Below are 46,316 nucleotides of genomic sequence, written 5' to 3' on the forward strand. Positions count from 1 at the left end.
TCTTGTTCTTGATCATCAACATCAAAAGATCGCAGCCTTCGGCAGCTCCTACAGGGCTTTACGCGAGCAACTCCTGAATCTTTTCCTGCAACACATCCAGATCGAACGGTTTCTCCAGAATCGGCGCCTTGCGCGTAATCGGGCTGCCGGTCTCGCGGATTTCCTGCGGGTAACCGCTGATGAAAATCACCTTCAGATCAGGACGCAGCTTTACCGCAGGTTCAGCAATCTGCACGCCGGAAATACCGCCAGGCAGGCGAAAGTCGGTGATCAACATGTCCAGATGTGGCTTGCTCGCGAGAATTTCGAAGGCCTGCTCGCCGTTTTCGGCCTGCAGCACGCGATAGCCCTGGCCCGACAGGTAATCTGTCAGAACCATCAAGATAACCGGTTCGTCCTCGACGACGAGTACTACATCTTGCGCATCTACACTCATGGGAAGCCTTTGTTCGGTCAATAGCTGCTGATACGACCGTGTGGTCACTCAGAGGTTGCGTCGGATGTGCCGTTTTCCTCGACCGGCAGACAAACGCGAAACAGGGCGCCCTCGTTGATTTGACTCTCGACGACGATGGAACCGCCATGGGCGGTGACGATCTGCTCGGAAATGAACAGACCCAGTCCGAGGCCGGCCACTACCGTCTTGGCGGAGACCCGTTCGAACTGTTGGAAAATGCGCTTCTGGTTCTCTTCGCTGATGCCGATTCCGTGGTCCTGAACCTCGACCCGTGCCTGGTTGCCCTGACGGTAAACGCGCACCTGAATCGGGCTTCTGCCACCGTAACGCAAGGCATTGGTCAACAGATTGGAAATGACCTGCTCGATGCGGAACTCATCCCAGCAACCCTCCACCGGATGCTCCGCTTCGAAGGAAACGGTGGTTTCCGCTGCCTCAATCTGCTGCGCGAAGTTCTGCAGCAGATTGCTGACCAACTGCACCAGATCAAAACGACTTGGACGGATCGACAGCTTGCCGGTGCGGATCCGCGACACGTCGAGCATGTCCTCTATCAGCCGGATCAGGCTTTTGATCTGTCGCTCATCGCGATCGACCATGGCGTGCATCTTGTCGAGGGTAAACGCTGCGGCGTTGTCCCGCGCCAGGTGCATCTTGCGCAATTGGGTTTCAAGTATCAGGCCGTTGAGCGGCGTGCGCACTTCGTGAGCGACGATTGACATGAAGTCATCGCGCATCCGCACCGCTTGCTCAAGTTCAAGCTGGGTGCTCTGCAACCGTTGCAGCAGTGCCTCCTGCTCGCGCCGGGCCTGCTCCAGGGCTTCGACCTGTTGCTTCATGGCTTTGCTCTGGCGGTACAGGTCGACAAACACATTGACCTTGCTCTTTACCGCGTGGATATCCAGCGGCTTGTGCAGGAAGTCCACCGCGCCGCTTTCGTAACCTTTGAACGCGTAGTTCAGTTCACGGCCGGCGGCGCTGACGAAAATGATCGGGATGTTCTTGGTTTTCTCGGTACCGCGCATCAACTCCGCCAGTTCGAAGCCGTTCATGCCGGGCATCTGCACGTCGAGAATGGCCATGGCGAACTCGTGTTGCAGCAGCAGCGACAGTGCTTCGTCCGCCGACAGCGCTTTGTAAACAGTGCGGTCTTCGCGTTTGATCAGGGCTTCGAGAGCCAGCAGGTTCTCGGGCAGATCGTCGACGATCAGCAGTTTTGCCTGGATATTACTCAGCATGCGATTCGTTCCAGCTCGACTAGCAGACGGCCGATGCCGTGAATGGGTAAGACATGATCCGGCGGCTGAATTTTCAGCGCGGCCAGAGGCATGGTGGCGACCTGAGCGTCTTCGGGGTCTTGCACGATGGTCAGCCCGCCGTGGCGTTTGACCTGGGCCAGCCCGCGCGCGCCATCGTGATTGGCGCCCGTCAGCAACACAGCCGCCAGCCTGGTTCCGTAGACATCGGCGGCGGATTCGAAGAGGTAATCGATCGATGGCCGGGAATGATGAACGCGGTCCTCAAGGCTCAAGGACAGACTGCGATCCTGTTCCACGGACAAGTGATAACCGGGGGTGGCGAAATACACCGTACCGGCCTCGATGTCCTGTTTGTCCGTCGCCTCTTGCACCGGCAGCAGCAGGCGCCGGGCAAACACCTCGGCCAATTGGCTGCGGCGCTCTTCAGGCAAGTGCAGCACGATGATGATCGGCAACACAAACCCCTTGCGCAAAGGGCCAAGCAGATTCATCAATGCTTCGACACCACCGGCCGAAGCACCGACCACAATAGCCTCGATTCGAGGCAGATCCGTGGTGTCGTTCATGATTTGCGGTAGATCCGTTCTTGTTTCACCAAGGGTTCGAACTGGTTGGCGTAGCTGGAAAAATCCAGCGTCTCTTTGCTGCCGAGCACCAGAAAACCGCGATGGCAAAGCGATTCATGGAACAGCCCGAACGCTCGATCCTGAAGTTTCTTGTTGAAGTAGATCAACACGTTGCGGCAAGAAATCAATTGGGTTTCCGAGAACACACTGTCGGTGGCCAGGCTGTGATCAGCGAACGTCACGTTTTCGCACAGGCTCTTGTCGAAAATCGCGTAACCATAGGCGGCGGTGTAGTAGTCGGCAAATGAACACTGCCCCCCGGCCTGCTGGTAGTTGGCGGTATAGGCACGGACGTTCTCCATCGAGAAAATCCCTTGCTTGGCCTTGTCCAGCGAGCGCGGATTGATGTCCGTAGCGTAAATGATCGTGCGATCAAGCAGGCCTTCTTCGCGCAGCAGAATCGCCATCGAATAGACCTCCTCGCCGGTGCTGCATCCGGCGATCCAGATTTTGATCGACGGATAGGTCCTGAGCAGCGGCACCACTTCCTTGCGAATCGCCAGAAAGTGCGACGGGTCGCGAAACATCTCGCTGACGGGAATCGTCAACAACTGCAGCAATTGCATGAACGCGGTCGGGTCGTGCAGGACTTTTTCCTGCAACGCCGAAATGGTCGCGCACTCGAACTGGCTCAACGCGTGTTGCACCCGGCGCTTGATCGAAGCGCCTGAGTAATCGCGAAAATCGTAGCTGTACTTGAGGTAGATTGCCTCGATCAACAGCCGCAATTCAATTTCACTGTTTCGTTCCACGGAGTGACTACGTTCCACTAAATGCGTTCCATCTTCGGTAACCACACGCGAATCAGCGAGAACAGGCGATCCAGGTCGATGGGCTTGGCCAGGTAATCATTGGCGCCCGCCTGCAGGCAGCGCTCCTGATCGTCCTTCATGGCCTTGGCCGTCACCGCGATGATCGGCAGTTTGCGCCAGCGCGGATCCTTGCGGATTTCAATGGTGGCTTCGAAACCGTCCATTTCCGGCATCATCACGTCCATCAACACCAGATCGATGTCCTCGACTTCGTTCAACTTCTCAATCGCCTCACGGCCGTTACGGCCGATCACCACGACCGCACCTTTGGTTTCAAGGGCACTGGTCAAAGCGAAAATGTTGCGCACATCGTCATCGACCAGCAGCACTTTGCGACCCTCGAAGACCTTGTCGCGGCTGCGCGCGGTCTTGAGCATCTTCTGCCGTTCATGGGACAACTGCGATTCGACTTTGTGCAAAAAGAGTGTGACCTCATCGAGCAGACGCTCCGGCGACCGTGCGCCCTTGATGATGATCGAACGCGAGTATTTGCGCAGGTCTGCCTCTTCATCGCGCGTCAGGTTACGACCGGTATAGACGATGACTGGCGGGAACGAGCAGATGTCTTCGGTCGACATGCGCTTGAGCAGTTCATTGCCAAGCATGTCCGGCAGCTTCAGGTCGATGACCATGCAGTCGAAAATCGTCGTGCGCAGCAAATTCAGGGCGTCTTGCGCCAGGCCCACGGCGGTGATCTCGATGTCTTCGTCACCGATCAGCCGGGCGATGCTCTCGCGCTGCAGATCGTCGTCCTCGACCAACAACACTCGCTTGACCTTCTGGGTCAGTTTGGCTTCCAGACGGGCAAACACATCCTTGAGCTCTTCGCGGGTAGTCGGTTTGACCGCGTAGCCAATGGCCCCCATGTGCATCGCCGCTTCGACGCGGTCCTCAACCGAAATCACATGCACAGGGATGTGGCGGGTTTCGGCGTGTTCCTTCAAGCGTTGCAACACGGTCAGACCGGAGTGATCCGGCAGGCGCATGTCGAGCAGGATCGCGTCCGGCACGTACTCGCGAGCCAGGTCGTAACCTTCATCGGCACCATGGGCAACCAGACACTGATAACCGAGTTCATGCGCCAGATCGTAGAGGATGTGCGCAAAGTTAGGCTCATCCTCCACCACCAGGATGCAGCGAGTGGCGAAGGGAGCCTTGTCACGGTCATCGGCGAAACGCGGAATGTGCACCGGCGCCAGCGGCGAGACCGAAACAGCAGGTGCAACGGGCGCGGTCACCGCTGGTGCTGGCGGGGTGAAGGTCAACGGTGCGCTCGATACATCGCTGAGCTCGTTGTACTGCTGCGGCAACACCAGCGTGAACACACTGCCCTGCCCCGGCACACTGCTGACACTGATGGAGCCGCCCAGCAGGGTCGCCAGATCCCTGGAGATCGACAGGCCGAGCCCGGTGCCGCCGTACTTGCGGTTGGTGGTGCCGTCAGCCTGGCGGAACGCTTCGAAGATGCTTTCCTGTTGATCGGCGGCAATGCCAATACCCGAATCGCGCACGATGAACGCGATGCGATCGTTGGGCTGACCGCTGATCGTCAGGCTGACCGCGCCTTGTTCGGTGAACTTGAGGGCGTTGGACAGCAAGTTCTTGATCACCTGTTCCAGGCGCTGGCGGTCGGTGAACAGCGTAGTCGGCGCGTCCGATTGCAAGGCGACGGTGAATGTCAGGCGTTTGTCCGCCGCCAGCGGTTCGAACACGCTGCGCAGGCCATCGGCCAGACGCGCGACGCTGGTGGTTTCCGGAATCACTTCAAGCTTGCCGGCCTCGACCTTGGAGATATCGAGGATGTCGTTGATCAAGTTGAGCAGATCGTTGCCGGCGGAGTAGATCGACTCGGCGAACTTGACCTGTTCGGCGCTGAGATTGTCCTGCGGGTTTTCCGCCAGCAACTTGGCCAGAATCAACGAACTGTTCAGCGGCGTGCGCAGTTCGTGGGACATGTTGGCGAGAAATTCGGACTTGTACTTGCTTGAGCGCTGCAGCTCTTCGGCGCGCTCTTCGAGCTGCACCTGAGCCTGATTCAGTTCGGTGTTTTTCAGGTCCATGGCGTCGCGCTGCTCGGCCAGGGTCTGCGCCTGCTCGGCAAGCTGCTCGTTGGTCTGTTCCAGTTCGACTTGCTGGGTCTCCAGATGCGCCTGGGACTCCTTGAGAATCCGCGATTGTTCTTCCAGCTCTTCGTTGGCGGTTTTCAGCTCTTCCTGCTGCACCTGCAACTCTTCGTTGAGCTGCTGGGTTTCGGCCAACACTTCCTGCAAGCGCTGACGATAGCGCGCAGCTTCAATGGAGGTACCGATGTTGCCGGCAATCAACTCCAGCAGTTCGATATCGCGGTCATTGAGCGGCCGCAGGAAACCCAATTCGATCACGCCGTTGACCCGATCATCATCGCTGGTCGGCACCACCAGAACACTGTGCGGCAAGCCTTCACCCAGCCCGGAGCTGACTTTGAAGTAGTCGGACGGCACCGAATCGAGACGAATCAGCCGCGCCTGCTGCGCCACTTGGCCGACGATGCCCTCGCCGCTGTAGATCGACTGTTCCTGCTCTTCCTGCTCACGGGAGAAGCCATAAGTCGCCACACGTTTGAGGCCGCCGTGCTCTTCACGCACATACAGCGCGGCTACGGCGGTGCCGAGGTATTGCGCACAGAATTGCAGAATATTGCGCCCCAACAGATTCAGCGTCAGTTGTCCCAGCACCTGTTCGGCCAGTTCGGTCTGACCATTGCGCAACCACGCCTGCTGTTCCAGACGCACGGCACTGGCTTGCTGTGCGGCCAGATTGGCGCCGTAGTTGGTCGACAGATTGACCAGATCACGTCGGCCAATATAAGCCAGCAAACCACTGATACCGGCGATGAACACGAGGTAAAGGCTGATGCTCCAGATCGTGGTGCGGCGCACCTCTTCATTGCGCGTCGTGCGCAAGACCTGTTCGGTCTCGATAACGTCTTCGAATTGCTTGCGGATTTCGTCCGTCAGGCGCTTGCCACGCCCGGCCTTGACCGCGCCGCGGTAATCGCCGCTGGATCGCTGCAGATCGATCATCGATTGCGCGTAATTGGCCCACTCGGTCTGCAACGCCTGCAGGCGGCGCAGACGATCGGTTTGCACCGGATTGTCGGCGGTCAGTTCGAGCAAGGTATTGAGCGCCACGGTGATACGCGGCTTGGCCGTCTCGTAAGGGTCGAGGAAGTGCTCGTCGCCGCTGAGCAGAAAACCACGCATGCCGGTTTCCAGGTCCACAGTGAGCTTCACCGCTTCATTGGCGTTATTGATCACTCGGTCGGTGTGCTCCACCCACTGGATAACCGACAGCAGATAAGTGATCAGCGACACGAAGAACACGGCACTGAGTACACCGACGCCCAAGGGCAGACTGATGTTGCGACTCAGGAGTTTGCGAAACCGTTGCTCATCAACCGTAGACGGAGAGGACATGGGGCAGCCTTGTCGAACTGTTGAAAACCCGAGAGTTTGCCCCAAAACGGTGGTATGGATCCATTTTTCTCACAGCTTTGGCAGCAAATTCCTACATTTGCTCGCGTCTAGAGCCACGCCAACAGTTATCCTTGCCTGGCCATTTGCAGTGAATGTTTTTTGTATCAAACCGGGAACTTATGGCCATGCGCCACTTACTCATGCATGAGCCCGGCAGATTCGACCGGCCGATACCCCTGAATTTCTATCTTTGAGAGCCTCTATTATGTCCACCCCACCGTCCATCATCCTTGTAGTAGAAGACGATGCCATTGTGCGCATGTTGATCGTCGATGTGCTGGAGGAGTTGGAGTACAAGGTGCTGGAGGCTGACGGCAGCGAACAGGCGCTGGAGTTTCTCAATGACAAGAACCAGAACATTGATTTGATGATGACCGATGTAGGTTTGCCGGGTATGGATGGTCGTGAGTTGGCGACTGAGGCACGCCTCGTGCGCCCCGCCCTGCCAATCCTGTTTGCCAGTGGTTACGCTGAAAGTATCGAAGTGCCCGAAGGCATGCAGGTCATCGGCAAACCCTTTTCGATCGATCAATTGCGCGACAAAGTAAAAAGCATCACTCAATAAACAACTCAACGGACCGCCCCTTTCAAACAACTTCAAGGGGCAGTCCGGTCTCATATTTTCGCGAATAAAATACAAGCTGGCGAGCTGTTGAAAAACACACTCACATAATGCTTCTTGATAAGCGCAGCCCAACAAAAGAGGATCACTCAAACATACAAACCAAAATAAACGAATTTATTATGACGCTAAAACATTCAAACTCCCTGAATCAACGTTACTTATCCCGCCCTACCCCTTCTTCTAACCTCCACCGTGAATACGTTGCAAGCGATAACCGCGAACGAGAGGAAGTGATATATAAACTCAAGCAGCGCTCAGCACATCTTGCTCCTGCGCAAAGAATTTCACTGGAAGGCGCAAAACTTTCTGTGGAGTCGGGATCGTCACTTGAAGACGCCCTGCTTCCCGGCAGGCAGCTATTGCAACGGATGTCCGAACAAGATTCCTTCAAACGACTGCTGGGCAAGCTGAGACTTTCCGAGCACTCAGACTTTGAAGTGACCGCTGAAGGCGAAATAAATGCAAAACACTCCGGTGCTATCGTGAGTTTTGCAGACACCTTCAAACTTTCCCCCGATCTGAAAGACGATCTGCAGACACTGGTTGAAATGGCCCATTTGACCGGTGGCAAAATTTCCACCACAGACGAAGTTGATTTAGCACAATGGCTGGCTTTCCACGGTTACTTGACCCCTCGCCATGCCGCCGACGTTTACCGGCTACTGGCATTCATGCAAGCCGCCCCTCCTGCAAGCCCAGAGTTGAGTAACTATTGGGAAATGATAAAGACTGGAGAAAGCAACTCGGCGACGCTTTCTGCAACTGAGCGCAGTGTGTTCCGCAAACTCATCACCAGTTACATCAAGGATCAATCGTTACTGGAGCATTTGTCGGAGAGCATTTTTGGCGGACGAACTGCGCCCTTCACACGTGCCGAGGCTGAGGACATTATCAAGGCACTTGTTTCCAGCCCCATCGCTGCTGACTGGGCCGACGCTTACGTACGGGATCTTGACTGGTACGGCGCGCGCGACAACCAACCGCAATCGGAAACGTCGCGCAAGCAGGTTGTCCTGACTTCGCTGCTGCTCAATCTTCATCCTCAAGTCGGCGAAGATGTACCGCGAAATCATGTTGCCGGTTTCGATTTGTATGCTGCCAAGCATATGGAAAAATCCTTCGCCGAGATTCAAACCGATTTCGAGAATCACCTGATCGAGCACCACAGGGTGAGTAAAAAGAATGCAGCATTGGCCGCTCACTTGCTGCTGGCGGAGCCTGCGCCGGAATTCCTGGTCAAAGGTCTACCTGCCACCCTGCTAGTGGGAACGCCGCAATGCGTGGAATTTTGCCGAATCGTGGCGGTGCAAGAAATCATAGCGCCAGGCTCGACTCGATCCATGACTTACGCGCAATTGCAGCAACTTTCGACACTGGAACCAGTGACCGAATCACGCAAGATGCTCGACGCTTTGGCCGCCGTGGATCCTGTGATTGATTGGGCAGTGCTCAACAAAATCGTCACGCCTGATGACGTCGAAAAATCAGTCACTGACTCACTGAAAGTCGCCACGGACGCCTACGCCCGACATGCGAGGACGCTTGCCGAAAACGCTGAAACACTGACGCGTCAACTGCCAACCCGCAAAAGCGTCGCACTGGATATCCTCAAGCAGGTCGCCAAGGGTTGCACTTATCTTGAAAGCGACGTCCTTCAGCAAACGCGCAATCGACCGCTGGAAGACGCTTACATTTCGCTAAAAATGTCACCTGTCGAGTTGCATATGTCCAACGATCTGGCGACCGGCAATTGGGATTTGAAAAAAGGGGAAAGCATCTACACAGCGTTCCCCAACATGCGCGGTAATCTGGTTTCTCCCGACGATGAGTTCTACCGTCAGTTCAATCGGGCCTATCTGGCGTATGCGCAAGCGATGAATACGCATTTGAAGCAAGCATTTACTTCAATGCCATTGCTCGACCGGATTCGATTGCTCAAGGGCAAGGTGACGATGTTCACCGTCAGACCCTCGGTCGCCAGACTCCAATCGATTACCGGTATCTCGGCCAATCCTATCGCGACGACCCTTGACGCCATTCTGAAAACGACTGAGCGCAAACCGACGGAAAGTCATAAAGAAATAGATGAAGCAAAGGGTCGCTACGGCGTAGTGGTCTGCAGCGAGTTCGAAGACCGGGTGACCTGTTACGAATTATTCACGCTGCACGGCGTCTGTCGCGAAAACACCGAGTTGGCCAAGCTTGTGCAAAGGGAAAACCTGTTGAGCGCTCCCGCTCGCAGCAATGAGACGAATTACTCTGCGCCTGCGAAAATTCATCAACTGCCGATGAACATCGAGTGTTATACCCATGGTGTAACGCCCGGTCTCGTGGACGTCAGTTCGGGGGTGATCGACAAAGTTGCCGAGTTGTCAGCCGTCGCGCCGCTGTCGCCAATAAATGGGTACTACCAGAGCTTCTACTCGACAGAGTTCGACCGTCTGGTGAACTTCGTACTCAAGCACAGACCCGTCGCGACTTACGATGAGTTGGTTAAAGAGTGCTGGGGCCAGACCCGGCTTGAAGCATTGCGTGCAAAACGGGACAAGGACCTGGACACGTTTCTCAACTTTGTCGTGCCCTTCAAGTCATGCATCGAAGATCTCGGTTCAGACGACATCGAGCGACAATTGGACGGAGCCAAGGCGTGCACCCTGGAAGCCGCGATGACCGTTCTGTTAGTGGTCGGAGCCATCGCAAAGATTGCCAGCCTGGCCGCCACGAGCATGAGTATCGCCACCAAGGCCAGCAAGATAGCTTCGACAGGCGTTGGCCTCGTCAACAACTTGATCAATCCGCTGGATGGAGCAGCCGATTTGCTTGTGAAGGGGGCCAAATTATTGCGTAAAGGCTGGCACAGCAGTGTGGCTGCCCTCGAAAGCGCCATTTACGATGCGCGCAAATGGTCGGGAAAGACGCCCTATCACGCACTTTCGAAGGCTGTCGATCCAGACACTATCCGCCTGGGCATCCGACAAACTGCGCAAGAATCCGCAGACGTGTTCCAGGTTTGGGGCATACGCCACAGTGATGAATGGTACGCGTTGAACCGTTTGGGCGAACCATGGGGCCCCGAGTTAAGAAACCTCAAACTGGTCAACAAATTCAACGTTCCAAACCCTTTCAAGCGAGCAAAACCGTTCAGCTACACCCGTGGATTTTTGAAAAAAGCCATTCCCCACGCCAAGAGTAAAATCGACAACACGATCCAGTTACTCTTGGATGGTCAGAACGATGATCTCAGATCCGTCATCAAGCATGTCTTCGGCATTGATTCGAGTGAGGCCATTGAACAAATAAACAGGAACTTGCGCGCCATGCGCAAGGATCTTGATTCGGTAGGTTTGCATAACATGGTCTTTCGGCCACCTGGTTCCGACGCAATCGCTGCGTTACATCCTCAAGCCTATAAACGTTGGCAAGCGGCCGTACGCTCAGGCGAGAAGCTGGACATCAACACAAGAACATTCCTGTCCATTTATCCTGACAACATGGATGAATATTACACGGTGGCGAAATTCGATGACGCCAGGGTCGGCGATATCCTCGTGCATGAGATGTCTCATGGTGCGCCGGACACGCTTGATTTGTACTACGGTGAAATAATACAAGGTGCCATCCCGGCAGAATACAACGCGGTCGGGTTACTGGAATTTGCCAGAGACGCGCACAAGGCCCATCCTCAAAATCTCAGTAACCCCCATTACCGCTTAGGTGTTTTAAAGGGTTACGAGGAGTTTAAAGCGACGATTTCGAGCCGACCAAAAATCGTACAAGAGTACCCTGCGTTGTTAAACGCCGAATCTTATTCATTGGCGGTTTCGTTGATCGACCAACATACAACCAACCATGCAACATTTATGTTCAACCTATCCACCATCACCAACTCGATCAATAACACAGCTCCCGGCGAATTTCTTTCCGGGCCGATCCTGCTCAATCTGGCCAAACCAAACTTTTAAACCCCGCAGATTTTCCGGGCCGCAGCACTGACAGAGGGCGCAGGCAACCACCACTGTGGTTTAATTGCGCCCTTTTTTCGCCCACGCTTTGCTGCATAGGATCACCGCTAATGACTCAGCCCGTTACCAAAGTCCTGGTCATCGGATATGTCTGGCCCGAACCGCGCTCGTCCGCCGCCAGTGGCCACGTCATGCAGATCCTCGAAACGTTTTTGCAACAGGGTTGGGACATCACCTTCAGCAGTCCCGCCGGCCCCGGCGAACATAAGGCAGACCTCTCTGCGCTGGGTATTCGCGAAGTATCCATTGAACTCAACAACAGCAGTTTCGACGTATTCATCAGTGAACTGGCGCCGGATATTGTGCTGTTCGACCAGTTCATGATGGAGGAGCAGTTCGGCTGGCGGGTTGAAAAGCACTGCCCCGAGGCCCTGCGTGTGCTGGAAACCTCCGACCTGCAGAGCCTGCGACATGCCCGCCATCAGCGGCTCAAGGACCGCCTGAAAGCCAACAGCGATCAGGACGACTTCAGCGATCTGTTTGCGCCGGCATTGCGCGAAGAGTTTGAGTTGATGGCCGATACTGATCTGGCCAAACGGGAAATCGCGGCGTTGTACCGCTGCGATCTGAACCTGATGATCTCCGAAGTTGAAATCGAGTTGCTGGTCGAGCAATTCGGCTTGCCGCGTCAGTTGTTGCATTGGTGCCCACTGATGATTGACCTGCCAAATGCCCCCCCTGCGGCCTTCACCGATCGAGCGCACTTTGTAAGCATCGGCAACTTCCGGCACGCGCCCAACTGGGATGCGGTGCTCTGGATGAAATCCATCGTCTGGCCACTTATACGTCAGCAATTGCCGCAAGCGCAGTTGCACATCTATGGCGCGTACACACCGCCCAAGGCCACGGCGTTGCATAACGCTGCGCAGGGTTTTCACGTGATGAACTGGGCCGAAGACGCGTTGCAGGTCATGTCCGCCGCCCGGGTTTGCCTGGCCCCGCTGCGCTTCGGCGCCGGTATAAAGGGCAAACTGGTTGACGCCATGCTGTGCGGCACACCGAGTATCACCACCCCCATTGGAGCGGAGGGCATGCATGCCGGCCAGCCGTGGCCCGGTGCCGTCGCGCTTTCGGCGACCGAGTTGGCCAACCAGGCCGTTCGCCTCTATCAGGATGAAACGCAGTGGCAGGCGAGCCAATTGGCGGCAAACACCTTGCTCGGCGAGCGCTACCAACGGGCAGTGCATGGTCAGGCGCTGATCGAAAAGCTGCGTGATTGCCAACTGAACTTGCCGACACTCAGAGCCAATAACTTTATCGGCAGCATGTTGCGGCATCATGCGCACAAAAGTACTCAATATATGGCGCAATGGATTGAAGCAAAAAACCGCAATACGTCGCCAACGTGACGACCAGTAACCGGTCGTGACGACACACTCTGCATGACTACCGATATTGGCCAAACAAATATCAAGCGCTATAACCATCCGCTCTCGCTTCAATAATGACTTTCATTACTCACTTGTGCCGGATGGATAACATGACGCAACTCAACAGACAAGTACTGCCTCTTTACGAGTGGATGAATGCAGCCCCGGAAATCGACACACTTTCACTCAATGAGCTGACATTGCCAGGCACCCATAACGCCGGTTGCGACCTGGAAGCCGACTATTCCAATGTATTCACGCGTAACTGGTTCGCCTGCCAGGACGTATCCTTTTACAGTCAGCTCAACCGCGGCGCCCGAGCGCTTGATGTGCGCCTGGTTTACAACCCCCATGCGAACGGGCTTGAAAAGTTCCGGTTTGTACACGACAAGACCTGGTCTTCGCGCACGCTGGCCGACCTTGTTCGCGACATCAAAGCGTTTCTCGAGAGAAGTTTTAATGAGTTCATCATTTTGGACTTTCACAAAATCGAACACGGCGCTGAACCCTTCGATTTCAAATACTTCAATGAGGTAATGAAGGCGCAACTGGGTGAGCACATCATCCCTACTGCCAACAGACACCTGACACTTGGCCAATTAAAGGACGTCAGCCGACTTCAGCGAGTGCTGGTCACCGCACCTGCCAACCGGCACCTGGACCGAACCGTCTTCGGCGCGCAAATAACCCATCAATGGGCTGGCAGTGACTTTCTGAAAGTTGTCGGAGATACCCTGGAGCAGATAGCTCAACCCCAACACACGCGCCTGCAGGCGTTCATTGCCAGAGTGTTGGCTGAGCCTCGCGAAAAGTCGGCACCCTGGTCGCTGTCGGCCGCCATCTATGACGCTGGCGGGCCTGTCAGAATGCTTGATCAGCTCGACACGTGGTTCGATCCAGACAACAGTGACTGGGCAGAAAAATGCAGCATTATCAACTTCGATTTCATAAAAAACTCAAAGCTCGTTTATTTCTGCTATCTGGCGAATATCAAGAAGGCCGCTGAAAAATCCCGAGGGCATTCTTCCTATATCCTCCGCAATTCAAACAGCTGATAAACAGTAAACCAAGCGAATCATGTTCGCCAAGTAACAAAGAAAAGTCACTTGGCGACATTACATAGCGCACGCTCGCATCAACCGATACACGAATTGCATTAAACAAAGTATTGGCCAAACAAGCCCCAGACACTATAAACATCCTGCGCGCACAACTTCTATAACTTTACGCAGGACAATGAAATGCTTAACACCAAACTCGAAAACATTCCACTTAATCAATGGATGTCCGCCATCCCGCAACTTGATAACTTGTCCCTTTTTGAACTGACACTGCCTGGAACGCATAATGCGGGCTGTGACTGGAAAGCCTCGTACGCATTGCTTCCAGGCAAAAACCTCATCGCCTGCCAGGATGATTCTTTCTACGCGCAACTCAACCTCGGCGCCCGAGCACTGGATGTTCGCCTGGAGTATCACGACAAAGCCAAAGGTTTCAGTCAGTTCCGTTTTCAGCACAACGGGTATCTTGCTTCGCGAACCCTTGAAGATCTTGTTCGCGATGTCAACAGATTCCTCTCGGAAAGGCCGGATGAATTCATCATCCTCGACTTTCATGAACTGAAAAAAGGTGACAGTGAGTTCAACTTCATCAAGTTCAGGGATTTGATGCTGCAACATCTTGGCGAACGGATGATTCCCAGCCATAACGTGTACCGCTCACTTGGCCAACTCAAACAATCAAGCACTCTGCAAAGAGTCCTGGTTACAGCGTCGATGCCGTGGAACGCAAACGACAATCGGTTTTACTCACCAATCAACCACAAATGGATCGGCCAAAGCCTTGTCAGCACCACTGACCTGCACCAATTCATTACAAAGGTAATGGCCGAGCCCAGGAGCAGGAAAAACCTCTGGTCGCTCTCTGCTACGTGTTTTACGTTTCCCGGCGGGCCAAAGCGAATTCTTGATGATCTGGACACCTGGTTCTCCCCGGACAGGACAGGCTGGGCGAAGCTGTGCAACATCATCAATTTCGATTTTATTAAAGACTCGAAAATTGTGTTTTATTGCTGTCTGGCCAATCTTGAGAAAGCTAACGAGAAGGCGCAGTAACGCTGCGCGTGCAGTCTGATTGAGTCAGCTCCATGGAATGCCCTCGCAACGAACTGGCGCACGCCACGGCAAACGAGGCATGATCGGCGGGCGATAATAAAAAAAGCTGCCCGCCATGACCCGAACCGCCCGCGTGACCGACCCTTCATACGAGTTGATGGATGACCATAACGGGTTGTCCATCATCTACCGCCAGCACGGCTTCCCCTGCCCGCTGGTACGTTGGCATTTCCACAAGGAATACGAACTGCATCTGATCGTCGCCAGCGCCGGAAAGGTGTTCATCGGCGACTACATCGGCAACTTCTATCCCGAAACCCTGTTTCTCACCGGGCCCAATCTGCCGCACAACTGGATCAGCCAGGTAGCTGAAGACGAAGTAGTTGAAAAGCGCGACATGCTGGTCAACTTCACCGATGAATTGTTCGAAGACGGCCATCAGGTTTTCGCCGAACTCAAATCCCTTGCACCGCTGCTGGAGCGTGCGCAGTACGGTATCGAATTCCGCTGCAAGCACACGATTCGCCAGGCCATGACGCTGATGCAGCGCATTGCCGATTCCAGAGGCATTACCCGCCTCGGCCACTTCTTTATCCTGATGGAATTGCTCGCTGCGAGTGACGACTATCAATTACTCTCGGGCGCCACTAACACGCAACTGGCCGATGAACACAACATCGACCGCACCAACCGCGCCGTGGACTACATCTTTGCGCACTACGCCCGGGATATTTCACTGGAGGAAGTCGCGGAACACCTGGGTATGACACCCACTTACTTCAGCCGAGTGTTCAAACAGGCCACCGGGCGCAACTTCATCGAGTTCGTCAATCGCCTGCGCATCAGCAAATCCTGTGAACTGCTGGCTGACGGCGACAAACCGGTGACCGACGTGTGTTTCGAATCCGGCTTCAACAACATTTCCAATTTCAATCGGCGTTTTCAGCAGCTCAAGGGCATGACGCCGTCGCATTATCGACGGCTCGCGGTGCAGCGCCTGACCGAACAGAACCGCCTCTGACAACGCAATTTTCCATGTTGGAGCGAGCCTGCTCGCGAAGGCGCAGGATCCGTTGGCAAATCTGGCGCTGACACACCGTTTTCGCGAGCAGGCTCGCTCCCACAAAGCACGTCGCAATGCTCTGAAACCAATACGTATCCGATAGCCGTACACGGCTGGAAAGCCCTACCCTGTGTTGCCCCCACAAAAGCTCAGTGCAAAAAAGTATCGATAAAAGTGCTAGGGATGATTTGTCAGCCCTGCGATTGAAGGCTGTAATCAGTGCACATTCTTCCTGTCGTCGGAAGACACAAAAACAATAACTGTCCTTCTGCCTCCCACCGGACGCAGAAAAGGAGTGCACGATGCAACCCACTGCAAAAGCTCTGCTTGCCCTCACCTGCATGACCCTCAGCAGCGTCAGCCTTGGCGCCCAGACCCTGACCATCGCCACCGTCAACAACAGCGACATGATCCGCATGCAAAAACTCTCGAAAACCTTCGAGACCGAGCATCCGGACATCAAGCTCAATTGGGTGGTGCTCGAGGAAAACGTCCTGCGCCAACGCCTGACCACCGACATCGCCACTCAGGGCGGTCAGTTCGACGTGTTGACCATCGGCATGTACGAAGCGGCACTGTGGGGTGCCAAAGGCTGGCTGGAACCGATGAAGGATCTGCCGGCCAGTTACGCCCTCGACGACGTGTTCCCGTCGGTGCGTGAAGGCCTGTCGGTCAAGGGTTCGCTGTACGCCCTGCCGTTCTACGCGGAAAGCTCGATCACCTATTACCGCACCGACCTGTTCAAGGATGCCGGCCTGACCATGCCCGAGCGTCCGACCTGGGAACAGATCGCCGGTTTCGCCGAAAAACTCACCCACAAAGACAAAGAGCAATACGGCATCTGCCTGCGCGGCAAGGCGGGCTGGGGCGAGAACATGGCGCTGATCACCACGGTTGCCAACGCCTACGGCGCGCGCTGGTTCGATGAACAGTGGAAGCCGGAATTCAGCGGGCCGGAATGGAAAAACGCGCTGAACTTCTACGTCGACACCATGAAGAAATCCGGTCCTCCGGGCGCCTCCAGCAACGGCTTCAACGAAAACCTCGCGTTGTTCAACAGCGGCAAATGCGCAATGTGGGTCGATGCCAGCGTCGCCGGCTCGTTCGTGACTGACAAGACCCAGAGCAAGGTTGCCGATCACGTCGGCTTCACCTTCGCCCCGCATCAGATCACCGACAAGGGTTCGGCCTGGTTGTATTCATGGGCGCTGGCGATCCCGACCAGCTCCAAAGCCAAAGACGCGGCGAAAGAGTTCAGCGCCTGGGCTACTTCCAAAGAGTACGGTGCGCTGGTGGCCAAGACCGACGGCATCGCCAACGTTCCGCCGGGCACTCGCGCCTCGACCTACAGCGATGCCTACATGAGCGCCGCGCCGTTCGCCAAGGTCACGCTGGAATCGCTGAAAGCAGCTGACCCGAGCAAACCGACGCTGAAACCGGTGCCGTACATCGGCATTCAACTGGTGACCATTCCCGAATTCCAGGCCGTGGGTACGCAGGTGGGCAAGCTGTTCTCGGCGGCGCTGATCGGCCAGACCACGGTGGATCAAGCCCTGGCTGCGGCGCAGCAAACCACTGAACGCGAGATGAAGCGCGCCGGTTATCCCAAGTAACCCGCAAAGCTCACTCCTACATTAGATCTCCATAGGTCTGTATGACTCGGTTGTGATCACCATGAATACTTCTACTGCCAAAGCCCACCTCGACCTGTCGCAGCCTGCGCGCAAGGTCCGCGTACGCAATCCCGGCTGGTTTCTGGTCAGCCCTTCGGTGGCCCTGTTGCTGCTGTGGATGATCGTGCCGCTGGGCATGACCATTTACTTCTCGATGATCCGCTACAACCTGCTCTACCCCGGTGAAAACGAATTCGTCGGGCTTGAGAACTTCAGCTATTTCCTGACCGACTCGGGCTTCATGCCCGGCGCCACCAACACGCTGTTGCTGGTCGGTAGCGTGCTGTTGATCAGTGTGGTGTTGGGCGTGTTGATCAGCGCATTGCTGGAGGCCCGTGAATTCCTCGGTCGCGGCATCGTCCGGGTCATGCTGATTTCGCCGTTCTTCATCATGCCCACGGTCGGTGCGTTGATCTGGAAGAACCTGATCTTCCATCCGGTCTCGGGGATCCTCGCCTACATCTGGAAGTTGTTCGGCGCGCAACCAGTGGACTGGCTCGCGCACTACCCGCTGCTGTCGATCATCATCATTGTCTCGTGGCAGTGGCTGCCCTTCGCCATCCTGATTCTGATGACCGCGATGCAGTCCCTCGACCAGGAACAGAAAGAGGCTGCACGCCTCGACGGCGCCGGGCCGATCGCGATCTTCTGGCACCTGACCCTGCCGCATCTGGCGCGGCCGATTGCGGTGGTGGTGATGATTGAAACGATCTTTCTGCTGTCGGTGTTCGCCGAGATTTTCACCACCACCAACGGCGGCCCCGGCTACGCCTCGACCAACCTCGCCTACCTGATCTACAACCAGGCGCTGGTGCAGTTCGACGTCGGCATGGCCTCGGCGGGCGGCCTGATTGCCGTGGTCATCGCCAACATCGCCGCGATCATTCTGGTGCGGATGATCGGCAAAAACCTGACTGACAAAGCCTGAGGCCTGCCATGACTCTTCAACAATCCCGCCGGCTGCAAAGCCTGCTGCTCGGCACCCTGGCCTGGGCCATCGCGATCGTGATTTTCTTCCCGATCTTCTGGATGCTGATGACCAGTTTCAAGACCGAGATCGACGCGTTCGCCACGCCGCCGCAGTTCATCTTCACGCCGACACTGGAGAACTACCTGCACATCAACGAGCGCAGCGATTACTTCAGTTTCGCCTGGAACTCGGTGGTGATCTCCTTCAGCGCCACCGCTCTGTGCCTGTTGATCGCGGTGCCGGCAGCGTACTCGATGGCGTTCTACGAAACCCAACGCACCAAAGGCACGCTGCTGTGGATGCTCTCGACCAAGATGCTGCCGCCGGTGGGCGTGCTGATGCCGATCTACCTGCTGGCGAAAAGCTTCGGCCTGCTCGACACGCGCATCGCGCTGATCGTGATCTACACGCTGATCAACCTGCCGATCGTGGTCTGGATGGTTTACACCTACTTCAAGGACATCCCCAAAGACATCCTCGAAGCCGCCCGCCTCGACGGCGCCACGCTGTGGCAGGAAATGGTCCGCGTGCTGCTGCCGATCGCCAAGGGCGGCCTTGCCTCGACCGTGCTGCTGTCGCTGATCCTGTGCTGGAACGAGGCGTTCTGGTCGCTGAACCTGACCTCGTCGAAAGCCGCACCACTGACCGCGTTGATCGCCTCGTATTCAAGCCCTGAAGGGTTGTTCTGGGCCAAGTTGTCGGCGGTGTCGACGCTGGCCTGTGCGCCGATTCTGATCTTCGGCTGGATCAGCCAGAAACAACTGGTGCGCGGCCTCTCGTTCGGCGCCGTGAAATGAAGATTGAAAAGCAAAAGATCGCAGCCTTCGGCAGCTCCTACATAAAGCATGCCGTCCCCCTGTAGGAGCTGCCGCAGGCTGCGATCTTTTGATCTTAAAAAAACAACAATGCGGAGGCCCATCCTCATGGCCAACCTGAAAATCAAGAATCTGCAAAAAGGCTTCGAAGGCTTCTCCATCATCAAGGGCATCGACCTGGAAGTGAATGACAAGGAATTCGTGGTCTTCGTCGGTCCCTCGGGCTGCGGCAAATCCACCCTGTTGCGCCTGATCGCGGGTCTGGAAGAAGTCAGCGACGGCACCATCGAACTCGATGGCCGCGACATCACCGAAGTCAGCCCGGCCAAGCGCGATCTGGCGATGGTGTTTCAGACCTACGCGCTGTACCCGCACATGACCGTGAAAAAGAACATGTCGTTCGCCCTCGATCTGGCCGGCGTACCGAAAGCCGAAGTCGAGAAGAAAGTCGGCGAAGCGGCGCGCATTCTCGAGCTCGGGCCGATGCTTGAGCGCAAGCCGAAACAGCTCTCCGGTGGCCAGCGCCAGCGCGTGGCGATCGGTCGCGCCATCGTGCGCAATCCGAAAATCTTCCTGTTCGACGAACCGCTGTCCAACCTCGACGCCGCACTGCGCGTGCAGATGCGTCTGGAGCTGCTGCGCCTGCACAAAGACCTGCAAGCGACGATGATCTACGTCACCCACGATCAGGTCGAAGCGATGACCATGGCCGACAAAGTCGTGGTGCTCAATGGCGGCAAGATCGAGCAGGTCGGCTCGCCGCTGGATCTGTATCACAACCCGGCGAACCTCTTCGTCGCGGGGTTCCTCGGCACGCCGAAAATGGGCTTTCTCAAAGGCAAGATTGCCCGCGTCGATGGCCAGAGCTGCGAAGTCTTGCTGGACGCCGGTACGCGCATCACCCTGCCGTTCAACGCCGGCAATCTGAGTGTCGGCAGCGCCGTGACGTTGGGCATTCGCCCGGAACATCTGGAGCTGGCGCAAGCGGGCGACTGCACGCTGCAAGTCACCGCCGACGTCAGCGAACGCCTGGGCAGCGACACTTTCTGCCACGTCACCACCAATGCCGGCGAAGCCCTGACCATGCGCGTGCGCGGTGATCTGGCCAGCCGTTACGGCGAACAACTGAGCCTGCACCTCGACCCGGCGCACTGCCATTTATTCGATGCCGAAGGTTTGGCATTGACCCGTCCGCTGCGCGCTGCGGCCTGACTTCGAGAATTCCCGATGAAACTCAACCAACAGAATCTCCATCGTCTAGCAAGCGAAGTACAACTGCCGGCCTATAGCCTCAGCGACACCCGCCAAGGCATCGCCCACATCGGCGTCGGCGGCTTTCACCGCGCGCATCAGGCGTATTACACCGATGCCTTGATGAACACCGGCGAAGCCCTCGACTGGGCGATTTGCGGCGTCGGCCTGCGCGCCGAAGACCGCCGTGCTCGCGACGACCTCAAGGAGCAGGATTACCTGTTCACCCTGTTCGAACTCGGCGACAGCGACGACACTGAAGTCCGCGTGATCGGTGCGATTCGCGACATGCTGCTGGCCGAGGACGGCGCTCAGGCGTTGATCGAAAAACTCGCCGACCCACAGATTCGCATCGTCTCGCTGACCATCACCGAGGGCGGTTACTGCATCGACGACAGCAACGGCGAATTCATGGCGCACTTGCCGCAGATTCAACACGATCTGGCCCATCCCGAGGCGCCGAAAACCGTGTTCGGCTTCTTGTGTGCCGCCCTGGAAAAACGCCGGGCGGCGGGCGTCCCGGCGTTTACCGTGATGTCATGCGATAACCTGCCGCACAACGGCGCAGTGACCCGCAAGGCGCTGCTGGCATTTGCCACTCTGCGTAACAGCAATCTGTGCAGCTGGATCGACGCCAACGTCAGTTTTCCCAACGCCATGGTCGATCGCATCACGCCGATGACCAGCACCGCGCATCGCCTGCAACTGGCCGACAAACACGGCGTCGACGATGCCTGGCCGGTGGTCTGCGAGCCGTTCGTGCAGTGGGTGCTGGAAGACAAATTCGTCAACGGTCGCCCTGCTTGGGAGAAGGTTGGCGTGCAGTTCACCGACGATGTTTCGCCCTATGAAGAAATGAAGATCAAACTGCTCAACGGCAGCCACCTGGCGCTGACCTATCTGGGGTTTTTGAAGGGCTATCGGTTTGTACACGAAACCATGAACGACCCGCTGTTCGTGCGTTATATGCGCGCCTATATGGATCTCGACGTGACGCCGCAACTGGCGCCGGTGCCGGGCATTGACCTGACGGACTATAAGAACACGCTGGTGGCGCGCTTCTCCAATCAGGCGATTGCCGATCAACTGGAGCGGGTGTGTTCGGACGGCTCGTCGAAGTTTCCCAAGTTCACCATTCCGACGATCAACCGGTTGATTGCTGATGGGCAGGAGACCAAGCGCGCGGCGTTGGTGGTGGCGGCTTGGGCGTTGTATTTGAAGGGTGTGGATGAGAATGGTGATACCTATTCGATCCCGGATCCGCGCGCGGCGTTTTGTCAGGCGTTGGTGGCGGACGATGCTTTAATGACGCAGCGGTTGTTGGCGGTTGAGGAGGTTTTCGGCACGGCGATTCCGCGTTCGGCGGAGTTTGTCGCGGCGTTTGAGTGGTGCTGCAATAGCTTGCGTGAAGAGGGTGTGACGCGGACTCTGGAACGGATACTCGCCTGAAAAGCCCCTCACCCTAACCCTCTCCCAAAGGGAGAGGGGACTGACCGAGTGGTTTGTGCACCTTACATCGACCTGAAAGTCCGGAGTGGAACTCAGGTTTTGAACAGCTCCGGTTTGAGAGAACCGCAGTCGAACTCAGCTTTTGCACAGCCCCGGTTTGAGAGAACCGGGGTCGAACTCAGGTTTTGAACAGCTCCTGATTGAGATATCCGGAGTCGAACTCTGGTTTTGAACAGCCCCCGATCGGCTCCCTTCCCCCTCGCCCCCTTGGGGGAGAGGGCTGGGGTGAGGGGGTAAGCTCTTGATCTTCACCACACCCGAGTGGTTCACACATGACAACACAACAACTGTTCCTAGGCATCGACTGCGGCACCCAAGGCACCAAAGCCATCATCCTCGACGCCATCAGCGGTCAAGTCCTCGGCCAAGGCGCCGCCGCGCACACAATGATCAGCGGCGCCAACGGCCGCCGCGAACAAGACACCCAACAGTGGCTGGAAGCCTTTACCCTCGCCACCCGCCACGCATTACTGGCGGCAAATGTCGACGGCCAGTCGATCCTCGGCATCGGCGTCTCCGGCCAGCAACACGGTCTGGTCCTGCTCGATGATCAAGGCGAAGTGCTGCGCCCGGCCAAGCTCTGGTGCGACACCGAAACCAGCGCCGAAAATGACCGTCTGCTGGTGCATCTGGGCGGTGAAAAAGGTTCGCTGGAACGCCTCGGCGTGGTCATCGCGCCGGGCTACACCGTATCGAAACTGCTCTGGACCAAAGAACAACATCCCGTGGTGTTCTCACGCATCGCGCGCATTCTGCTGCCCCACGACTACCTGAACTTCTGGCTCACCGGCCGCGCCTGCAGCGAATACGGCGACGCCTCCGGCACCGGCTATTTCAACGTGCGCAGCCGCCAATGGGACTTGCAACTGCTGCGCGACATCGACGCCAGCGGACGCCTGCAAGCTGCACTGCCTGAGCTGATCGATGCACATCAATCTGTCGGCACCATCCTCCCGGCGATTGCCGAACACCTCGGCATCAACCCCAATGCGCTGGTCTCCAGCGGCGGCGGCGACAACATGATGGGCGCCATCGGCACCGGCAATATTCAGCCCGGCGCGATCACCATGAGCCTCGGCTCTTCCGGCACGGTGTACGCCTATTCCGAGGTACCGAAAGTCAGCTCGGACGCCTCGGTCGCGACCTTCTGCTCGTCCAGCGGCGGATGGTTGCCGCTGATCTGCACCATGAACCTGACCAACGCCACCGGCGCAATTCGCGAGCTGTTCAATCTGGACCTGGAGCAATTCAACCACCTCGTCGCGCAATCACCCATCGGTGCCGAAGGCGTGAGCATGCTGCCATTCCTCAACGGTGAACGGGTTCCCGCCCTGCCCCACGCCACCGGCAGCCTGCACGGCTTGACGCTGGACAACCTGACCCAGGCCAACCTCTGCCGCGCTGCCGTCGAAGGCACCACATTCGGTTTGCGCTACGGGCTGGATTTGCTCCGCCAGAATGGTTTACAAAGCCGCAGCATTTGCCTGATCGGCGGCGGTTCGAAAAGCGCGGTGTGGCGGCAGATCGTCGCCGACATCATGAACACCCCGGTGATCTGCACCGAACAAAGTGAAGCCGCCGCCCTCGGCGCCGCGATTCAAGCGGCGTGGTGCAAATCCTGGTCAAACGGCCACGAAAACACCCTCGCCGACCTGTGTCAGCGCTGCGTAAAACTCGATTCAAGCAGTGAAACCCTGCCGATTGCCGCCAACGTCGCGGCGTTCCAGCAGGCCTATGAACGCTATCAACAGCATGTCGCAACCCTATAAAGAGCAAACAATTATGTATTTGGTGTGTGGCGAAGCCCTGTTTGATTTTTTCAGTGAAGACGACGCCAGCGGTCTGGCCTCGAAAGTGAATTTCAAGGCGATTGCCGGCGGTTCGCCGTTCAACGTCGCCGTCGGTTTGCGCCGTCTGGGCGTGGACTCGGCCTTGTTTGGCGGACTGTCCACTGACTACCTCGGCCGTCGTTTGCAGCAAGTGCTGCAGGATGAAGGTGTGCGCCCGGACTATCTGGTGGACTTCGCCGCGCCGACCACATTGGCCATGGTTGCCGTCGGCGCCAATGGCTCGCCGCATTACAGCTTTCGCGGTGAAGGCTGCGCCGATCGGCAACTGGGTCTTGCGCATCTGCCAGCGCTGGGTCCTGAGGTGCGCGGCTTGCACATTGGCTCGTTCTCGCTGGTGGTGCAGCCGATCGGTGACACCTTGCTGACGCTGGTACAACGCGAGAGCGGCAAACGCCTGATCACGCTCGACCCGAACGTACGCCTCAATCCAGAGCCGAACATCGACCTGTGGCGTGAACGCATCGCGACGCTGGTGCCGCTGGCCGATCTGATCAAGGTCAGCGACGAAGACTTGAGCCTGCTCTACCCCGAACAGGATCCGCAACGGGTGATCGAAGGCTGGCTCGAACACCGCTGCCAGGTCGTCTTCCTCACCCGGGGCGGCGATGGCGCTACTGTGTTCAGCCGCCAACACGGCACCTGGTCAGTCCCGGCAGCCTCGATAAAGATCGCCGACACCGTTGGCGCCGGCGACACCTTCCAAGCCGCACTGATCACCTGGCTGACCGAGCACGGTCTGGATTCGGTCGAAGGCGTGCAGAAACTCGCTCGCGAGCAGATCGACGCCATGCTCAGGTTCGCCGTAAAAGCCGCCGCGCTGACCTGCAGCAAGACCGGTCCGGATCTGCCCTATCGTCACCAATTGAGTTGAACGCGTAGACTGTCGGCCTTTTTGCGCACGACGGGATAACGGCTTTTGAATTACAGGCAGACGCTTGGACTACTGACACTGGCAACGCTACTGAGCGGGTGCGGCACCTCGCCGCCCCGTTCGCCGGAAGACATCTGCGAAATCTTCCGCGAAAAAAGCGACTGGTACGACGCTGCGCAAGTCACGCAAAAACGCTGGGGCGTGCCGATTCAGGTGCCCTTCGCGATCATGTATCAGGAATCCGGCTACCGCTACGACGCCAAGACTCCGCGCAAATACTTGCTCTGGGTGATCCCGTGGGGCCGCGTCTCGACCGCCTCGGGTTATGCGCAAGCCAAAGATGAAGTCTGGGCCGATTACCAGAAAAGCACCGGCCGCAGCGGCGCCGATCGCGAAGACTTCGACGACGCCATCGACTTTGTCGGCTGGTACATGGACAAAACCTATTCGATCAACGGCGTCTACAAGTACGACGCCTATAACCAGTACCTCAACTACCACGAAGGCTGGGGCGGCTTCCGCAACAAGACTTACGCGAGCAAAGCCTGGCTGATGCCAACGGCGCGCAAAGTGCAAAATCGTTCGGATGTGTATGCGCGGCAATATGCCGGGTGCAAAGAGGATTTGAATCGGGGGTTCTGGAGCCGGTTCTGGCATTGGTTGTAACGGTGACTTCAAAGGCCTCATCGCGAGCAGGCTCACTCCTACAATGGATCAATGTCGAACACGATATCCGCGTCCACTGAAGATCCCCTGTAGGAGTGAGCCTGCTCGCGATAGCGCCCGATCAAGCACTACACATCCAAGACCTACAACACCGAAAAGCTATAACTCACAATCAACCGTGTCTCATCCACATCCCGGGCAAACTTCTCATAGTTGGTCCGATACGTAGCATTCCTCAATCGCAAACTCACATCCTTGAACGTGCCCGTCTGAATCACATACTTCAACTCGCTGTCGCGTTCCCACTCTTTCCCTTCCTGATCACTGCCCAACACCTTGATGTGATCACCGTTCACATAACGGGTCAGGAAGCTCAAACCATTAATGCCAATGGCCTTGAAGTCATAGTCATAACGCAACTGCCACGAGCGTTCCTGCGCGGCGGCGAAGTCGTTGACCTGCACGTAGTTGACCAGATACGGATTGCTACCATCGAGATACGGCATCGAGTTGTCGCCGTTCATGCGCTGCCAACCGGCACTGAACGTGTGGCCGCTGTGCGCATAGGACAACATGCCGCTCAACGCACGGTTATCGATGGAACCGGCCTTGGCATCGCCGCTGTCGGCACTTTTCAGCACACGCAGATCCGCTTTAAGTACACCGCCAGCTAACGGTTGATTACCCAGCAGCCCGACAAAGTGCTGACGATAAATGTCTTCCAGTTCAGCGTAGTGATACTGCGCAGTCAGACGATCATTGATCTTGTAGTCGAAGCCGTACATGTCGAAATGGTCGGCGGTGGTGTTGCAGGCGTAGCGCTTGTTCTTGCAGTGCACGCGGATGTCTTGCGAATCGGTGGAATCCCGCGCGGTGTACTTGTCCAGGCGCGCGGCCATGAAGGTCAGGTCTTTCACCTCTTTAGAGGTCAACATGGCGCCGTTGAACATCGTCGGCAACAAACGGCCGTCGTTGTATTTCAGCAACGGCAGATCCGGCAGCAGCGCGCCATACTTGAGCACCGTGTCCGAAATCTTGACCTTGGCGGTCAGGCCCATTTTCGCGTATTGGCCTTTCGATCCGCGTGGATCGTTGCCGCTGGAAGGCAGCAAGCCGCTGTTGCTGCGGTCCGGACTGGAATCGAGTTGAAAGCCGAGCATGCCCAGCGCATCGAGACCGAAACCCACGGTACCTTCGGTGTAGCCCGATTGCAGGTTGAGAATAAAGCCCTGTGCCGACTCTTCACGCTTGGAAGCGCCCTGAGCGTTCGAGGTGCTCCCATCACGGAAATCGCGGTTGAAGTACACCGTGCGCGACTCGATTTTCGCCGTGGTGTCTTCAAAAAATCCGCTGGCCTGAACCTGTGCGGTAAAACCTGCGCACAGCACAAAGGCTCCGAAGCCAAACGACTGGCGCGGGGTGATGAGGGGAAATGGGGGACGCATGAAAAACTCCAACAATGCAGCGTTTGCGCAAGCGCGCAACAAGCCAGAAAAATAGCTCCCGTCCCGGGTCAGATTGAACCAGGAGAAAGTGAACACGCAGGGGTGAGCGGCAATGATGGCAGATGGCTTTGACGTGCTACAGGCGACTTTAGTCTGAATCTGACTGAGGATTCTTCAACCCGGGATCGTGGGAAAAGTTGCCGGCAATCAACGCCAATTCGCAGCAAACGCCCGGTTTCATTGGGCGAAACACCTCACCTAAGGGTTTTCCCTATACCGCAAACCTGCCAGACCTACGGCTTTTGTGCCTTGAACGAGGCCGCTTAATCCTCCATCATCCGTCACCTGCTTATTCAACGGACGGAATTCAAGGCATGCTGGACGCCAACGCAACCCACATTACCCTCACGCTTGAAGGCGCCAACGCCGACCTGCAAGTCCTCAGCTTCACTGGTCGCGAAGCCCTCAACGAACCGTTCCGTTTCGACCTCGAACTCGTCAGCGCCCGCCCCGACCTCAAACTCGAAGAGCTGCTGCACAAGCCCGGCGTCCTGACTTTCGGCCCGACCGGCGAAGGCAAGATCCACGGTCTGGTCTATCGCATCGAGCAAGGCGACTCCGGCAAGACCCTGACCCGTTACAGCCTCAGCCTGGTGCCACAACTGGCCTACCTGCGGCACAACCACGATCAGCAGATTTTCCAGCAACTGACCGTGCCGAAAATCATCGCTCAGGTGCTGGAAGATCGCGGCATTCTTGCCGACGCCTACAGCTTCCAGCTCAACGCCGAATACCCGGAACGCGAGTACTGCGTGCAGTACGACGAATCCGACCTGCACTTCATCCAGCGCCTGTGCGAAGAGGAAGGCATTCACTTCCATTTCCAGCACAGCAGCAGCGGCCACAAACTGGTGTTCGGCGACGACCAGACCGTGTTCCGCAAACTCAAAGCCGTGAGCTACCAGCAAGACTCCGGCATGGCCGCCGACAAACCGGTGATCAAACGCTTCAACCTGCGTCTGGAAACCCGCACCACCCGCGTCAGCCGCCGCGATTACGACTTCGAAAAACCGAAGATCCTCCCCGAAGGCGCGGTCAAAACCGAGTTCGCCCCGGACCTCGAGGACTACGACTACCCCGGCCGCTTCACCACCCGCGAGCGCGGCAAGTTCCTTTCCACCCGCGCCCTCGAACGCCATCGCAGCGACTACAAACTCGCCGAAGGCAAAGGCGACGAGCCGACCCTCACCAGCGGCCATTTCCTGACGCTGGCCGAACACCCGCGCGCCGAATGGAACGACCTCTGGCTGCTGCTGGAAGTCTTCCACGAAGGCAAACAGCCGCAAGTACTCGGCGAAAACGTCACCAGCGACGTCACCGACCACAAAAGCGATTTCCACCAGGGCTACCGCAACAGCTTCCTCGCCACCCCATGGGATGCGCACTACCGCCCTGCCCTCGAACACCCGAAACCAAAAGTCCTCGGCAGCCAGACCGCCGTCGTCACCGGCCCGGCAGGTGAAGAAATCCACTGCGACCAGTACGGCCGGATCAAAGTGCAATTCCACTGGGACCGCGACGGCCAGTCCAACGACAAAACCACCTGCTGGATGCGCGTCGCCAGCGGCTGGGCCGGCGCAGCGTACGGCGGCATCGCCATCCCGCGCATCGGCATGGAAGTCCTCGTCACCTTCCTCGAAGGCGATCCCGACCAGCCACTGGTCACCGGTTGCCTGTACCACAAGGAAAACGTCGTCCCCTACGACCTACCGGCAAACAAGACCCGCAGCACGTTCAAGACCCTGAGTTCACCGGGTGGCAAGGGCTACAACGAGTTCCGCATCGAAGACAAGAAAGGCGCCGAGCAGATCTACATCCACGCCCAACGCGACTGGGACGAAAACATCGAGCACGACCAGAAAATCCGCGTCGGCAACGAACGGCACGACACCGTTGAAGCCAACACGCTGAGTGAGTTCAAGGTTGAAGAGCACCGGATTACGCATCTGGATCGAATCAGCGAGATGCGTGCGGATGATCACCTGACCGTGGGTGTCACCCAGCACCTGAAAGTGGGGACTGCGCAGTTTGTTGAGGCCGGGTCAGAAATCCATTACTACGCCGGCCAGAAGGTTGTGGTCGAAGGCGCCATGGAACTTACGGCCAAGGCTGGCGGGAGTTTCGTCAAGGTTGATGCGGGTGGCGTGACCATCAGCGGGGCCGAGGTGAAGGTCAACACTGGCGGCTCGCCTGGGGTCGGGACGCCTGCGGCACCATTGCTGCCGGGACCGATGAAAGTGGCGGATGCGGATAAGGCCGGAAAAGTACTCATCCCGCTTCCAAAGCGTCTGAACGAGTCAGGTATCACGCCGTTGTGCGGAAAACAAAGCAACGGCGCCTGCAGCCGTAAGGATTGCACATGCATGTAAAAGCGCTGACCGCCCTCCTCGAAGCGCCACGCCATGGGTTCGAGGAATTGCCGAGAGAAAGCTCCGACCTGACCCTGTGTTTCATCATTGATCGCGTCCGTCAGCCGGAAGCCATGAGCCGCCTGTACCGTGTCGGCGAGCCCGTAGACACCCAAGGTCTGTTTCTCAACACCGACTTCGCTGAAATTGCCGCTGACGGTCCTCTCTGGCTGGTCGCCCCGTGGGGCAGTCGACTCGCAGCCGAAGCGGCAAAGCTCTGCGAAGAAAATTTCTCCGGCATTGCCCTCTCCACAACAGATCCAGCCAAGGCACTGGCACATGCCCGCTGGCTCCTGCGTGCCAACGATGGCTCAGGTGGCCAAAGCCTGTTGAGCTATCACAAGCCAAGCCTGTGGGCCGCGCTGGCCTACACCGCTGGTGAAAGTTCGCATCAACTTTTCGGCCCTTGGCAACACGTTTACAGCCCGGCACCGGTCCACTTCGGGCGTAATCGCGGTCGCTGGCTCAGCTGGCGCCCCGTTTCGGAACTTGAATGGCTGGGCGACGTCTCAGCGTTCAACCTGCCGCCAACAGCGCCAAAGGTTCAGGAGCATCTGGGTTGGGTTTATTGGGCAGACGAGCAATACGCTGCCTACGGTGAACCCACCGACGAACAACTGCCCAACCTCGTGGAAAACCTGAACGTGCTGGTTGCCCACAACATTTACGAAGGTCGTCATTTACTGAAACTGGGCCAAATCACCAACGGCCCGCTGCTCGAGACGCAGCCTCAGGCAATGGCCATCCTGCAATCCAGGGAAGAGTCGTTCATCAAAGTGCAACAGTTGCAGCAACTGACTACCAGCGCTGCTTGATGACCCGTCCGTAAAGAATGAATGGAAGCGAAATGGAAACTGATATCTCGGAAGCACCCAAGGTAGATTTCAACAAACCAGCTGCGAACCCATCGACTTCAGCGGTACCGGTCGAGAGCAAGCCTGCCCTGGAACTTGATCCCCAGCCTGAAGCGCATGACAGTTGTTCCAACGCGTTCGACCAGGTAAAGACGGCCTGCTCGACGGAATATGGCGAAGTGATCTACGCCACCAAAGAAAAAATGTTTTACCTGTTGCCTAAACGTGCGGCCAGCTCGATCAAAGAGGCGATGAATGAACTCGAGCAACATATCAGCGCCAGTAAGTCTCCAGAAGAACGACTCAAGGGGATGAACACCGCAGGGCTTCTGGAATACTTCCTGGAGCCGAAGCTGAGTAATTTCCTGCAAGGCGAGCAAAAAAGCCGAATGCTCGAAATCGAGGCTCAGGAACCCGATATCGCGCAGCCCTCCATGGCTATGCGATTGAAGGCTGTCAGCCGAGAGGCTCGAAACTCCGCAGCGCTGGACAAACTGCCGGACCAAAGCGAATACGCTCGCAATCGGGAGCTTGCCAATCAACAGCAAGCGAGCCTGCTTGAAGCCAACTCTGATGGGCAGAAACTGCAGCGCCTCTACAACGAATGGAAAAAGCTGAAAGCTGTTGCGGTCGCACAGGCAAAAATTGCTGGCTACACCTACGAAAGCGGCAACCTGTTTTCCCCAGGGGCGATCGAAGCAAGAAATCGCGTGCAGACTTACTTGAAGGCCCGCGCTGCGCTCACCAAGAGTGGCAAGTTGACGACTCTGAAAGAGGCAGACTTTCAGAAAAACAAAAAGGCCTATCTGGACGCCACAAACTGCGTCATCGATGGCAAAGCCCGGATGTGTGGTTATTTAAAGGAAGTCGCCAACGAGCGCGAAAAAGTCGAAAAAGACTTTGCTGCTTATATCGATGCGATTTTGAAAGTTGCCGACTATGGGCTGGCCCTACCGGAATTTGCGCTTATTCCTGACACTGGCGACATCAGCGCAGGTATCGAGAAATTCAAGGCATATCTCGAGATGGAGCAGCGGCAGATCAAGCTCACGGAGCAGATCCGCACGAAATATAAAGCCTGGATTGACGCCAGCGGGCAAAACGTCGCGGCACCTGCAGGTATCGTGGAGGCGGAACGGGCAGAATGGCAGCGCATTCAGCAAGATCGCCTGCAACTTCGCGATGACGCAGAGGCTGCAGTGGCCGCAGCCCTGCCGCTGCGACATCTGCTGTGGGAACCCGAGCAATTTCAGCCGAAACCGGAAGAACGCTTGGTCAAAGCAGGCTTTCCTTTGCGCGAAGTAGCACTTTTAAATAGCCCCAACAGTCCTGTCAAACACCTGAGCCTACTCAATCTCGAGGGCATCACAAAGGTATTGAAAAAGGACGCGAGTGAAATCGGCGCCAAGGCAAGCAAAGACTTGCAGAAACTTCCGGGGAACAGCACCGGGAAAGCAACGTCGGACACTGACGACAATCCTTTCCATGAGTGGCTGCGGCTTGAAGGTGCACTCGCCATCAAAGATCAACAGAGTGACTGGTTTGATGAGAAAGGCTGGTTTGATGTGGAAATGTTCCACTCTTACCTGAAATCGAAGAACTACAAGGTCGAAACCTTTGAGGATGCCGGAGCCCGCAAGGATTGGGGACTTCGTCTTCGTCAGTTGCTGTTCAAGGAAGAAGTCAGAAGCTCCTTGCGCCTGTTCGACAATAGCCCTCAAGCTCAACTCGTGCGTTGCCTCACACCGCCACAGCCATCAATCCACACCGGCGCCAAAATAACCGGCCCGACATTCAGTGTGGCGGATAACTTCAAAGCCTCCGCGAAGGCTGAAGTGAGTCTGGGCATTGACCTCGCCCGTGGCGAAGTTGAATTGATGAAAATGGATCTTCCGGGCAGAGATCAGGCACAAGACATCCTGATCCCTTACCTCGACTATGAGAAAAACCGCAAAAACCTGAATCTAGGTCGGTTCTCGATCCACCTGGGCGCTAGAGCCTGGGGATACACCGGCGCCACCCTCCTCCTTTCCTCCAGCGTGCAGTTGGGACGTGCAAACGTACAAGGCGGCCTGAACCTACCGGGAATCACCGACGCAGAACGACCGGGTACGACACATGCAACCGCTGCAACCGCGAGAAGCGAACCGGTGCTGGAAGGTAACGCAGCAAAAGTTCGAGTAGAGGACGGAGCCAAAGCCCAGTTCAACCTCTTTGCGGGAGTGCAGGCAGGGATTCTACTCACAGGCGCCTTAAACTGGGCGCCGCCAAAAGAAATCGCAGCATTGCGCACCGCGCCTTCACCAGGAATGGCCAATAGCGTCAACAGTACCAAAGCCAGCCAATGGTCGAGTCTGGCGCGACTGACCGCCGGTTTCACCGCCGCATACGGCCTCGGTGCATCAGCAGACATCGGTATTTCCTTGCACGAAGGTCGCTTCATCATGCGGTTCAAGGCATCCGTCATTGTCGGTGCCGGAGCCGGCGGCGAATTCCAGTTCGAAGTCGGTTATGACGGTGTCACTGACCTAATTAATATCCTGCGCCGTGAGATGCACAAAAATCAGGATAAATCGCTGATTTTTGTTACGGATGAAGCTGCCAAGTACATCGACAAACTGAACTTCCTAGGTGCTAATGGCTTTGAAGTCGCAATGTTTTACATGCAAGGTGTTGATATCGTAATGTCGTTGTATGAGGCGTTAACTGGCGGAGGTAAAGGGGCGACGATCGCTCATACGATTATGAACTATCGTAATCAAACTGAGCTGGACCAATGGATCTTAGCAGCAACCCCTGGTGCGCTTGGCCCTATGTTCATGACACTAATTTCCGCTGCTGAAGAATTTAAGATAGAGGAATACGGCGGAAGCGGCGCAAAAACAAAAACATACTCAAAAGACCAGTGTCAACTACTTCAACAACAAGCTATAGAACGTATACTTGGACTGATTGTTCGCCAAGCAGAATCACAAGGAACAGTCCCTCTTGCACAAGCACAGTTTGAAGAGGCGTGCATGAGCATGAATCGCTTTGGGACAAAAGCCGCCAGCGCCGCAGAGCAAACTTATTGTGAAAACAGACTGGGAATGGACAATTTCATGTCTGAAGCGGTCTTAAGACTAGTTAGCGTTGAAAACGACAGAATGCGCAGCCGATATAAAAAACACGTTGAGATCCTTGGCGGACGCCTGGATGGATATTGCAAACGAACAAGATACTATGGCAATACATTCTTGCCGAGCGGCCAAGCAACTTACGTTAATCCAAAACACTAAACAGAAGATTATTTATGCTAATCAGATCCAAATGGTTCGCAGGATTACTTGCCATAACTTTGTGCAGCCAAGCGTATGCCGATCTTTCCTCATCACAAAAAGAAGCAAAAGAGAGAGGCTTGGTACTCTACAACCAATACAAACCTGCGGCTGCAGAATTAAAAATTGCTGCGGAAGCGGGTGATGCCGAGTCGCAATATTATTTGGGAGAGGAGCTTCGACAGCAAAAACAATACATTACTGCCGAGGCTCAAAAATGGTATGAAGCCGCAGCTTTGCAAGGCGATTTGTACGCAATGTTACGACTCGCGACATCAAATAATGACTTATGCGAGGTCATGAACAATTGCCCTGAGGGCACGAAAAAACGCACCGACTGGCTGGAGTTATTAAACAAAGAAAGTGAACAAAAAGCAGATAATGGTGATGGCGAAGCAATGTACATTAAATATCTGTCGTCTGGGCAATTAGAGTGGCTGGAAAAATCCGCAGCAGCTAACTTCCCCAGAGGCCAGTGGCTTTTGGCAAATCGCTACAAAGAAGGTGAAAAATTTTTTCTGCCTTGGAAACGAACTGAAGAAGTCGGACGTTGGTTAAAAGCGTCAGCTGAAAATGGTTTCCCCGCAGGAATGCTTGAATACTCCGCATTTCTTTATGAAAACGGTGGCGATATCGGGGTAGCCCGGCATTGGATCGAAGAGGCGGCAAAAACGGGGTACGAGTCTGGCGTCAGCAGCTACGGGGCCTATCTTGCTCATGCCCCTTCCCTATATGATTTTCCGCTTGACCTAGTAAAAGGTTACGCACTGACATCATTACTGAAGGAACTTGATGGTGGTGGGAATATACAGCCTTACGTGGATGAAGTTCTGCCAGAAATTTCTGAAAAAATGAGTGCTGAGCAGATAGCAGAAGCCAGGGTATTTGCACAGCAGTGGAAAAATACGCATCCTCCCCTATCCTTTTACCCCGGAAAATATGGATTTTGACAAAACATTTTTATTCTGCAAAAGGAACGCGCCTTACAAGAATATTGTGTATTGGTTATTTCATATTTTTTACTTCGTTCATATTTCCTAGTTACGCGTCGGTGCAGTTGAGCACACAACAACAGGTAGCCAAACTGCAAGGAATCAAGCTATTCAATCAACATAAAAAAGCCGAGCGTGAACTACGCATTGCGGCAGAGGCTGGAGATACTGAAGCACAGTTCTATTTAGCCGAAGAACTCCGCCAACAAACAACAGTCCTTAATGCTGAAGCCCTTCAATGGTATGAGGCGGCAGCCACCCAGGGCGATTACTATGCAATGTTCAAACTTGCAACGACTTCAGAAGATTCTTGTTCCGTCATCAATCAATGTCCTCCAGGAAGCAAAAAACCGAGTGAATGGTTAGACCTATTGATAAAAACCGCAACTCCTCGCGCCATCAGTGGAGATGCCGAAGCAATGGCGATTTTGTACAACGCAACTGCAGAGTTAACGTGGTTGGAAAAGTCAGCGGCAGCTGGATATGCACCTTCACAGTGGTTACTAGCCAATCGTTATGCCGAGGGCGAAGGCACATTTTTACTTCCTTGGAAGAGGAAGAATGCTGAGGAGGAGTTGCTAAAATCCGCCTCAGAAAGTGGCTATCCCCCAGCGATGATTGAATATATATCGATCCTTTTCCAACGAAACGATTTAGAAAGTGTTCGATATTGGTGGGAAGTGGCGGCAAAAACCGGCTACCAAGCCGCCGTTGCAAGTTATGGTGCGTATCTATCCCATACTCCCGACAAGGTTGGCTATACCATAGATCTAGTTAAAGGCTACGCACTCGTATCCTTGCTTAAAGAACTGGATGGCGGTGGAAACATTCAAGCTTATGTCGATGGCAAGTTACCTCAAATAGCGGAGAAAATGACGCCCGCTCAAATTGAGGAAGCAAAAAAATATGCGATTGAATGGAAGGCTACTCACCCGCCTCTTTCTTTCTTCCCTGAAAAAATAGGCTTTTAATCTTGCATCAGCCTCTACAATTAAAAACAAGCTCAACTGCGGGACAAAGTTACTTCGAGCCACTCAAAATCTTGACTCTAAGCTTGGCGTTTGCATGCATACTGTCTAGCAAACATGCACATTCCGAGTTCTCCACCCAACAACAGAAATCAAAAAACGAGGGGATAAAACTCTACAATCAATACAAAGCCACTTCTGCGATTGAGTTTTTGAAGATCGCCGCTGATGGTGGCGATGATGAGGCACTCTATTATCTAGGTGAATCAATAAGAAAAAACAACAGATACTTGACTCAGGAAGCACAAAAAGCTTACGAGGAGTCAGCAAAAAAAGGCAATATTTATTCTATGATTCGGCTCGGAGGAGCGGATCAAGACTTGTGCGTAACTATGAAAAATTGTTCCCCCTCTGAGCAATCGCCTGAAGGCTGGATAAATGAAGCTAAGAAGCTTGCGACTGATCAGGCATCTCATGGAAATGCTGAGTCTATGTACTTGTTATGGGAAATAACAGGGAACGATGAATGGTTAGAAAAATCTGCAGAAAAAGGTTTCGCATTGGCGCAATTTCGTTTAGCGACTAAATATCAAGAAGGTGGCGGAGTATTCCTACTGCCCTCCAGAAGATCAGATGAAATCGAAAAGTGGATGAAAGCGTCTGCAGAGAATGGCTATCCTCCAGCTATGATGGGATTTGCCGCTGCTAGGATTGAAAAAGCCGACTTTTCATCGTTTAGAACTTGGACTGAAAAAGCTGCAGCTTCAGGCTATGTATCAGCAATTTTTGGTTATGCGTCTTATATAGGCGAAGTTGAACCAAAATACGGATTCACCTCAGACCCAGTAACGTCATATGCGCTACTATCAAATCTACTAGAGCTTGATGGTGGTGGAAACGTAATAAACAATGTTAACGATGTTTTGCCAGAAGTGGAAAAAAACCTGTCAAAAGAGCAGATAGGGAAAGCAAAAGAACTCGCAAAAACGTGGAAGGCCAACCATCCGCCTCTCTCGCTCTTCCCTGACAAGCTAGGATATTAACGCCAGTGAGGCTATTCAGTTATTTCTTTGTCGCAACATTTTTAATAAGTACCACGCCTGCTTTTGCGTCAAAATCAGCGCGCGAAGTTTCTGCAGGCATTGCGTTATATAATCAGTTAAAATTTGACGCAGCCTTTCCCTCATTAGAAAAAGAAGCGCAATCTGGAAATGTGGAGTCGCAATACTACTTAGGCGAAGCGCTAAGAAAGCGCAACCGATATATGACGCCAGAAGCACAGCACTGGTATGAAACGGCGGCGATGAATGGCTCCATATACGCAATGATTCAGTTGGGCAGAGCAAAAAACGATCTTTGCGCAATAATGGAAAACTGCCCACCGTCTAAAAAAACTCAAGCCGAGTGGTTCGTGGAAGCCAAGAAAATCACTTTGCCGAAGGCAAATGATGGCGATCCAGAATCTCTGTATTTAATGTACGAAATCACCTTGGATCATAAGTGGCTAGAGAAATCTGCAAATGCAGGATATCCACTCGCGCAATATTGGATGGCTGTAAGTGAAAGACAAGGTGAAGGTTACTTCTTCATTCCTGGAGGACGTGATGCGTCAGTAAGAAGATGGCTACTTCTCTCTTCCGAGGGTGGCAACCCAAAAGCGATGATGGAATATCTAGAAACACTGTATGTAAAAGGAGAAATGGAGAGCACTCGGCACTGGCTTGAAGTGGCCGCAGCAACCGGCGAGCAAGCAGCTCTGAGCAACTATGGAGCGTACATTTCACATACTCCCGACAAAGTTGGCTACCCACTGGCCCTAGTTAAAGGCTACGCTATTTTTTCTTTGTTAAAGGAGCTCGGCGACAGCGGTGGAGTGCAAGATTATGTTGACCGTAAAATTTAAAAGATTGCTGAAAAAATGACACCAGAACAAATTGAACAGTCAAAAATCGTTGCGCAAGAGTGGAAAGCCACCCATCCACCGATTTCTTTTTTCCCCGAAAAACTTAGCGACTGACTCCGGTTTTTTGGTATTTCTTTAGGGAGGCGCGGACCGCCGAATTTTAATCGAAGCCTAACCGCCCCCCTTACTTCCGCAGAGAAGAAACAACCACCCATGAATTCAGCAAAGACACCAATAAAACTAATGACTGCGGCGTTAACATTGTTAACTATAATAGCAACCGAATCATCTGCTCTTACGCACGAACAGTTTCAGGCAAAAATCCAGGGCATTGAACTCTACAATCAATACAAAGCCATTTCTGCGATCGATTTTTTGAAAACCGCCGCTGACGGCGGAGATGACGAGGCGCTCTACTATCTGGGCGAAGCGTTAAGAAAAAATAACCGCCACATGACTCCGGAAGCTAAAAAAGCATACGAAAGCTCCGCAAAAAAGGGGAATATCTACTCTATGATTCGCCTTGGGAGAATTGAAGACGACTTGTGTTCAACCATGAAAAACTGTCCACCAGGTGAAGACTCTCCTAGCAGCTGGGTAATTAAAGCTAAAAGCCTTGCAATTCAACGCGCAACGCAGGGAGATAGCGAATCAATGTACCTGTTATATGAAATGACAGGCAACGATGACTGGTTAGAGAAGTCAGCAGAGAACGGATTCGCATTAGCGCAGTTCCGTCTGGCGACGAAGTACCAAGAAGGGAGTGGTTCATTTTTACTACCCTCGAGACGCAACCAAGCTATCGAACGATGGATGAAGGCGTCCGCTGAAAATGGTTATCCACTTGCAATGATGGGGTTAGCCGCAATCATGATCGAAAAAAATGATTTAGCCTCGTTCAGAAACTGGAACGAAAAAGCAGCTGACTCGAGCTACGTAGAAGGTGTATTTGGATATGCATCCTACATAGGCGAAGAAAACTCAAAATACGGTTTCGCATTCGACCCAATAAAATCATATGCTTTACTTTCAAACCTGCTAGAACTTAATGGTGGAGGCAATGTAATACGAGACGTCAATGACACATTACCTGACATAGAAAAAAACATGTCAAAAGAGCAAATTGAAAAAGCAAAAGAGCTCGCAAAAACGTGGAAGGCCAACCACCCGCCTCTCTCGTTTTACCCTGACAAGCTAGGTTATTAATAGCAGTGCGAGCATTTAGAATTATTTTAGTAATGCTGATCGCCGCTCTTTCTGCAAACAGCTCAGCAGATTCGCAAACAAAAGAATCAACCCTGGGAGTGGTGTTATACAACCAGCTAAAACTAGACTTGGCGATTCGCGAACTAAAAAAAGAGGCCGACTCGGGAAATGTGAACTCACAGTATTACTTTGCCGAGGCACTTCGAAAGCGAAGCCGGTACATGACTGCTGAATCGCAGCAATGGTACGAAACCGCTGCGGATAATGGATCTATATTTGCCATGATTCAGCTAGGCCGCCAAAACGATGACCTCTGCAGAAAAATGACCAATTGTCCCGCGAGTAAAAAATCAAGCGCCGATTGGTTGATTCAGGCAAAAAAAATGGCATCAAGCACAGACACCCCTGAGTCTTCGTATTTAATGTATGAAATAACTTTCGATCGTACTTGGTTGGAAAAATCTGCAAACGCAGGTTATGCGCTCGCCCAATATTGGATGGCCGTCGGTGATCGACAAGGTGAGGGATTTTTTCTTATACCTGGAAAACGTGATGAGGCCATCAGCAAATGGCTGAAAGCTTCCTCTGAAGGCGGCAACCCAAAAGCAATGATGGAATACATTGAGATCCTGTATAAGAAAGGCGATCTTGAAGGGGTGCGCCATTGGCTTCAAACAGCAGCTGAAACGGGTGATCAAAAAGCAATTAGCAGTTATGGCTCTTACATTGCCCATGCACCCGACCAAGTTGGTTATCCCCTCGATCTTGTTAAAGGTTATGCACTGATTAGCCTTCTGAAAGAGCTGGATGGTGGAGGCGCGATTCAAGATTTCGTTCAAGATACTCTCGAAGAAATTGGGAGCAAAATGACGCCTGAACAGCTAGAGAACTCAAAAGCTGTCGCTGAGGAATGGAAAACCACTCACCCACCGCTCTCCTTCTTCCCCGAAAAGCTAGGCAGATAACTAGAATGACAAGATTTTTGTCTTGGCCTTTATTAATTGCTCTTTTTTCTTGGGCAGAACCAAGCCTGGCGGCAGACAGCGCCCCTGAAAAAATTTCAGGATTAGTTCTATACAACCAACTCAAAATTAACGCAGCGACTCAACAACTCCAAATTGAAAGCAACGACGGAAACTCGGACTCTCAATACTATTTGGCGGAAATCATTCGTAAAAAAAGCCGTTACATGGCCCCCGAAGCGCAACATTGGTATGAAAAGGCAGCAGAAAAAGACAATATCTATGCAATGATTCAACTGGGCCGACACAAAAATGACTTTTGTCAGAAGATTGGCAACTGCCCTCCATTCAAGAAAACCCAAGCGGAATGGTTTGCACGAGCTAAAGGATTAGTTCTACCAAAGGCGCAGGAAGGCGATCCCGAATCCTTGTATCTAATGTATGAAATCACTCTTAATCGTGAGTGGTTAGAGAAATCCGCAAACGCAGGATACTCGCTCGCGCAGTACTGGATGGCGGTCAGCGAACGTCAGGGCGAAGGTTTCTTCTTGATTCCTGGAAAACGTGATGCATCTGTAAAAAAATGGCTTTTGCTTTCGTCGGAAGGCGGATATCCAAAAGCAATGATGGATTACCTGGAAATTTTACATAGAGAAGGCGACACAGCAAGTATTCGCCAGTGGCTTGAGTTAGCAGCCCGCAGTGGTTACCAAGTGGCAGTAAGCAGCTATGGTGCCTATATTTCCCACACTCCAGACAAACTGGACTACCCCCTAGATCTAGTTAAAGGTTATGCGCTTTTTACATTGCTTAAAGATCTAGGTGATGCTGGCGGAATCGGAAGATATGTTGAGCGAAAAGGTGAAGAAATTCGCGAGAAAATGACACCAGCACAGATTGAAGATTCAGAAAGAATAGCTAAAGAGTGGAAAACCACTCACCCGCCACTCTCATTTTTTCCGGACAAGCTAGGATATTAACGCCAGTGAGGCCATTTAGATATTTTATTATCGCGACATTTTTAACAAGTGCCACAATTACTTTTGCGTCGCAGCCAGCGCACGAAGTATCTGCAGGCATTATTTTATATAATCAGCTAAAGCTTGATGCAGCCTTTCCTGTATTAGAAAAAGAAGCGCAAGCTGGAAACGTGGAATCGCAATACTACCTAGGCGAAGCGCTAAGAAAGCGAAACCGATACATGACGCCCGAAGCACAGCACTGGTATGAAACGGCTGCGATGAATGGTTCCATATACGCGATGATTCAGCTAGGCCGTAAAAATTCGGATTTGTGCACGATAATGGATAACTGCCCTGCCAGTTCCAAAAGTCCTGCTCAGTGGTTTGCGTATGCTAAAGAACTAGCGTTGGCAAAAGCGAACAGCGGTGACGCTGAGTCTCTATTCTTGATGTATGAAATAACTTTGAATGACGAATGGCTTGAAAAGTCAGCAAACGCTGGTTACCCACTTGCGCAGTATTGGATGGCGGTGAGTGAGCGGCAGGGGAAGGGATTCTTTTTTATCCCTGGGAAACGCGACGAATCGGTCCGAAATTGGTTAAGGCTTTCGTCAGAGGGTGGATACCCTAAAGCGATGAATAACTATCTGGAAATTCTTTACAGGGACGGCGACATGCAAACTGTCCATCATTGGCTAAAAATTGCAGCTGAAACTGGCGAGCAAGATGCCATGAGCAACTATGGTGCTTACATTTCGCATACGCCAGATAAAATTGGCTACCCACTGAATCTAGTCGAAGGCTATGCGATGTTCTATCTAATGAAAGACTTGAATGATGCCGGAGGCATTCAAGATTATGTTGACCGGAAGATAGAAAAAATTGCTGAGAAGATGACACCCGAGCAAATCGAGCAATCAAAAGTTTTCGCAAAACAGTGGAAAGACACTCACCCACCCCTCTCATTTTTCCCTGACAAACTAGGAGATTGACCGCAGCCCCAGCGGTTAGTCGCACAACACCCCGCTTGCATTAACCGGCAGCAAGTGAATCAGCCCGCGTAAATTCAGCTGTTCACCCCTGCCGTTTTCACTAGCTCATCAAACCGGCGCCTTCCAACTCAACATCTGCTGCTGCGCCACCTGCAGCAAATCATTGCCATCCTGCGTCAGCAGGTAAAGCGCATGGGTAATGTGTGGAATGTCCTGCACGTCGGCGTGCTTGAAGCACAGGCAATGCAGGGTTTCGAGCAGGTCGGCGGCGGCGCGGATGCGCTCGACGGCGGCTTCGAGGATGTCTTTCGGGTTGGCTTGGGTGTCGATGAGCAGGGTCGGGGTTTCGGTGACGTTGCTGCTGAGGGGGAGATAGCGGTTTTGTAGCAGTTTGATTATCGGCATAGGTGATTACTCATTGGGTCGAAAGTAACCGCCAGCACTGTGACCAAACAGTGGGAGGCGGACTGTGTGCAGGCTTGGTCAACCGAGAACAACCCCAACTCAGCTCGCCCGAAGGCGTCCTGCACACAGCCGCCACAGCTATGCACCGCACGGACACAGATGTCCGCAGCGCAAATGATGGCACATCTGCAATAAGGGAAGTTATCGGGTGACCAAACCCGCACCACTGATTTTGCAGCGGCAACCGACAATAACCGCCCCGCTCCAGCCGCCGAAAGCAGACAAGGCACCAGCCTTTGTAGGAATTCGCCAAACATCCCGAAGAAAACCACCTCACTCCCTGACAGCCGGCGTTCAGCTCGGTTAACCATCCCTTAACGCCGTGGTCAAAAACTCTACTGAACCGCACGCCCTCAGCCATTCTGGCTGTTGCCCAGTGCGGCAGGTTCGGCTGAATCACGCCGAACGCTAGAACCGCCACTCGGGAGTCCTTTCATGAACATTCGTCCTTTATTGCTCACCGCCGCCCTCGCCTGCACCGCGTTCGCCGGGCTGGCCCAGGCCAATGACACCTCTGCCACTTCCAAAGCCGTGCCGTATGAGTACGGCATGCCGCTGCATGTGGCCAAAGTGGTGTCGTTGACCGAGCCGCCAACGCAACTGTGCAAGGTGGTCACGGCCGACATGAAGTACATCGACAATGCCGGTAAGCCTGAGGAAATCAGCTATCGGAAATTGTCTGACGCGTGCAACTTCCAGAACTGACAGAAACGTCTGATTTGCGGGTTTGCGGTAGGCGTGGGGAGTTTCGGCGGTTATGCTCGGAGCCCTCCTCACTGCCGCAAGGATTCGCCATGCAGTTGTCGTTTCGCACGTTGTCGGGCTTCACGTGTTCGTTGTGTTTTTTGCTGGCGTTGGCCTGGGGTGTTTTCCCGGAGAGGCTGCTGGCGATCTGGAGTATCGAGTATTCCGACGCTGCCGGGTTTGTCGCGCGGCGCAGTGCGGTGCTGTTTGCGGCGTTGGGCGTGATGTTTTATCTGGTGCGCAACGCGCCGCCGTCGCTGGGGCGCAATGCGCTGAGCAACGGGTTTATCGTCGGTTGTTTTGGTTTGGCAGTGCTGGGTTTTGCGGAATGGCTGAACGGCCATGCTGGCCCCGGGATTTTGCTCGCGGTGCTGGTCGAGTTCGCGCTGGGCCTTGGTTTTGTGCAGGCCCGGCGCGTGACGGTCGAACTGGGTGAAACGGTGCGTTAGACGACTCTGGAGCGCGGGCTGTAGTGATGTTGCACAGTTTGCTGGTTCAGATCCGAGCGCAGCCCGGCGATCAGTTCGTTGATTTCACGACAGCCATTGAGGTGGCTGGCGTCGATGCCACTGACCAGCAGATCGACCTGATCGGTCTGGTGATCGCCGAAAACCTTGACGGTCATCGACAAGTCCGGCGACAGCGTGCACTGGCAGCGTTTCGGCAGAAAACTGCTTTCAATGATATTGCGTAGTTCCAAGGCAGACAGAAACATGGCGAAACCCTCTCCTTACTGTGAGATGCCAATCAAGTATTCACGCTGACCGTTGCTGCCCCTGCACGGGTGTGTCCCCGCTGTTTCCCTGGTGCGACAAGCGGTGGTACTGCGAAATGCCCATTGGAGTGTAGGCGCCCAAGGCCGGTGCGCCGCACTGAAAAGACGCATAAATCGTGCCTTTCATCGGTTCATTTTCACCCTCATGAAATCAAGCACTTGGCGGCGGTGCCAGTATTTGGCTACTTGCAAATTGCAAGAATGGCCTCGGCGGGTACTGCAATTTGCAACTCGGCGCTGGTTTGCAATCACGGCCCATGACGGTAAGAATGCCCGTCATCCACCCTACACCCGCACGGAGGCTTCCATGGGTTCTTTACGCGTCTACGCGACCACCGGCTTGTTCATCGCCAGCCTGTCCACCCTCGCCCACGCCGCCAAGCTTGAAGACGTCGCGCCGTACCCGAAGGCTGAAGCCGGGTTCACCCGCCAGGTCATTCACTTGCCCAAGCAAGAGCAGGAAGAGAACTTCCAGGTGGAAATTCTCGCCGGCAAAACCCTTGAAGTGGATTGCAATCGCCAGCGTTTGGGCGGTGTTCTCGATGAAAAGAATCTTGAAGGTTGGGGTTATCCGTTCTATCGACTGGAAAAGGTCATTGGGCCGATGAGTACGATGATGGCCTGCCCGCCCGGCAGCCAGAAGAAACGCGCATTCGTGCCGGTCGTCGGTGACGGTTTCATGCTGCGGTACAACAGCAAGTTGCCGGTCGTGGTGTACGCGCCGTCGGACGTCGAAGTGCGCTATCGCATCTGGTCGGCGTCGGACAAAGTCGGTACAGCCCTGCAGGAATAACCCGAACAAGGAGTTCGCTGCTTGATTACTTGCCACGTCAGATATGTCATCGACCCTTACCAACTGACCGAGTTCGAGGCCTACGCGAAGGCCTGGCTCGGCATCGTCGAGCGCTTGGGCGGCACTCATCACGGCTACTTTTTGCCGTCCGAAGGCGCGAGCAATATCGCTTATTGCCTGTTCAGTTTTCCGTCGCTGACGGATTACGAAAGCTATCGGCACGTTGCGCTGACCGATCAGGAAAGCACCGCACTGGTCGCCAGCCTGGTCGAGAAGAAGTTTATCGTCAGCTACGAGCGCAGCTTCCTGCGCCCCTTGCTGCCGTAGGCCTCATCATGCCGAGACGCCGCACACTGCGGCGCGCTCGGCGACATGGCGCAGGCTATCGAAGTTGATATTGGCGCCCGAGTCGATCGCCACGAATGTCTGCTCGCGCACCCCGGTTCGCGCTACGTACTGCTTGATCCCGGCCACGGCCAAGGCGCCGGAAGGTTCGGTGATCGAGCGAGTATCGTCGTAAATGTTCTTGATCGCCGCGCAGAGGTCGTCGTTGCTGACGGTGATGACCTCGTCGACGCAAAAGCGGCAAACCTCAAACCCGAACGCGCCGATCTGCGCTACCGCCACACCATCGGCGAACGTACCGACATTGGGCAGCACGACGCGCTGATCGGCTTCCAGCGCAGCCTTCAGGCACGCGGAGTGTTCTGATTCGACGCCGATGATCCGCACTTCCGGCCGCAGGTATTTGACGTACGCCGCGATGCCGGCGATCAAACCGCCGCCACCTACCGGGATAAAAATCGCATCCAGCGAACCTTGATGCTGACGAAGGATTTCCATCGCCACGGTGCCCTGTCCGGCGATCACTTCCGGGTCGTCGAACGGTGAAACGAAGGTGCGTCCGCTCTGTTCCGCCAGTTGCAGCGCATGGGCCAGTGCGAACGGGAAACTCTCGCCATGCAGCAGCGCTTCAGCGCCACGACTGCGCACACCCAGCACTTTCAGTTCCGGCGTTGTCGCTGGCATGACGATGGTGGCCACAATCCCCAGCTCGCGTGCTGCCAATGCCACACCTTGCGCGTGATTGCCGGCCGATGCGGTGATCACACCGCGCGCCTTTTGCTCGTCACTGAGTTGCACCAGTTTGTTGTAGGCGCCACGGATCTTGAAGGAGAACGTCGGTTGCAGGTCTTCACGCTTGAGCAGAATCCGGTTGCCCAGCGCCTCCGACAGCGCCGGCGCCGCTTGCAAAGGCGTGCGCACCGCGAGGTCGTACACCGGCGCGGCGAGGATCTTTTTCACGTAGTGCTCAAGCAGGGTTTGCTGATCGGGGCTGTGCGGCATGGTCGTCTCCTGACATTTTTCAAAACCCCGGAGACAGAAAGTAAAAACCCGCCTCTAGGGCGGGTTGGGTGCTGCAGTCGTGAGCTAGCCCGCCAAATAAGGAATGGCGGTAATAATCATTGGCTGGCAGCGCGATACAGTCGAAGTCATGGGCTGGAAATTAGCCTGCAGGCTGGTGGCAAGTCAATGGCCAATTTTGCGCGGTGACGTTAGTCTGGCGACTCTCTCATCACACCACGGAAGGAATGCATGATGTCGATCGCCCTGCCCCTCACGGCTTTGCTCGCGTTTAGCGGTTACACCGTTTCGGTGATGCTCCAAGCCGAACAGTCGTTGATCGATTTTGGCATCAGCCTGATGTCGCGGCCCGACACCGCGCAGGTGGTGATTGATCTGTATCTGTTGGCGACACTCGCCGGGATCTGGATGGTCAAGGATGCGCGGTCGCGTGGGCAGTCGGTCTGGTCGGTGCTGCCGTATTTGTTGCTGACGGCGGTTTTCGTTTCGATCGGGCCGTTGTTGTATCTGGTGGTGCGTGGGGTTCGCGAGCGTCGGAAGGCGGTGGCAAAGTGCAGCCAGATACTATGAACACCTGAAACCCTGTAGGAGTGAGCCTGCTCGCGATAGCGGAGTGTCAGCCAAAGATGAGGTGACT

38 protein-coding genes and 1 pseudogene are annotated in these 46,316 nt (G+C 54.8%); 30 read left to right on the forward strand and 9 right to left on the reverse strand.

The genetic code is table 11. The features are described from left to right. Window positions 1-58: 58 nt before the first annotated feature. Genes ACW9IR_RS14315 through ACW9IR_RS14335 form a run of 5 tightly spaced genes read right to left on the reverse strand, consistent with a single transcriptional unit; the run spans window position 59 to window position 6,609 of the window. Complete coding sequence (locus ACW9IR_RS14315; RefSeq protein WP_003225116.1) at window positions 59-436, reverse strand: response regulator; 378 nt, start codon at window positions 434-436, stop codon at window positions 59-61. Between the two features lie 44 nt (window positions 437-480). Next, on the reverse strand, window positions 481-1,695 hold the full coding sequence (locus tag ACW9IR_RS14320) for a hybrid sensor histidine kinase/response regulator (protein ID WP_016987303.1): 1,215 nt from the start codon (window positions 1,693-1,695) through the stop codon (window positions 481-483). Then, window positions 1,689-2,282, reverse strand: a complete 594-nt coding sequence (locus ACW9IR_RS14325) for a chemotaxis protein CheB (protein ID WP_102901825.1) — start codon at window positions 2,280-2,282, stop codon at window positions 1,689-1,691. Before ACW9IR_RS14325 ends, ACW9IR_RS14320 begins: the two co-directional genes overlap by 7 nt. Next, entirely contained in the window at window positions 2,279-3,112 is an 834-nt protein-coding gene (locus tag ACW9IR_RS14330; RefSeq protein ID WP_095120878.1) for a CheR family methyltransferase, read from the reverse strand. Before ACW9IR_RS14330 ends, ACW9IR_RS14325 begins: the two co-directional genes overlap by 4 nt. Further along, on the reverse strand, window positions 3,112-6,609 hold the full coding sequence (locus tag ACW9IR_RS14335) for a response regulator (protein ID WP_110719238.1): 3,498 nt from the start codon (window positions 6,607-6,609) through the stop codon (window positions 3,112-3,114). The genes ACW9IR_RS14330 and ACW9IR_RS14335 overlap by 1 nt, the downstream gene beginning before the upstream one ends. A 265-nt stretch (window positions 6,610-6,874) precedes the next feature. Here ACW9IR_RS14335 and ACW9IR_RS14340 point away from each other — a divergent pair, with 265 nt between their 5' ends. The 14 genes from ACW9IR_RS14340 to ACW9IR_RS14405 all read left to right on the forward strand — a co-directional run bounded on the left by ACW9IR_RS14340 (window position 6,875) and on the right by ACW9IR_RS14405 (window position 25,468). After that, window positions 6,875-7,234 (forward strand): response regulator, encoded by a 360-nt coding sequence (locus ACW9IR_RS14340; RefSeq protein WP_457463771.1) that lies wholly within the window; start codon window positions 6,875-6,877, stop codon window positions 7,232-7,234. A 179-nt stretch (window positions 7,235-7,413) separates the two neighbouring features. Beyond that, window positions 7,414-11,256: a hypothetical protein gene (locus ACW9IR_RS14345; RefSeq protein ID WP_457463773.1), complete on the forward strand. Its 3,843-nt coding sequence runs from the start codon at window positions 7,414-7,416 to the stop codon at window positions 11,254-11,256. 110 nt (window positions 11,257-11,366) lie between these two features. Continuing rightward, entirely contained in the window at window positions 11,367-12,665 is a 1,299-nt protein-coding gene (locus tag ACW9IR_RS14350) for a glycosyltransferase (RefSeq protein ID WP_457463775.1), read from the forward strand. A 131-nt stretch (window positions 12,666-12,796) separates the two neighbouring features. Continuing rightward, on the forward strand, window positions 12,797-13,741 hold the full coding sequence (locus tag ACW9IR_RS14355; protein ID WP_457463777.1) for a phospholipase: 945 nt from the start codon (window positions 12,797-12,799) through the stop codon (window positions 13,739-13,741). A 186-nt stretch (window positions 13,742-13,927) separates the two neighbouring features. Then, window positions 13,928-14,800 carry a phospholipase gene (locus ACW9IR_RS14360; RefSeq protein WP_457463779.1) on the forward strand — a complete coding sequence of 291 codons (873 nt, stop codon included), beginning with the start codon at window positions 13,928-13,930 and terminating at the stop codon, window positions 14,798-14,800. 115 nt (window positions 14,801-14,915) lie between these two features. Next, on the forward strand, window positions 14,916-15,821 hold the full coding sequence (locus ACW9IR_RS14365; RefSeq protein WP_095120885.1) for an AraC family transcriptional regulator: 906 nt from the start codon (window positions 14,916-14,918) through the stop codon (window positions 15,819-15,821). A gap of 344 nt (window positions 15,822-16,165) precedes the next feature. Beyond that, the gene (locus ACW9IR_RS14370; RefSeq protein ID WP_110719234.1) at window positions 16,166-17,476 is read left to right on the forward strand and encodes an ABC transporter substrate-binding protein; all 1,311 of its coding nucleotides are present in this window, start codon (window positions 16,166-16,168) and stop codon (window positions 17,474-17,476) included. Window positions 17,477-17,537: 61 nt separating this feature from the next. Beyond that, complete coding sequence (locus ACW9IR_RS14375) at window positions 17,538-18,464, forward strand: carbohydrate ABC transporter permease (RefSeq protein ID WP_457463782.1); 927 nt, start codon at window positions 17,538-17,540, stop codon at window positions 18,462-18,464. Between the two features lie 8 nt (window positions 18,465-18,472). Beyond that, window positions 18,473-19,303, forward strand: coding sequence for a carbohydrate ABC transporter permease (locus ACW9IR_RS14380; protein ID WP_007914972.1), 831 nt, complete (start codon window positions 18,473-18,475; stop codon window positions 19,301-19,303). Window positions 19,304-19,429: 126 nt separating this feature from the next. Then, entirely contained in the window at window positions 19,430-20,533 is a 1,104-nt protein-coding gene (locus ACW9IR_RS14385; RefSeq protein WP_457463784.1) for an ABC transporter ATP-binding protein, read from the forward strand. A 15-nt stretch (window positions 20,534-20,548) separates the two neighbouring features. Continuing rightward, window positions 20,549-22,021 carry a mannitol dehydrogenase family protein gene (locus ACW9IR_RS14390; RefSeq protein WP_457463786.1) on the forward strand — a complete coding sequence of 491 codons (1,473 nt, stop codon included), beginning with the start codon at window positions 20,549-20,551 and terminating at the stop codon, window positions 22,019-22,021. A gap of 332 nt (window positions 22,022-22,353) precedes the next feature. Continuing rightward, window positions 22,354-23,850, forward strand: coding sequence for a xylulokinase (xylB, locus tag ACW9IR_RS14395; RefSeq protein ID WP_457463788.1), 1,497 nt, complete (start codon window positions 22,354-22,356; stop codon window positions 23,848-23,850). 13 nt (window positions 23,851-23,863) lie between these two features. Next, on the forward strand, window positions 23,864-24,802 hold the full coding sequence (locus ACW9IR_RS14400; RefSeq protein WP_102901837.1) for a carbohydrate kinase family protein: 939 nt from the start codon (window positions 23,864-23,866) through the stop codon (window positions 24,800-24,802). 45 nt (window positions 24,803-24,847) lie between these two features. After that, window positions 24,848-25,468 carry a transglycosylase SLT domain-containing protein gene (locus ACW9IR_RS14405; RefSeq protein ID WP_007912129.1) on the forward strand — a complete coding sequence of 207 codons (621 nt, stop codon included), beginning with the start codon at window positions 24,848-24,850 and terminating at the stop codon, window positions 25,466-25,468. Window positions 25,469-25,611: 143 nt separating this feature from the next. Here the strand turns inward: ACW9IR_RS14405 and ACW9IR_RS14410 are convergent, their stop codons facing one another. Next, window positions 25,612-26,913, reverse strand: a complete 1,302-nt coding sequence (locus ACW9IR_RS14410) for an OprD family porin (RefSeq protein WP_110719227.1) — start codon at window positions 26,911-26,913, stop codon at window positions 25,612-25,614. Window positions 26,914-27,287: 374 nt separating this feature from the next. Between ACW9IR_RS14410 and ACW9IR_RS14415 the strand changes: the two genes are divergently transcribed. From ACW9IR_RS14415 to ACW9IR_RS14465, 11 genes are all read left to right on the forward strand, one after another. Continuing rightward, window positions 27,288-29,342: a type VI secretion system Vgr family protein gene (locus ACW9IR_RS14415; RefSeq protein WP_457463791.1), complete on the forward strand. Its 2,055-nt coding sequence runs from the start codon at window positions 27,288-27,290 to the stop codon at window positions 29,340-29,342. Next, window positions 29,333-30,196 (forward strand): DUF4123 domain-containing protein, encoded by an 864-nt coding sequence (locus ACW9IR_RS14420; RefSeq protein ID WP_110719225.1) that lies wholly within the window; start codon window positions 29,333-29,335, stop codon window positions 30,194-30,196. Before ACW9IR_RS14415 ends, ACW9IR_RS14420 begins: the two co-directional genes overlap by 10 nt. Before the next feature lie 32 nt (window positions 30,197-30,228). Then, window positions 30,229-33,513, forward strand: coding sequence for a hypothetical protein (locus ACW9IR_RS14425; RefSeq protein ID WP_262415965.1), 3,285 nt, complete (start codon window positions 30,229-30,231; stop codon window positions 33,511-33,513). 14 nt (window positions 33,514-33,527) lie between these two features. Then, the gene (locus tag ACW9IR_RS14430) at window positions 33,528-34,502 is read left to right on the forward strand and encodes a tetratricopeptide repeat protein (protein WP_110719223.1); all 975 of its coding nucleotides are present in this window, start codon (window positions 33,528-33,530) and stop codon (window positions 34,500-34,502) included. Beyond that, complete coding sequence (locus tag ACW9IR_RS14435; protein WP_457463794.1) at window positions 34,448-35,515, forward strand: tetratricopeptide repeat protein; 1,068 nt, start codon at window positions 34,448-34,450, stop codon at window positions 35,513-35,515. The genes ACW9IR_RS14430 and ACW9IR_RS14435 overlap by 55 nt, the downstream gene beginning before the upstream one ends. 2 nt (window positions 35,516-35,517) lie before the next feature. Beyond that, window positions 35,518-36,555: a tetratricopeptide repeat protein gene (locus tag ACW9IR_RS14440; protein ID WP_457463796.1), complete on the forward strand. Its 1,038-nt coding sequence runs from the start codon at window positions 35,518-35,520 to the stop codon at window positions 36,553-36,555. 5 nt (window positions 36,556-36,560) lie between these two features. Next, window positions 36,561-37,415 (forward strand): tetratricopeptide repeat protein, encoded by an 855-nt coding sequence (locus ACW9IR_RS14445; protein WP_457463798.1) that lies wholly within the window; start codon window positions 36,561-36,563, stop codon window positions 37,413-37,415. Window positions 37,416-37,628: 213 nt separating this feature from the next. Next, window positions 37,629-38,621 (forward strand): tetratricopeptide repeat protein, encoded by a 993-nt coding sequence (locus ACW9IR_RS14450; protein ID WP_457463800.1) that lies wholly within the window; start codon window positions 37,629-37,631, stop codon window positions 38,619-38,621. A 32-nt stretch (window positions 38,622-38,653) separates the two neighbouring features. Next, a complete protein-coding gene (locus tag ACW9IR_RS14455) occupies window positions 38,654-39,586 on the forward strand; it encodes a tetratricopeptide repeat protein (protein ID WP_457463802.1) in 933 nt (310 codons plus the stop codon). Window positions 39,587-39,591: 5 nt separating this feature from the next. Continuing rightward, the gene (locus tag ACW9IR_RS14460) at window positions 39,592-40,563 is read left to right on the forward strand and encodes a tetratricopeptide repeat protein (RefSeq protein ID WP_110719219.1); all 972 of its coding nucleotides are present in this window, start codon (window positions 39,592-39,594) and stop codon (window positions 40,561-40,563) included. Beyond that, complete coding sequence (locus ACW9IR_RS14465) at window positions 40,509-41,537, forward strand: tetratricopeptide repeat protein (protein ID WP_457463804.1); 1,029 nt, start codon at window positions 40,509-40,511, stop codon at window positions 41,535-41,537. The genes ACW9IR_RS14460 and ACW9IR_RS14465 overlap by 55 nt, the downstream gene beginning before the upstream one ends. 108 nt (window positions 41,538-41,645) lie before the next feature. Here ACW9IR_RS14465 and ACW9IR_RS14470 read toward each other — a convergent pair whose 3' ends face one another. Continuing rightward, complete coding sequence (locus ACW9IR_RS14470; RefSeq protein WP_457463806.1) at window positions 41,646-41,942, reverse strand: hypothetical protein; 297 nt, start codon at window positions 41,940-41,942, stop codon at window positions 41,646-41,648. Between the two features lie 495 nt (window positions 41,943-42,437). Between ACW9IR_RS14470 and ACW9IR_RS14475 the strand changes: the two genes are divergently transcribed. After that, window positions 42,438-42,707, forward strand: a complete 270-nt coding sequence (locus ACW9IR_RS14475) for a DUF2790 domain-containing protein (protein ID WP_016985200.1) — start codon at window positions 42,438-42,440, stop codon at window positions 42,705-42,707. A gap of 89 nt (window positions 42,708-42,796) precedes the next feature. Continuing rightward, window positions 42,797-43,195 (forward strand): hypothetical protein, encoded by a 399-nt coding sequence (locus ACW9IR_RS14480; protein WP_026000451.1) that lies wholly within the window; start codon window positions 42,797-42,799, stop codon window positions 43,193-43,195. Here the strand turns inward: ACW9IR_RS14480 and ACW9IR_RS14485 are convergent. Continuing rightward, window positions 43,192-43,461, reverse strand: a complete 270-nt coding sequence (locus ACW9IR_RS14485) for a DUF1652 domain-containing protein (protein WP_007912157.1) — start codon at window positions 43,459-43,461, stop codon at window positions 43,192-43,194. The genes ACW9IR_RS14480 and ACW9IR_RS14485 overlap by 4 nt on opposite strands. Window positions 43,462-43,828: 367 nt before the next feature. On the opposite strand from ACW9IR_RS14485, the gene eco reads away from it, so the two are divergent. Beyond that, window positions 43,829-44,314 carry a serine protease inhibitor ecotin gene (gene eco / locus ACW9IR_RS14490; RefSeq protein WP_110719216.1) on the forward strand — a complete coding sequence of 162 codons (486 nt, stop codon included), beginning with the start codon at window positions 43,829-43,831 and terminating at the stop codon, window positions 44,312-44,314. A gap of 21 nt (window positions 44,315-44,335) precedes the next feature. Next, entirely contained in the window at window positions 44,336-44,641 is a 306-nt protein-coding gene (locus ACW9IR_RS14495) for an NIPSNAP family protein (RefSeq protein WP_457463809.1), read from the forward strand. Window positions 44,642-44,671: 30 nt separating this feature from the next. On the opposite strand, the pseudogene ilvA reads toward ACW9IR_RS14495, so the two are convergent. Then, a pseudogene (gene ilvA, locus ACW9IR_RS14500) lies at window positions 44,672-45,661 on the reverse strand (threonine ammonia-lyase, biosynthetic); the annotation flags it as partial. Window positions 45,662-45,910: 249 nt separating this feature from the next. Here ilvA and ACW9IR_RS14505 point away from each other — a divergent pair. Further along, window positions 45,911-46,249, forward strand: a complete 339-nt coding sequence (locus ACW9IR_RS14505) for a DUF2834 domain-containing protein (RefSeq protein WP_457463811.1) — start codon at window positions 45,911-45,913, stop codon at window positions 46,247-46,249. Window positions 46,250-46,316 lie beyond the last annotated feature (67 nt).

This window comes from Pseudomonas sp. SDT291_1_S447, from assembly GCF_054070155.1.

Coding starts and splice junctions, on each gene's coding strand:
- ACW9IR_RS14380 (WP_007914972.1), top strand. CDS start 18,473: ATGACTCTTCAACAATCCCGCCGGCTGCAAAGCCTGCTGCTCGGCACC.
- ACW9IR_RS14375 (WP_457463782.1), top strand. CDS start 17,538: ATGAATACTTCTACTGCCAAAGCCCACCTCGACCTGTCGCAGCCTGCG.
- ACW9IR_RS14425 (WP_262415965.1), top strand. CDS start 30,229: ATGGAAACTGATATCTCGGAAGCACCCAAGGTAGATTTCAACAAACCA.
- ACW9IR_RS14470 (WP_457463806.1), bottom strand. CDS start 41,942: ATGCCGATAATCAAACTGCTACAAAACCGCTATCTCCCCCTCAGCAGC.
- ACW9IR_RS14505 (WP_457463811.1), top strand. CDS start 45,911: ATGATGTCGATCGCCCTGCCCCTCACGGCTTTGCTCGCGTTTAGCGGT.
- ACW9IR_RS14480 (WP_026000451.1), top strand. CDS start 42,797: ATGCAGTTGTCGTTTCGCACGTTGTCGGGCTTCACGTGTTCGTTGTGT.
- ACW9IR_RS14475 (WP_016985200.1), top strand. CDS start 42,438: ATGAACATTCGTCCTTTATTGCTCACCGCCGCCCTCGCCTGCACCGCG.
- ACW9IR_RS14400 (WP_102901837.1), top strand. CDS start 23,864: ATGTATTTGGTGTGTGGCGAAGCCCTGTTTGATTTTTTCAGTGAAGAC.
- ACW9IR_RS14370 (WP_110719234.1), top strand. CDS start 16,166: ATGCAACCCACTGCAAAAGCTCTGCTTGCCCTCACCTGCATGACCCTC.
- ACW9IR_RS14365 (WP_095120885.1), top strand. CDS start 14,916: ATGACCCGAACCGCCCGCGTGACCGACCCTTCATACGAGTTGATGGAT.
- ACW9IR_RS14420 (WP_110719225.1), top strand. CDS start 29,333: ATGCATGTAAAAGCGCTGACCGCCCTCCTCGAAGCGCCACGCCATGGG.
- ACW9IR_RS14335 (WP_110719238.1), bottom strand. CDS start 6,609: ATGTCCTCTCCGTCTACGGTTGATGAGCAACGGTTTCGCAAACTCCTG.
- ACW9IR_RS14430 (WP_110719223.1), top strand. CDS start 33,528: ATGCTAATCAGATCCAAATGGTTCGCAGGATTACTTGCCATAACTTTG.
- ACW9IR_RS14410 (WP_110719227.1), bottom strand. CDS start 26,913: ATGCGTCCCCCATTTCCCCTCATCACCCCGCGCCAGTCGTTTGGCTTC.
- ACW9IR_RS14355 (WP_457463777.1), top strand. CDS start 12,797: ATGACGCAACTCAACAGACAAGTACTGCCTCTTTACGAGTGGATGAAT.
- ACW9IR_RS14320 (WP_016987303.1), bottom strand. CDS start 1,695: ATGCTGAGTAATATCCAGGCAAAACTGCTGATCGTCGACGATCTGCCC.
- ACW9IR_RS14340 (WP_457463771.1), top strand. CDS start 6,875: ATGTCCACCCCACCGTCCATCATCCTTGTAGTAGAAGACGATGCCATT.
- eco (WP_110719216.1), top strand. CDS start 43,829: ATGGGTTCTTTACGCGTCTACGCGACCACCGGCTTGTTCATCGCCAGC.
- ACW9IR_RS14460 (WP_110719219.1), top strand. CDS start 39,592: ATGACAAGATTTTTGTCTTGGCCTTTATTAATTGCTCTTTTTTCTTGG.
- ACW9IR_RS14315 (WP_003225116.1), bottom strand. CDS start 436: ATGAGTGTAGATGCGCAAGATGTAGTACTCGTCGTCGAGGACGAACCG.
- ACW9IR_RS14325 (WP_102901825.1), bottom strand. CDS start 2,282: ATGAACGACACCACGGATCTGCCTCGAATCGAGGCTATTGTGGTCGGT.
- ACW9IR_RS14360 (WP_457463779.1), top strand. CDS start 13,928: ATGCTTAACACCAAACTCGAAAACATTCCACTTAATCAATGGATGTCC.
- ACW9IR_RS14455 (WP_457463802.1), top strand. CDS start 38,654: ATGCTGATCGCCGCTCTTTCTGCAAACAGCTCAGCAGATTCGCAAACA.
- ACW9IR_RS14415 (WP_457463791.1), top strand. CDS start 27,288: ATGCTGGACGCCAACGCAACCCACATTACCCTCACGCTTGAAGGCGCC.
- ACW9IR_RS14385 (WP_457463784.1), top strand. CDS start 19,430: ATGGCCAACCTGAAAATCAAGAATCTGCAAAAAGGCTTCGAAGGCTTC.
- ACW9IR_RS14350 (WP_457463775.1), top strand. CDS start 11,367: ATGACTCAGCCCGTTACCAAAGTCCTGGTCATCGGATATGTCTGGCCC.
- xylB (WP_457463788.1), top strand. CDS start 22,354: ATGACAACACAACAACTGTTCCTAGGCATCGACTGCGGCACCCAAGGC.
- ACW9IR_RS14450 (WP_457463800.1), top strand. CDS start 37,629: ATGAATTCAGCAAAGACACCAATAAAACTAATGACTGCGGCGTTAACA.
- ACW9IR_RS14485 (WP_007912157.1), bottom strand. CDS start 43,461: ATGTTTCTGTCTGCCTTGGAACTACGCAATATCATTGAAAGCAGTTTT.
- ACW9IR_RS14390 (WP_457463786.1), top strand. CDS start 20,549: ATGAAACTCAACCAACAGAATCTCCATCGTCTAGCAAGCGAAGTACAA.
- ACW9IR_RS14345 (WP_457463773.1), top strand. CDS start 7,414: ATGACGCTAAAACATTCAAACTCCCTGAATCAACGTTACTTATCCCGC.